Source organism: Calyptranema fuscum S582 (assembly GCF_055793305.1).
The window spans coordinates 115,343-173,013 of the sequence record NZ_JBSLYH010000008.1; the positions used below are offsets into that span (position 1 = coordinate 115,343).

Consider the following 57,671-nt stretch of genomic DNA (forward strand, 5'->3'; position numbering starts at 1 on the left):
CAAAGGCGATCGCTTTTTGTTCTTCTACCAGCTCAACCAACAATTCATCCAGTGCCACCTCATGCATTTTCAGGGGGGTAATGCCACTATCCTGCCGCGCCAAAAAGAGTAAATCATCCACCAATCGTCCCAGGCGACGCGTCAGGCGTTCTACCACTTTCAACTGTTGTTGCTGAAGTTGCGGATCGGGATCGGCGAGTGCCACTTGCACATTGGTTTGGATCACCGCAATCGGGTTACGTAATTCGTGCGATGCATCGGCAGTAAATTGTTTCAAGCGTTGATAAGAATCCCGTATGGGAGCCATGGCTAAGCCAGACAGCAACCACCCAATGGCAGCCACAGCACCAACCATTAAGGCAGTGCCCAACGCCAAGTCCCAAATCAGTTGACGGCTCGGTTTGGTCACTTCAAACCAGGGATGGCTAACGCGCAAATATCCCAATACGTTCCGTCCTACCTCAATCCGGCGCGTTACCTGGCGCAGCAATTGATCCTGGGTTAGATGTACCGTTTCCCCTTCATTCACATGCAAAGGGACTGCAAGCGGTTGCGAAAAAGTCGTCCAAATCAACTCTCCGGTTGAGTTAAACCACTCCAAATCAATGTGGTCATCGTCTACAACATCGGCATTATCTCGAAAACTAGCCTCTAGATTCAGCTGGGGAGCATCAGCATCCAGTAAATCAATCACCAGCGATCGCCTGACAACCTCAACTACATGATTCAACGTATCGTCAATGCGCTCCACCAACGTACTACGGACGTAAAGATAAAATCCGCTGGCAAAGAGCAACAACAACACTGCCGTAACGCAGGTATACCAAAGAGCGAGACGGCGACGCGTAGCTTGAAACATAGACACAAACGGTAATCATGAAATAGAGCTAATCACCTGCCGCTAGCTTAGTACAACCAACGCTACAAACCCCACTCCTAACTCTTTAAGCACCAGAACAACAAAAAACTTAACATCTCTACATCTAATCAAAGTTCTGTGCTAGGGTTACAAAAAGCATTAAGATCGGTCGGGTTTGTTTGTTAAGTTTTGCAGGCATCTCTCCGAGTCTCAATCGCTACACTATCTGGTTCTGGAGAGATTTCCGAATGTCAATCTACGTGGGTAACCTTTCATATCAGGTTACGGTCGAGGATGTTACCGAGGTTTTTGCTGAGTATGGTACTGTGAAACGGGTTCAACTCCCAACGGATCGCGAAACCGGACGCTTACGCGGTTTTGGTTTCGTCGAAATGGGAACGGACGCTGAAGAAACAGCGGCGATCGAAGCATTAGACGGGGCAGAATGGATGGGACGCGACTTGAAAGTCAGCAAAGCCAAGCCGCGTGAACAAAAACCCCGTTCTTCCTCCTGGTCTGGCGGTAGCGGTGGTGGAAATAGCGGCTGGGGCGGCGGCGGCGGTAAGGGACGTAGCGATTCCTTCCGTGACAGCCGTTCTGAGCGTCGTTATTAGAACTCAGACGATAGTCCATTATATTAATTAGCAGGATTAATGAGTTACTTAAGCAACCCGTTAATCCTGTTTTTTATTAAGAATCGTAAATTAATTCGTTGAGTGAGAGCCGCGCTCCGCGCGGCTCTCACTCAACACCGTGTGTTTCACGCCAGTGAAAACTGCTAGGGTTTGGGCTCTTAAGCCGCAGCACTTTGCCCCAGTTCCGTCAGGAATTGCATGGCTTTGGCAATATAAACTGCGCAACTGTAGGGAGAGGTTGCATAAAAAGAACGCCAAGCGGTTGACTTCACTTCGTTATACCGCTCTTCATCAGCAGGATGATGCTCCAACCAGTGCAAGCGAACGGCATGACCAATCAACACATCCAGCACCACATACTCTTCTACTTGCAACGCTGGGTTTCGTTCAATAATCGCGGCAAGCTCCATCAAAGCTTCAATATTCACTTGTCGATATTCTGGAGCTTGAATTTTGTTGAGCAAATGCTCGATCCGCAAAGCAAAATTCTTTTCTCCCGGTGTCATCTCGGAAATTAGAGGCTCACTGTCCAAGCGATTCCGGCGGTCGAGCTTATCGCCGATGACTAACCCTTTACTATGCTGCAAAACTTGCCAAACATTGGGATAAAAGTTTTGCGGAACCCGGTTGAGTGCGCCATCTAGCTGACGCTTGTGCCACCAGTTCACCGCAGGTTCGCCTTCTTGAGCCGAATCTGAAATCACCCATTGAATATCTTGCTGCTGCTTCACATGGAGTGATTCTTGCTGAAGCAACGAACGATTGAGCGTGTCATAGCCGGTCAGGGCTTGATGTAAACGGGTTTTTACTTCAAAAGGACTGAGGTGCATTAATTGTTCGTACGCTTCATCCTGGGTGACGTGCAATTCTGCTGCCAGTTGGCTGGTAATCAGCAAAATCAAGTAGCCCACCCGTAGGGTCAAAAAGCCTTTGAATAAATGTGGATCTGTTTTAATTAACACACTGAGATAAATCAAAATTTCTTGGGTCAACGGGCGATCGCGTACATCCTGCCCTACAAACTCACAGATCTTATCCATCACCTCAATATGCGACATCGGGCTAACCATCAAAGACGCCTGACTGTAGGCTTTCCCTACCGAAATTTGCTTTTGTCGCACAATGATATCTGTTACCGCATCTGACAAACCCACATCGACTTTATTCAACAACCCAGCGGCTCTGCGAATGATTGCCCAAAGGCGTAGTTGAGCCGCTTTGTTGTACACTTCATCGAGTAAAGCCGCCACCGTAACAGGATGATGCGGTCCCCCCAACCCCGTATCAAACTCCAAGCCGCGTAACCGTACCAACGTTTCCAATAAATCAATCTGCTCATACAAGTTTTCTGACTGCCGTAGACTCGTCAGCAATAACGGAATGTTGGTTTCACATTCCAACATAAATTCTTGCGTACTGCTCAGTTGCCAGTTTCGCTCAGGATGAAAGGCTAAATTTTGTTTGGTTGGTAACAAGTCTTGCTCAGACGACGGGGTCAGATGGAAATCATGAATAAAGTCAATCCGTTCGCTGCCTGCGGTCAACATCAACTCTTGCAAGCGCCCAACCTTAACAATCACGCCACCGCAAATACCATCCTTCAGCTCCTGAATCAATTCCAGCAACGGCAACCGATCTTCAAACATGGCATGGGTCAACATCAGCGTCATCGTCGGGCGTCCGAGTTGATACCAGTGACGTTGAATATATGCCAATTCGCCCTTAATCTGTGCCACTAAAAAGTGGTAATCCAGGGTTAAATAAAACTGTTGCTGATCGAGACAAGACGGCAAGAAAACAATCGTTTCACCGCGAATTTTAAAAATTCTAGACGTCGTCAAGCTGCGAAGCCGACGCACAGGACGTCCGGTCAGATTGAGCTTATCATTCCGCCCAATTTGCGTATAAACCGCAGACAGTTCTCCTGCCTGTCTCACGCGGATAGGTTCAACCTGCTTTGGCGTTTGAGTTTGCACTCCGTAGGTTGCCAGTTCTGATTGCAACTCTTCGTCTTCGGCTAACAAGGCAATTTGCACCAGCGATTCAGAATGGTGCCCCAGTTTGAGATGTCGAGCAAGCGGATCGATATCCCCCGGTGCCAGCAACCGATCTTGCAATAACCGCCCCAACAAATACAAACTCTGCGCCCAGACTAAAGGAATATTGTCGTTGGGCAATCGGGTTTGGCTATGGGGATTTTCCCGTTCAGCTGCAATTTGATCAGACGGAACATAATACAGCTCTGGTAATAACCAGAATCCATCTCTCTCGACCAGCAATGATTCCAGACGGTGTTGATAATCGCTGGCTTGAGATAAATCACTGCGAAATAAAGCATCGAGCCAGAGGTAGGTAAAAAACAACGGCCATTCGCATTCAATATGCTCGAACTGCTTCAGCTCTCTGGGTTCATAATGCAAGCGGGTGACATCTTCCAACACCGTTTGATGCCCATCGCGCAAAAATCGCTTGCACCCATAGCGCCCTTGTAATTTGTTGATGATCGTGTTACGAGTTCTTTCGATCTGCACTAAATCATCAACGGCAAACGCAGGGAATCCAACGATACTTAACAACGCCGCATCAGTTTCTTTAGAGGCAGACTCTCTCGGCAGCAATGATTCTAACGTAACTCGGGCACGAGCAATTTCATCGGGCAAGACATGAATCACCGACGCCTGACTACCCCGAATGCCAAATAAATCCAGACCACTCATAGCCTCCAGTGCTGCTTTTGCCATGCCAATCGAGCTGGCATTGAGTTCAGGGTTGCCGTGGTTGATTTTGTTACCCCGTTCCCAGATGCCGTAGTCGGGAGTGCGGTAGGTTCTGCCGATATAGTAGACGAGATTTTGAATGAAATTGACTTCATCCAGAGTATAGATAATCTGCAATCCAGACGCCGTCATTTGCGCCAACATCAACAGATAGATAGACGTGGCATCGAGTTGCAAATGACCCCATTCGTCATCGCCCACGACCGTATCGGCTGTATCCAGGGCATATTTGGCATGGAGGGCGTCCAGGGGATCTTGCGTCACTTTAAAGTTTTCTACCTTGTGCGCCTGCCGCATCATGGCAAACAGGAGCCCTCGCATGAGTTTGACCACGCTGTGCTCTAGTTCGTAGGCATGCCCCTGATCGTTGTTGATCTTGCGGTAAGCAAGGGCAAGCCCCCATACAGCCAGGATGCTGTAAACGTTATCGCGAACCCAGGCGTCGGTGTAGTTGCCATGGGCAGTGATTGCAGTACTGGCAGGGATCAGCCCTGTAATGGGATTTTGACGCGCTAGAATAACGGCTTGAATTTGCCGATAGTAATCATCCAGACGGTGTTTGGGAGACCTCAGTGGCTCTTCAAATGGTTCAAAGCTAGAGGGAACAGTTGACATGTCGATTTATTCAGAAAGTCTGTGAGACGGCGTTATTGATTCTGGCAGTGAACTTGGCGATCGCGATTTCAGTTTCACATACAAATTCATTCATCCATTGACTGACCTCTCCCCCATCAGGTTCTCTGCAACCACGTCCACAGCCACTATAGCGCTTCGCGCCAGGTTATTATAAGAGAGCCGGGCGGAGCGCGGCTCTCTCACAATAACTCGTACTTCACGCCCTTGAAAATTGCTATAGATTCAGAGGTCTTAGTCTGAGCCAGATGAATGGACGTGTTAGATCCTGATACGCCTGTGCGATCGCCCATTCCAGACCCACATCAGACAAAACCAATGCAACACAAAACTCTGAAGCGGACTTGCTTTACAAGCCTACTTCAGAGCTTCAGTGTCTAGGATTCAATATCTCTAAAAACTACCCATTAAGAGAATTGCAGTCAACAGAAAAATCGATCCGATGACTAGACCAATAATGATTTCGTAAGGTGCATGATTGATCCGATCTAAATATTGATTCACCTTGTGGTCGCGCTCTTCAGGATGCCAAATCATTGGTTTCATAATTTTCACCTGTTTGAGTTTTTCAGTATGGGTTAATAAACATGACACTCCTCACCGTGCCAGGATCTCCACATTGATAAAGCCAAGCTTTGCTTTAGACATAGGGCATCACTGCCCTGCTAAAACAAGATGTATTCTATAGCCCGACGCCATTAAATTGGGATAGATAGCGTGTTGAAACGATATGCTAAAGGAATCGTTTCCATACCGACCATCCTGAGGTCTGAGTGCGTAGCGCTATTAATAAATAGTTTCGATCCTTAGGTTTTTAATTTTAAGTTGCCTTTTGGGTTCAGCTGGCAAAATAGAGAAAATCTTGATGCTTGTTATCAAAAAGTGATGTCATTTAGTTAACCAAAACCATGGCTGAATCTGGGATGAATTTGCAGAAAATAACGCGCCTTGCGCCGCAAAGCATTCACCGACCCGTTAAAATTGCCAGATGAGCAATTAACCCAGCTGAGAACGCCAGGTCTTCCACGCCAAAATCATCGCCATCACCCCGGTTGGCAATAGCACGCTAATCAAGGCAACCGTTGCCGTTGCTGGAATATTGAAATAGGGCAAGCCATACTTAATGGCGATCGCCAATCCAGCAGACGCAATCAAAATTTTGATCACTACACTTAAACTGTCATTCATCAGAATCGTTTCACCTCTGATTGATTCAGATCTATACCAATTAAATGGAAGTCACGGCTGATCAGGCGGTATGGGGGCACTGCCCCACACCCAACGTCTTAACGTGAGTACGTAAAGCTATATTCATTGAAACAGAACTTCGGGATCTTTTTTCTAAAAAAATCCCAGTTTTGTGGAGGTGCGGTGGAGCCACGCCATGCCAAAACTGGGATCTTATAGCGCTTTGCGCCTGGGTAAATTGAGAGTGCGACGGCAGAGCCATCGCACGTTCAAAAAGAATTGCAGACTAAACTTTATGGCGATCGCGACGCTTCAATCGTCGTTGGGGAGCTTGATAGTACACTTCGCTACCCTGATCCGCGACAAAGTAACACTTGCGGTACGCCTGCCATAACGCTTTCCAGATGGGGTCTGGACAAACCCGATAGTATTCTCCTAAAACGGGTTTAATTGCTTCCGTTGCCTCTAACAGATGGTAATGAGGGATGCTAAGAAAAATATGATGTGCCACATGAGTCCCAATATTGTGATGAATGGGATTCACAAAGCCATAATCTTGATCAATCGTAGACAGCGCACCCTTGAGAAAATACCAATCTTCGCCACGATACCAGGGAATATCGGCATCCGTGTGGTGCAGAAACGTGACCAAATCAAGCCACATCACAAAGACGATGTAGGGCATCAAGTAATACTGCAACAGAAACACGAAGCCAAACTGTATCCCCAAACCGACCAGAAACACCAACATCAACGTCCAGCAAATCGTGCTGGTTAACACATCCCATTTTTCATGGGGACGAAACAAGTGTCGATTGGGCAGAAAATGAGATCCTTGTTTCCCAGGCGATCGCCGAAATAGGTAGAGCGGATAGACAAACAAAATTAAGTGAAATCGAGCTAACTTCTCGTACCACGACATTTGCTTGTACTGGCTTTCGGTCACGGGATACCAGCTTTCGTCCGTTTCAATATTGCCCGTGTTGGCATGATGGGTGCGATGGCTAATTCGCCAACCGTGATAGGGCACCAGCAACGGCGTGTGGCTGAGATGCCCAATGATGTGATTGAACCAGCGATATCTTGAAAAGGAACCATGCCCACAGTCATGCCCAACGACAAAGAGCGCCCAAAACATGGTGCCTTGCATCAACCAAAAAATGGGAAAAAACCATACGCTGTTCAGCGTGGCAGCTACCCAATAGAGAAGTGCAATAATCCCAATATCTAAGAAAAAGTAAGATAGAGATCGCCCTAAATTTGACTGAAAACAATGCGCTGGAATAGCGCTGCGTACATCTTGTAGGGTGAATGGTAAAGACTGGCGTACAGAAGAATGGGTAAATAGGTTAGAGGTCACGTTGTCAAGTTTCTAAACAAAATATACAAGGCTAGTAGGTGAGAATCCTCACTGAGCAAGAGTTCCCAAATACTGTCTGGCTTAACCGCAGTGCAATTGTGGTTTCTGTATAAAACAAAACCCAACATTTATTTTTGGAGGAGAGGTATTGCCAAACCTCAAAAACAAACCCTGGGTTTTATCCAATCCACAATCTTAAATAGACCTCTTGCACGTTAAGTTTTTGAGGTTAGGTTGGGCGGGGGCAAAGTCCCCGCCCAACCTAATCTGAAAGAGATCTAATACCTAGTCGTCAGTTATTGTAGGGCTTAATGGGTCTTCATAAATAAATGTAACAGCAAATCTAATAAAAATTTCACCAAAAAATAAGGCGAACCTGGCTCGATTTAATATACTTGTACTACAGCGCTTCGCACTCGGCTAGAACCAGATCGTGTTTCGAAAACTATGCGCCACATGGCTTTCAAAATATAATCTATCCTCTACTCGACTGAAAACCGCTAGAGACAAAAGTTGTGTGAGAACCCGCGCGGAGCGCGGGTTCTCACACAACCCCCTGATTTAACCGTCTCGACGGTTGCTGTATGTGAAAATGTTACTCCGTGCCACTTTTCAACACAGCACCTGTCCCGACTCGATGGCGTAAAGCGATGGTGCCGATAACGGTTGAGGGATTGTACTCTCCTAGAGAAAATTATGAGTTTAATTACCAGGCGATTGTCGCTTACCGAACTCAGCCAACAGATTTTGGACATGGCAAAAACTGGCGTTTACCGAGAATCGGTGTTTGAAGCACTGCACCCGCTGGCGACCAAGCAGCAAATTCGAGAGGCGATCGCCCATGCCAAACGCTTTGGGTTGCATTCGGTCGCTAATCTGCGCGATCCGGAGTTAGGCACTTACTACCAGCTCGATCTGGTGAAATATCAAACAACCCAGTCAGCGCTCCATTCTGCCGCAACGATCGGCAACGATGCCGATCTGGTGCAACGCATCACCAACGCGAACCAAACGTTGGCTAGAATGCTGGCGATCGCCAAAAGTTCAGCGCTATTATTGGCGATCGCCGGATTTGTCTGCCTCTCCGTTGGCAACTCCCAAGTGAGCCTGGGCTGCTTCTGTGCCGCTCTCAGTGCCGCAGGCATCTGGGCAATGCAACACCAGTTAACAAAGAACTAGTGTTGCAAACACGAAATTTTGCAACATGGGGGTTTGGGGGCTGCGCCCCCAAACTCCCTCTAAAACTTTTAAGTTGGTGTACTAGGTGAAATTTAGTGTGGGTGCCGCGCTCCGCGCGGCACCCACACTAAATTTCATCGCGATCATCAGCGAGCCGCTATGCATTCTCAAACCCACGCAATACATTCACCGTATTGATGCCAATTTCTTCGACCGCATACCCTCCTTCCATGACAAAAAGAGTCGGTTTCCTTAACGAAGCGATCGCTGCTCCAATTTTTTGATAATCCTGCTCTTTAAGTAAAAACTTAGAAATAGGATCTTGTTCAAACGTATCCACCCCTAACGATACCACCAACGCATCCGGAGCATAGATCTGAATCTGTTGTAACGCTTCGCTTAGCGCTGCCGTATACGTTGTCCAGGTCGTTCCCCAGGGCATCGGATAGTTGTAATTAAATCCTTCCCCCATACCCATACCTTTTTCATCCTCATACCCTAAAAAAAAAGGATATTCCTGAAGCGGATGCGCATGTAACGACACAAATAATACGTCTGGTCGATCATAAAAAATCGACTGGGTGCCATTGCCGTGGTGGTAATCAACATCTAAAATAGCAACCCGTTCTGCACCCCCATCTCGTAACGCTTGAGCCGCGATCGCCGCATTATTAAAAAAACAATAGCCCCCGTAAAAATCTCGTGCAGCGTGGTGTCCGGGCGGACGACATAAGGCGAATACCGATCGCTCTCCCCGTCGTAACCAGGACTGTCCCGTAAGCGCCACATTAGCCGATGCCGTAATAGCCTGCCAGGTGCCTGCGGTAATGGGTGTAGCCGCATCAAACGAGTAATAACTCAGCTTGCCATCAATCACATCGGGAATGCGATCGTGACGCATGGTTCGCGTTGCCCAATTCAGGGGTAAGGCATCATACGCCCCATGCTGGTCTACCCAGTCATCCCAGGCAGTTTGCAAAAACTGGACAAAGGCTTCGTCATGAATTCGCAGGATCGGTTCCAGCCCAAAATCGTTGGGAGATAACACTTCGCCCAGCCCAGACTGTTGCACTTGCAACAAGATCATCTCAACCCGTTTGGGGCATTCAAACGCCGGGACAAACTTACCATCAATCAGTTCGCATTGAGCATCCTGGAATTGATGATCTGAGCTGTAAATAGTGAGCATACCTTATACCTATGAAATCCAGCCATTGACAATCACTTCGTGGAGTGCCTGATACCGAGTCCGAGCTTTAAGCTTGCTCAGGGTATTGTTGATATGAAATTTGACGGTGCTTTCGCTAATCACCAATTTACCGGCAATGTCGCGATCGCGCAGACCATGTGCCAGCAACGTCATAATTTCTCGTTCTCGTTCAGACAGCACCATCTGCGGCTCCGGCTCAACCCCGACCCCCCAGGTTTGCCCTGCCAGCACAACCTCAACCGCCTCGCGTAACTCCGCCGGACTGATCGACAACGCCACCTGTGCCCGAATCTGAGCAGATGGCACCTTTTCCCCTTGCTGCACCCACAACACATGGCGGGCTGACGGGATCTGGTCTACATCATCCGTCAGCAACGGTAAATCATCTTGAGCCATGTCAAATACCGTTAGCCCTGCCAAATAAGCAAGGTGGGTAAAACCCGTTTGCAAGACAGACGATCGGCATTGAATCCGCAAGCCCAAACCCAGATCGCAGGTGGGATAGGGAATTTTTAGCAAGACCTGAATCACCCGGCGATGCAGGTCAGTATGGTTGTGTAAAATTCCTCCCAAAAAAGCTACCGTCAAAAACAATTCACCAAATGCAGATCGAAGCCAGGTTTTGGTTTCCTCAGCCGCTTGATCGGGCGGAGAAATGATGGCTTCTAAGGCGATCGCATCGGCACTATAGGTCAACCGACAATAGCTACAATCCAATTGATTGAGCACTTCAGCCGCTCGTAAAAAGATCCAATTGAGCGAAAAACTCAGGGGTTGCTCTGTACCCACCAGCGTCAGTCGAGCCGATCTAAGAATACTGGCAAGCTGATCTGAAAGCGACAAGGTATTGAGCAATAAAGGATTGGCATTGATTTGCCATTTTTGCTTTTCCTGCTGATACGTCAGCGCCATATCTAACGCCACAGTTACCGTTGTACAGAGAATTTGCAAGATTTCTAAAAATTCAGGTGCCATGGCATGGTGGCTGAAGGTTGCCAATACCCCAATCACCCGATCTTCAATAATTAACGGATATCCGGCAAACCCTCGGATATTATTGGCGATCGCCCAGTCTCGATCTTTAACCCACGACTCATCTGCCAGATGATTACTCAAAAACGAAACCCGATTTTGAGCAATTTTGCCCACCTTATAAGCCCCCATCGGCACCCTGGCAAATGCCCCATTGGTGTGGGTATACATCCCCGAAGACGCCACCAATTTCAACGCCGATTGATCTGGCTCAACCAACCAAATGCGAGCAAAGGCGCAATCAAATTTCTCGACCAACCCATCGGTAACTCGACAGGCGATCGCCTCTGGCTCTAAACAACCAGAAAAACTCTGCGCAATCTCATTCCCGCGTTGGAGGTCAAATAGGAGTCGAGTAGAATCGAGCATTCTGGGAATAGGCTCAGACATGGCACTGCTCACCAGAGATTGTGTGGATTAGGCGTAATTCATCTAATTGAGACGCAGTTTTATAATTTAACTCTGTATCCTGCACTACGCCACCCATCATAATTGCAAATAATTTTTATTTGATGTTGCGGTAGTGTTTCAAATCTGCTGTTAAGTTTCTGGGACGGTGCGCCGAATTGGAAAAGGGGGTGAAGGGGGCGTTGCCCCCTTCGTGGGGGTGAAACCCCCACACCCCCTCTTAAACAGTTGCAGCTTCATATTTGATTGGTATAAAGAGTGACAAAATCCTGAGCCATTTGCATCGCCATCTTTAATTCTTCGCCGTTCTGGGCAGAGACTTTGAGGATTTTGCCATTTACCTCTATCTCCAGCTCCATTGGCTTTCCCTCCAGACGATCGCCCAACAATGCCATGACTTTGGGGGCATCTGCGACATTCACCTCAGCCATCAACACCCCCACCAAAACCTGCCCCAACGGTTGACTTCCCTCTGGCAGATTCAGGTCAGGCACGCGATCGACAAATTCCACTTCTTCCATTTCATTCAACTCTGCCAGAAGCCTTTCAGCTTCTTCATCTTGCTCCTCCTCTTCCAAGTCTTCATCTGTGAAATGAACCGTTAGTTTCACAATTGAACCCGTTGCCATGCGATCGCCTCGTACTTTATCAAATGAAGGTTTTAGGAAGAGCGTAAAATGAATAATGCCATAGTTTGGGTAGGTGAACCCGTGATAGTAGTGTTTCAAATGGGTTGTTAATTTTTTGGAAAGGCTTGCGGAGCGCGCCTTTCCAAAAAATTAACAACCGATCTAAACCGTCACCCCTGTGGTTAATCTATACAAAGGCAGAGGGCAGCGGCACACCAATTACGCTTCATTGAACTTTACATCTACGAAGGGGTCGTCTAATATGCCTCTAATGCGTCCAAGCTGTCTAGCCCTAGGCATCTTGACAGGGCGATCGCCATCAAAATGGGGTCAGAAAGGGGGATCTGAAGGCTACGCCTTCAACCTGGGGGTTTATCCCCGCACCCCGACCCGATGTGGCGATCGCTATCAAAAAGAGTGTGTCTTGATCTGAATATCCGAATAATTGTTGACTGAATGAGCCAGCTATTTGATCCTGTTTCCCGTTCTGTCTCTCGACGAACGTTACTCAAACTTTTTGGTATCGGCACTATCGGTGGGTTAGTCGGTTATTCTCGCTTCGCCAAGCCGCAACCAACCTTACATCAACAAGATGCCTTATCGTTGCCCTGGCAGACCCGTGACGCCAAGCACGTCGTTGTCGTAGGCGGTGGGTTAGCCGGTCTGGCATGTGCCTACGAACTCAGCCAGCGAGGGTTTCAGGTGACGCTGCTGGAACGGGCAGCCCAGTTGGGCGGTAAAATTGCCAGTTGGACGATTCAAGTGAACGATGAGTCGTTTCAAATGGAACACGGGTTTCATGGCTTTTTCCCGCAATACTATAACCTCTGGAGCCTGACCGAAGAATTGGGCGCACGCGATAATTTCAAGCCGCTCAATTTTTATTCGGTGGTGTATCGCGATCCTAAATACCAACCCGAAGTCTTTCGCCCCAGCCACTCCGCGTTTCCATGGAATATTGTAGATCTGACGGTGTCGTCAGGTAATCGGCTGAAATGGGGTCTGAATCTCGCAAAATATGCTCACTGGCAGGTGTTTCGTGAAATTACCGGGTTCCATCCCCAAAAAAGTTTTGACCGGCTGGATCAGCTTTCGGTGACGCAATGGGTCGCAAATGACTTTCCCCAAGGTTTATATGACCTGTATTTCTTACCCTTTGCCAAGTCCAGCCTCAATTCGCCGGATGTGATGAGTGCCGGGGAGTTGATGCAGTTTTTCCATTTCTATTTCTTTGGCAATCCCGAAGGGCTTGCCTTTAATGGCACCAAGCAAGACATGGGGCGCAGTCTGGTCGATCCGATCGCCCAGAGTATTCAACAAAACGGGGGGGCGATTCTAACCGAGGCAACCGTCAGTCAGGTTAACTGGCAAGGCGATCGCATTGTCTCGTTAGACTACTATCAAGGTGCTGCCAGCAGTTCGGTGCCCTTTTGGGTGAAACGCAATCCGCTGCTCAGCTCTGACAAAATGGAATACTTTGGTGCCGGAGATGCCATGTATGCGATCGCCCCCGGTAGCCGCGACGCCATTTCGCTCTCTTGCACCCATCAGGGGTGTACCGTGCATCAACAAGACGATGGTGCCTTCCTCTGTCCCTGTCATGGGGCTGCCTATAATGCCGATGGCAAAGTGTTGCAGGGACCCGCTCAGCAAAACCTTCCCCGCTTCCGGGTTCTCGATCGCAAAGATGACCAGGTACAGCTAGCTGCCGTCCAATCCACGACCGTGGCAAATCAAACCCTGGCTGCCGATTATTTTATCTTTGCTGCCGATATTCCCGGCATTCAACATCTATTTTCCCTGGCTGAAGGCACCGTTCCTACCCCATTAGCGCAGCAAGTTAGCCAGCTTCAGGTGGCAGATCCGTTTGCCGTCGTGCGCTTCTGGTTTGATCGCGATTTTGATTGGGAGCATAGCGATTTTACCTCCCTCTCTGGCTATCGCCTGACCGATAGTATTACGCTCTATCACCGCATTCAGGACGATTACATCGACTGGGCAAGCCGCACCGGCGGCAGCGTGGTAGAACTTCATGCCTATTGCTATAAGGAAAAAGAATTTCCGACCCAGCAAGCCTTACTCAACACCTTTGAGCAAGAGTTATACGAAATTGTGCCGGATTTGAAAGCGGCAACCATGCTGCACCGGGAATTGGTGAATCAAAAGAATTTTGCCGGGTTTCCCCCCGGTAGTTATAGCGATCGCCCTGAAACCCGTACAATAGCTTCTAACCTGATGTTTGCCGGAGATTGGGTGAAAATGCCATTCCCCTGCGGCTTGATGGAACGGGCGATCAGTAGCGGCTTGCTGGCAGCCAATGCCGTGCTTCAGCAAGAAGGGTTACAACGTCGTCCACTGCTCTCTGTCAATCCTCAAGGGATGCTACAAATCTAATCTCTCCAGATCCCCGATATCTTTAAGATGTTAGGGAATGGGAATTAAATAACGCCGATGATTTGTTGTACGGGCGAACGACCGTTCGCCCCTCCAAACAATTCAATCGTCGATCTTATTTAATCCACGATCCTAAGGGTATAATCCCGCTTCCTCAGATCCCCAGCATTTTCAAAATGTCAGGAATCTAAGCCCACCCCGATCCACTTGATTTCACCGTCATTCATTTGCCTGTTGCTTCTATGCAGACCGAATTTGCGCACCTGCCCACAACTTCGACAGAACCACAGCATCTCCGCCAATTGGGGATTAACCCCCATCATTGGTATGTGGTCGCCCGGAGCAGTGACGTTACCGATCAACCCCTGGCGGTGACGCTATGGAAACAAGCGATCGCCCTATATCGAGATTCATCGGGTCAAGTACAGGCATTAGAAGACCGCTGCCCCCATCGACAGGTCAAACTCAGTAGCGGACAGGTGCGCGGCAATGAATTAGAGTGTGCCTATCACGGCTGGCGATTTGACGGCACCGGACAATGCACCACCGTGCCCTATCTGGCAGAGCATCAGAAATTACCCACCTGTCAGATCCGACCCTATCCCGTACGCGAACAGGATGGCTTTATCTGGTTGTATCCCGGTCAGATCAACCCATCCTCCACAACCCCATTGCCCGAACCGATGGGCGTACCGGAATGGGAGCATCTCAACTACATCGGCTCCGTTGCCGTATTGGAATGCCAAGCCCACTTCTCCTTTCTGATTGAAAACTTGATGGATATGTATCATGGGCACTTGCATGATAACTATCAAGCCTGGGCAGATCCTAAATTGCAAAGTATAGAAGAATCGGGCGATCGCGTTCATGCCCACTATCAAGCCCAAAGCTATTACAAAATCGATCGCATCTGGTCTGTTTCTCAACTTTTCTTTCCAGCCTTGCGTAAGCTTCATCCTGAGCCATTAGATGTGAGTTATATCTATCCCCACTGGATGTCTACCTTAGGGCAAGACTTCAAGATTTATTGCTTGTTTTGTCCGATTGATGAAACCCATACCCGTGCTTACTTGTTGCACTTCACCTCACTAGAAGCATTCCCTAACTTACACAAACTCTCCGAAAAATTTCGTCGCACCATCAAAAACTTGTTTTTCAACTCAGCCAAAAAGCTACTTGAAGGCTTGATTGTGCAAGATGTATTAATGATGGAACAAGAGCAAGCTGCCCACTTGCAAAACCCCGATCGTAAAGCCTACGAACTTAATCGAGCGATCGCCAGTGTGCAACGCTTAATCCGACAGCAAGCCGAATACTCTCAAAAAGGCTGATGGGTGCTGCCTACAGCTTTGGCATTGAGTAGCTAAAGTAGCTAAAATTGTCACAATAGTGGATATTTAGGTTACTCAAAATCCACCTTACCGCCATCCGCCATGTCACCTTCAAGTGCCCTTGCTAATTTCACTGTAACGGTAGAATCAACCTTACTTAAACGTTGGACAGTGACAGACTACCACCGCATGAGTGAGTTGGGCATTCTTGACGCCAATGAAGGGACTGAACTAATTGCTGGACAGATTGTACTGATGGCTGCTAAAGGAACTCCTCATGTGACTGCGCTGCAACTTTTGGCAAATGCGCTACGCGACCTACTTGGCAACACTGTATTAATCCGAACACAAGACCCCATTGAACTAGACAATTTTTCCGAACCAGAACCCGATCTGGTAATCGCTCAAGGCACCGTCTTAGACTACGCCGAGCACCATCCCCGATCCGAGCAGATCAATCTGGTGGTAGAAGTCGCAGACTCGACCCTAAAACAAGACTGCGAGATCAAAGACAAACTCTATGCCCAGGCTGGCATCACCGACTATTGGGTGCTCGATCTCAAACATCGTCAACTTCACATCTATCGGAACCCAACCCCCATAGGCTACACCAGTCACCTGATCCTGACTGAACCCAACTCGATCTCTCCTCTAGCGTTTCCTGATGTTTCGCTCTCCCTCAGTGCCTTTTTCCCACCAGTAGCCTGAGAACTGGTACGATCGCTTCTCACAACAGTTTTGCGATCGCCATACCGTTAATGATATATCCGACTACTTCGACGTGACCTGTTAACGCCCTTTGAGTAAATCAGCATACACAAAGGTTTCTATTCCTAACACGATGAGAAAGACAAGTTCTACCCAGAAGACTATCATCACTCCCCAGGGTGGATTGGGAACTAAAACCCAGAATGCCCCCAGAGCAATCATTCCCGAAACGACAAATGTAACTTCGTCTACAATCAATTGCTGAATTTTACGGCGCTTGCGATGCTTGTCATCCCGATGGGCAATCTCCCAACCAAACAACGTTTCTAGATCTTCGTACCCCGTGTGTTCCTTTAACCGATCTACCAGCTTGTAGCGAATATACCTGCCGATCGCTGAAATCTTTTCATCATTAACCACATACGTCCAACCCAGAATCAGACAGACCCAGGGAATTACCAAAAACGCGTAGTAGTGCGATGGATCAGATGCCGCGAACGAAACCACTGCACCAAATACACCCAGCGTGACATACAGCAAATTATCCCGAAAACCAATCCGCTGAGTTTGCTCAGACTTCAGGCAGGTGTACTCAGCCAGCAATATTTCTAGTACAGAATCTTTATCACTCATGGCTAACTCAGGTATTGCAAAACCCTGTGTCTATTGTGACGGATTAAGAAGACGATCTACAGAAAACTGAAAAAATTCTCTAGACTCTGGGCAAAACCCAACCAAGTTGACAGAATGGTAACTATTCAGATTCCTTCAAGGATTAGCGATGCCGCGTGCCGTTATTTTGACTGCTCTATCTGTTGAATATCTGGCGGTTCGTGCTCATCTAACCGATCTTCAGGAAGAGGTTCATGCTCAGGGAACCATTTATGAGCGAGGAACGTTTGCGGCGAATGCTCAAACCTGGGATGTAGGCATTGTTGAAATTGGAGCAGGTAATTCCGGTGCAGCCCTAGAGGCAGAAAGGGCGATCGCCTACTTCAAGCCCGACATCCTTTTCTTTGTTGGCATCGCTGGAGGCATCAAAGACGTTGCGATCGGCGATGTGGTGGCAGCAACAAAAGTTTATGGATATGAGTCTGGCAAGACAGGGGAAACATTCAAACCCAGACTGGAGATTGGGCTGAGTACCTACAATTTAGAGCAGCGCGCCAGAGTCGAAGCTAGAAAACCAGATTGGCTACAAAGATTATCAACAGTCCCTTCCCCCACTCCTAAAGTTTTCGTTGCACCGATCGCAGCTGGTGAAAAGGTGATTGCTTCAACGAAATCGGAGATATTTCAGTTTTTGCGATCGTACTATGGAGATGCTATTGCAGTTGAAATGGAAGGCTTTGGCTTCCTAGATGCAGCTCGTGCCAATCAGCAGGTGTCTGCGTTGGTGATTCGGGGTATCTCTGATCTGATTTATAACAAGACTGAGGCAGATAACCGGGGCTATCAGGAAATTGCTGCACGTCATGCCAGTGCGTTTGCCTTTGAGATGTTGGCAAAGTTGCACTCTATGGGTGAAAACGCTGATACTAGTAACATTGACTTCCGTATGCCTCCTGAAAAGCTCCCACAGCCATCCAAACCATCTTCAAAGGTTTCTGACATGAAAGTAGTGCCACAAAGAGGAGAGATTGAAGTCTTTTTCTCTTACTCCCATAAGGATGAGGCGTTACGAGATCAATTAGAGACTCACCTCAGTACCTTGAAACGCAAAGGCATTATCAAAGCGTGGCACGATCGTAAAATTGGGGCAGGCAAGGAGTGGGCAGGTGAGATCGATCGCAATTTAGAGAATGCTCACGTCATTTTGCTGTTGGTTAGTGCAGACTTCATTGACTCCGACTACTGCATGGGCAAAGAACTCAGTCGTGCGATAGAGCGGCATGAGTCTAAGGAAGCAAGAGTTGTTCCGATCATTCTTCGTCCAGTTGATTGGGATGGGTTACCTTTCAGCAAGCTTCAAGCTTTACCCAAGGATGGAAAGCCAATTACTACTTGGTCAGATCGAGATGAAGCCTTCTTGAATGTTGCAAAGGGTATCCGTTCTACGGTTGAGGAGATTACTGCAAACCCTTAACTGGCTCATTCTCATCTCCCATTTCCCAAGAGGATGAGCCAAGTTTATCTAGCGGGATTTCTTCAATACCCCCTTCTAATAGGGTTAGCCGCCACAGTTTGAGCACTCAAGGCGGTGCAAAGGTGCCTTTTATATTGCCAAAGATTGATGTTTCTAATTTTACAGGGAGAAAAGACGAACTCGATCAACTCGAATCTCAGCTATTGGGTAGCAGTGAAGACAAGGCGTGCAGCATTGTAGGGTTATCTGGCGGCGGCGGCATGGGAAAGTCAGCTTTGGCTTTTCACTTTGCAACAGTACATAGAGATAAGTTTCCAGATGGCGTAATTGGGCTGCCGGTGGATGGCAAAGCAGTGCATGAAATTGCCCGTGAGTTTGCTCGCCGATGTGGGGAGGAGATTGACGAAGAGGATGATCGATCAGCCGCAACGATGATGCAAGAGGTGTTTGCTCACCGTCGAATGTTGCTGATTTTTGATAATGCTGATCGAGCCGATCTAAAGGATTTGCGTCCAGGTGGGCAGCGCTGTGCGCTGATTGTGACAACGCGCGATCGCCAGATTCCTGATTCTTTTGGCATTCTCAACAATAGGATTATTGATTTACCACCCCTACCAAAAGATGATGCACGAGAACTCTTGCGGCAAATTTTGGGAACAGAGCGATTTGAGGCAGAACGAGACGCTGCCGATCGCATTATTGAGATAACGGGTGGATTGCCGCTAGCATTGCAGATTGTAGGCTCAGCACTACGGGGAAGACAACGTACTCTGAGCAGCTATGTAGAGTCTCTAAAAGAGGAGAAAACTCGACTACAACGTTTGCAGGTTCGAGGCGATCGCGATCTCAATGTGTCGGCATCTCTAAATTTGAGTTTGGATTTGCTGGACGATCCAGAAATTGACTTTTTTGCTTGTTTGAGTGTCTGCGCCAAAGATGGATTTTCCTTGCGGACAGCAATGGTAGCCGGTGGGATAGCAGAAGAATGGGAAGCCCAAGACTTTCTGGATCGGCTCTATCAACTTTCCTTGCTGAATGAAGTCAGCCAAGATCGCTACGTGTTTCATGCGCTGGTTCGGGTCTACGCAAAAGAATTCGCCCAAGAAAGAAATGTATGGGAAAATGCAGCCCAACGGCACGCTGAATATTTCCTTAATTTTGTGCAGACTAATGATGTCGAAAACCCAGAAATTGCCAACCAAATTGCCGAAAACTTTGAGGATATCTTGCAAACAGCCCAGTGGCTACGATCAAATGCTGCCTCGGATGAACTTAAAGAATCAGCGTATCAATTTGCTTTAGACTTGCGCCCGTTCCTACTGAAATATAGCTACTCGAAGCAAGCGATTGAGTTAATGGCAGGTTTTCAAGTATGGGCAGAACAACTGAACGACTGGTATGCCAGCGTCAGGTTTAAGATTCAGCACGCAAAATATCTTGCCCTTGAAGGACATCTGCCAGAAGCAGAAGACATTTTAAGGAGTGCACAAAATTCGATTGAGCAAATCAGCGACCCACTTGAACGCCAAGAGAGCCAGGTAAAACAACTCAGTAGCTTGGGTGGGGTTTTGCAGAAACAGGCTAAGTTTAACGAAGCGATCGCCGCATTTGAATGCGAAATTGCTATTGAAGAAACCCTCAAAGACCAAAATTCTTTGGCAATTGGTCTGAATCGTTTAGGTGGGCTATTGCAGCAGCAGGGCAGAGTGGAAGAGGCGATCGCCGCATTTGAACGCCAAATCACGATTGCTGAAACCCTCAATGACCTAAATTCTTTAGCAATTGTACTAAATCGTCTAGGTGGGCTATTGCAGCAGCAGGGCAGAGTGGAAGAGGCGATCGCCGCATTTGAACGCCAAATCACGATTGCTGAAACCCTCAATGACCTAAATTCCTTATCGATTGGTCTGACTTGTTTAGGTGGGGTCTTACAGCAGCAGGGCAGAGTGGAAGAGGCGATCGCGGCTTTTGAACGCCGAATCACGATTGCTGAAACCCTCAATGACCAAAATTCCTTATCGATTGGTCTGACTTGTTTAGGTGGGGTCTTGCAGCAGCAGAACAGAGTGGAAGAGGCGATCGCCGCATTTGAACGCCAAATCACGATTGCTGAAACCCTCAATGACCAAAATTCCTTATCGATTGGTCTGACTTGTTTAGGTGGGGTCTTGCAGCAGCAGGGCAGAGTGGAAGAGGCGATCGCGGCTTTTGAACGCCGAATCACGATTGCTGAAACCCTCAATGACCAAAATTCCTTGGCAATTGGGCTAAATCGTTTAGGTGGACTATTGCAGCAGCAGGGCAGAGTGGAAGAGGCGATCGCCGCATTTGAACGCCGGATCTCTATTGCTGAAATTCTCAATGACCAAAATTCCTTAGCGATTGGTCTGAATTGTTTAGGTGGGGTTTTGCAGCAGCAGGGCAGAGTGGAAGAGGCGATCGCCGCATTTGAAAGGACTATTTCCATTGAAGAGAGTTTGGGTGATAGTCGTGGATTAGCAATGACATTGAGTAGTTTGAGCAGCGTGCTAAGAGCAAAGGGAGACTTTCAAGCTGCAATTCTTGTGCTTAAACGCATTATTTCTCTTGAAGAGAAGCTTGGCAACCTTGTTGGGAAAGCAATGACATTGAGGACGTTAGGGCAGCTTTTACGTCAAAGTGATTTCCCATCAGCCATTGATGTATTTCGCCAAGCCGCTGAAATTGATAAACAACTAGATAATCTAACCCAGGAAACCAAGTCACTGGCTATTCTTGCTGAAGCACTACATGAGTATGGATGCATTCTTTTGAAAGAGCAAGATACTGTAGATAAAGCTGAAGTGATGCTACGTGAGAGTTCCCAAATCTATGAACAGCTTGGGGATTCATTTCAAACAGCAATTGCCTTGCACAGTTTGGGTAGAGCACTCAAGAAAATGAGCAGGCTAGAGGATGCAGAAAATGTTTTACAGGAAAGCCGAGATAAGTTTACTGACCTCAAGGATAATAAACAGCTACTCATGGTGCTCAACACCTTAGGTGGAGTTTTAGAGAGAAAAAAGGATTGGAAATCAGCAGAAAGAATCTTGCGGGAAAGCTACGATTTGGCACATAAAGAGCAAGATATTTTAAGTCAAGCGATTGTCTGCAATAGCTTGGGACAGCTTTTTTCCAAACAGCCAGGAGGAAAGTTTTTTTCGCAAGCCCACATGTATTTTATTAAAAGTATCGAACTGGGCAAAAAAGCAGACTCCCAGGGCCATTTAGCGAAAGCTCATACTGCCTGGGGACAAGCTTTGATGAATTCTAGGCAATGGGAAGATGCTGTGGCTGAGTTGAGCCAAGCGTTTGCAATCGATGAAGAACTTGGCAACATCTATGGGCTACGAATCGTAACACGAGATCTGATGTATGCCTTGGTCAGATTAAATAGACGACAAGAAGCGCTGAGCTATTGCGATCGGGCAATTGTCGCAACAAACAGTCATTCTTATTTTGTTCACTTACGCGATAGCTTAATTAAGTAATTAAATTTGTACTTCATCCAACCCTTCCCTTTACACTACATACTCTTTGAACTAGCTGAGTTGTTGTGAGGCAGAGAGCGATTGTCTTATCCGAGTGTTGAAGGATAGAGCGCGATCGCCTATCCCTTTAACCAAACCTCAGTTTCATGGTGCGATCGCCCATTTTTGAAGGATAGAGAGCGATCGCCCCTTTGCCTAGTATTGTGATTTTCGTGAAGCTGTTGCTGCTCAACTAACCTTCCCATCTAATTTCTATCTCCTCAATTGAAATAGAATAGGATCATCACCCTCCTGAGGATGAGTAGTATGAAATGGCGCGTAGTTCTTGAAAGAGATCCTGACACAGACAATTGGGCAGTTTGGTGCCCAGAATTGCCGGGTTGTGTTTCAGCAGGGGAGACGGAAATAGAAGCTTTAGCAAACATTCGTGAAGCGATCGCACTTTACCTTGAGCCTGACCCAATTGAGTTGAAAGCAGGAGCCATTTTACGCGAGGTGTCAGTTGGATGACTCGCATTCGCCGGATGAATGCAGACGAAGTTGAACGCCTTTTGGTTCGTTATGGATTTGAGTTAGTTTCACAAAAGGGAAGTCATCGTAAATGGCGCAATCTCGACCGTCAGCTTCAGGTAATTGTGCCTTACCATAAAGGTCGTGATCTACCCATCGGAACTCTTCGCAATATCCTGACAACTGCTGATATTCCAGAAGTGGAATGGAAAACGGAATAAAAAGTGTTGCCTGATTGTTCCTTCATGTCTATGCCAAACTGCGATCGCCTATCCCTTCAGCCAAGCCTCAGTTTTATGATGCGATCGCCATCATGCTAGAAACAGAAAGATTCAGGGTAGTGCTTTGTTAGAGAAGATTTCGGCATTGCTTAATAGCGGGATGAATTTGAACGTGAACCCTTTGGGTTCACGTTCAAATCATCCCCAAAATCAGCAACGCCCGATTTCTTACGCTCTCTAGGTAACTTCCTTAGATAGGTATTAAGTTTTGTCTACCTTGAGATGGACGTAGAGATATTAATCGTTTCTCTATAGTGAGCGTAACTGGGGTGTACGATCCAAGCTCTAGCGCACTTCCGGTGGTAAATGCAATTCAGATTTCAGGTACATCAACATGAGTGTGGCTTTGAGTCCCGATCGTCCAATCACAGGGACTTTGAACAACGTGCTGCCTTTCTCTCTACCTCCCGAATATGGCGAGGCAGAGCAGCAGTTTATACAACTTCTGGCGCTTGACAACCTAGACCAGCAGATTAAAACCCGACCGTCTCTGGTCACACCATTGGAGGCGTCAATTGAATCTGCTTTAAGTATTGCCTATACTGAGAACAGTGTAGAGCCTATGGCATCGGAAGCGGCTAGCCTGTTTTTGCAGCGAATTCTATACCAAATTAACCGACTTAACCTGTTTTGGTTCGATGATTTGCAGCGTTACACCAACGAGCGCTCCTTGTATCTTCAGCAAATCCGCAATCAAATTGAAGCAGTTTGGCAACCCTGGGAATTGAAGCAACTCGATGTGAATCAGCTTCAGCAAACTAACGTGCAGGATGCGTTGACCGATCGCGCAACGGTTGATTTAGATCCACCTATCAATGCAGCAAAACAATACTTGCGTGAGGAAATGTCCTTTGAAGGCTATCGGCATCTGTTGGCGATCGCGTCTCTGGATGGACTGGTAGAAGCCAGCCGTATGTCTCGCATCTTAGGGGGTGCTAGCAACGAAATCCATGCGATGCTGATCCGGGTACTGATGGAGGAATATGGCAACGGGCGCTATAACCGTAAGCATTCTACTTTCTTTGCCAATATGATGGCAGAACTGAAGTTGAACACTCGACCTGAAGCGTATCTTGCCTTTGTTCCGTGGGAGGTTCTGGCGTGCATTAATCACAACTTCCTGCTAACCGAATGCAAGCAGTTCTTCTTGCGGTATAACGGTGGACTAACCTACTTTGAAATTGCAGGTCCTTCCATCTATCGGGACTATATGACTGCGGCTCAACGGTTAGAACTTTCAGATACCGCAATGGGTTACTGGGAGCTTCATATCCGTGAAGATGAGCGGCATGGTCAATGGATGTTGCAAGAAGTTGCTTTTCCTCTGACAGAACGATATCCAATCGAAGCATGGCAGTTAGTCCTTGGGTATGACCAAGAAAAACTAATGGGCGATCGAGCAGGAGCAGCTGTAGTTCGGGCAATTAAAGCCGCAGAACAAAAGCGTTAAATGTTCTACGTCAAATGTTTGCAATTATCCGTTTTGCAAACTATCTATTTTGCAACTCATCTATCTCTCTATGACACTCACTAATTTGGAGCGAGATTAAGCCACAGATTTTTTGTTGTGTGCCGCGCAGAGCGCGGCACACAACAAAAAATCTAACCATATTCAAGCGCGAAGCGCTGTAATTAAAACCCGGAAGTTTATTTTTGGAAGCGCGACGTTGCCGCGCTTCCAAAAATAAATCTTCGGTTTTATTCAATCCACGATCCTTAGTTACTCTTGCGGGCACATGAGTTCTCCGGTTAAACAATAGCCTGCATGAAGCACATTAGGATCAACACACACTACCCTATCTGCAATGGGCAGCAAAGGCTAAATATGCAAAAAGCATTATTAACCGTTCAGGAAACCGCAGTTCAAGAAGCTGCAATCAAAGACAACGCTAAATCATACTCCCCGGATGAAGTTTTCTTTTGCCCTGAAGAGTCTCAGTTCTACTCCCAGTGCCTTGAAAAAATGATTTTAAATCATTGTGATGGGATGGAATCAATCGTCGAATTTGGTGCAGGTGATGGTAGCCCAGTTATTAATTGTCTAACCAAAACGCCGTTTAATGGCATGGTTCACGGATATGAGTTGAACCTGTCAGCGTGCGACGTTGCTCGATCGAGAATTGCTCAGTACAAGCTGCACCAGAAGTACACCATCCACAATCACTGCTTCTTCACTAATTGGAAAGATTATGGCGCAGAATATTTAATTGCGAACCCTCCCTATATCCCTGCACCTGATGACGATATTCGGATGCCAGCGTTACATGGTGGAACAGATGGTGCAACGATCACAAAACGGTTAATTTCGGCTGGCTGTAATAATGTCATGCTTATGATTTCTGCGTATTCCAATCCCGTTGAGACGATCAATCATGCATTGGACTTGGGGTACAAAGTAGCCGATTTTATGATCACGCCGCTCCAGTTTGGTTATTATAGTTCTGAACCTAAGGTGCAAAACTGCATCACCGAACTCCGCCAGCGCAGTAAAGCTTTTTACTCTCAAAATATCTATTTCCTGGCAGGTGTTTTATTTAAGCGTCGTTGCAGCACACCTGATCTATCGGATGAGCTGATTAAACTAATGACGGCACTATAGAACGATCGTGCGTAGAGCAGTGGAGTATCATTCTGAGGGTAATTGTGCTTTACCATGAAGGTCGTGATCTACCCAGCGGAACCCTGCGCAATATCCTGACAACTACTGTTGCGAACACTAAATTTTACAACATGGGGTGGGGGGGCTTCGCCCCCACGCAAGGGTTCCACCCTTGCACCCCGTTGTAAAACTTTTAATTGAGTCTGCTACTGATATTCCAGAAGTAGAATAGAAAACGAAATAAAAAAGTGTTGCCTGATTGTTCCTTCAGGTCTATGCCAAAGTGCGATCGCCCTCCTATTTCCTGAAGAGATGGAGAGCGATCGCCAATTGTTGAAGTATAGAGCGCGATCGCGACCTTATCCCCCAATCAATCCAGCAGTGTTACAGTGAGCTTAGTCCTGATCGGCTTTTATCCTATGTCCAAACGACTCACGATCGCCCAGGCGCAACAACAACTCCCCAACTTTCCCAATGAGCTGACTGATGAACCAATCATCATTACGCAAGATGGGGTACCTGTGATGGCAGCACTCAGCTATCAGCATCTGACTGAATTACTCGAAACCCTTGATATCCTTAGTGATACTGAATTTGTCACCAAACTGCGTCAAAGTATCCTCCAGGCACAGCAAGACAACACTGTTTCTTGGGAGCACGCCAAATCACAGCTAGGGCTATGAGTGTTGCCCAATGATTGAATACACCATTCAATTAACACCCCTTGCTCTAGAAATGCTGGCAGCGGTTAAAGATCGCAGGGAACAAGAAAAGCTAGGCGAGCGTATCGACCAACTTAAATGCGATCCTGAAAAACAGGGTAAAGCTCTTATCGATACGCTTGCTGGGTTCCGCAGCGTCCGGGCAGTGGGACAGCGTTATCGCATCATCGATAAAGTTGAGCAAGCACAAGTTCTTGTCTTAGTAGTTGCAGTCGGCAGACGCAAGGACGGAGACAAAAGAGATATTTACACAGTAATCGAAAAATTGTTGGGTGATTTTATCTAAAGCCTTGTACTGGAGCTAGAGTGCGATCGCTAATTTTTGAAGTATGAAGAGCAATCAGCTTTACTGCTCCCATATCTACGATCGCTTGTTTCACAGCCAAGTGCGATCGCCAGCTTCACACGAGTTTGAAATGCGATCGCCAAGTCAACAATCAAACGATGATGCTGTTGTACAAAGTACTAGTACACCAACTTAAAAGTTTTAGAGGGGGTGGAGGGGGTGAAACCCCTTCTTGGAGGCGCAGCCCCCAAACCCCATGTTGCAAAATTTAGTGTTTGCAACACTAGAATTACTGCATCTGGCAGACGTGTAAAGCTGATACTTGTTAGGTTTGCAAAACCATCATTATCACAATCACAGTTGAACCATAGTTCTGCAACACCATCATTTTCGGGTAGTGGTATTCATATAATGATTTTTTGTAGCGCGGGCGATGCCCGCGCTACAAAAAATCATTACTTTTTTAGGACTACCCATTTCCGATACAGTTGATTAGAAAGATCGTGGCGTATGTGATTTATGAAGGTTGGGGTTTTTAAAGTTCCGCAAAGCAGTCCTGATGATGTGTCGCCGTTAGATGCACTGGTGCAACGTGGGCACATCGACCCGACCACTATCGTTGCCATTTTAGGGAAGACAGAGGGCAATGGCTGTGTCAATGACTTCACTCGCGGGTTTGCCACCCAGAGCTTGAAAACGTATCTCACGGCTCAGACCGATCGGCAAACGGCTGAGCAGGTGATTTATGTGATGTCAGGTGGCACAGAGGGGGTGTTGAGTCCCCATCTAACGATCTTTACCCGTGAGCCGATACCTGAGAATGCGCCGCGCCAGTGGGGTTTAGTGCTGGGGGTGAGCCGCACCCGCGATTTTTTGCCCGCAGAAATTGGCACATTGACCATGGTCAATCAGGTCGCTGAGGCAGTTCAGCAGGCGATCGCCCAGGCTCAAATTGACTCAGAGGCAGTCCATTTTGTCCAGATTAAATGTCCGCTCATTCCATCGACCCTCATGCAGCCAGCGGAAGGAATCATTCCTCCGGTCAAGATTGGTAGCAGCTATCAGTCGATGGCTTACTCGCGTGGGGCGTCAGCGCTAGGGGTGGCGATCGCTCTGGGTGAGATTGCCCCCGACCAATTGACGCAGGCGGACATTTGTACTAACGATGCCCTTTACTCAACCGTTGCCTCGACTTCGGCGGGCATCGAGCTACGGCACTGCGAAATTATGGTGTTGGGCAATTCGCCAAACTCTGCCAGCAATTTTGTTGCCGGACACAGTGTCATGCGCCATGCCTTAGACCAGGCAGCCGTAGAAATGGCGATCGCCCAGACGGGGCAACCGGCCAATCGCATTGTTAACCTGTTCGCCAAAGCCGAAGCTTCACCTTCTGGGTTTATTTTGGGGCGACGCCATACCATGCTGGATGATTCGGACATCAACCACACCCGCATGGCGCGTGCCGTTGTCGGAGCCGTAGTGGCAGCGACCATCCAAGACCCCATGGTCTACGTGTCCGGGGGTGCTGAGCATCAGGGACCGGCGGGTGGGGGACCTGTGATGGCGATCGGGGTTAGAGACTAGGTTTACTCGGTTGCGTCTGCCGCCTCTGGTGTTGGTTCGGCAGTCACATGTTCTGCCTTGGCTGCTTTTTCGTCTTCTTTTTTCTCTGCATTCTCTGCCAGCTGCTGCATTGCCCTCACCGCACGAGATTCAGCTTCTGCCAGCACTTCGTCCATTTTCTCTAGCATTTCACCGGGGTAATTTTCTAGCACCTTGGTCGATAGAGAGACACGCTGTTTAATTTCATCAACGTCTAACACCAGCGCTTTGATCGATTGCCCAATCTGAAAGCGGTCTTCTAGGGAAGAAATGTAATTTTTGCTGATCTGGTTGATGTGGAGCAATCCAGTAGTGCCGCCAAAGTCGATAAACAAGCCAAAGGGCTTGATCCCCACGATTTTGCCTTCGACCACTTGCCCAATCCCCAATTGTTTGAGATTGGCAGCTTTAGCCGCTTGTCGTTGCGATAAAACGAGCCGTCGATTTTCACGGTTGACTTCCAAAAAGCCAACGGTGAGGGTTTTGCCGACCAACGATTCCAGATCCGTCTTTTCGATCAAGTGCGATCGCGGGATAAATCCTCTGATCCCCTGGACATCGACGGTAACACCGCCTTTGTTAATGCCAACGACACGAACCTGCATCGTCTGACTATTGTCTTGCATGTCCTGGAATGTTTCCCAGACCTGCCGAATTTCTAATTGCCGAATCGATAGCGTCACCTGACCATCTGTATCTTGCTCTCGGATGATCAGAAATTCACGCTCTTCCTGGAGGGGAACCACTTCTGACAGGTCAGTAAACCGCCTCAGAGAGGCTTCGTCCATTGGCAGAAATGCAGATGCCTTGCCGCCAATATCGACAAAGACCCCATCACTTTCATAGCTGAATGCTTTTCCACGAACTACCTGCCCTCGTTGAAATTGGTAGTCGTGTTGTTCAAGGGCTTTAGCAAAGTCATCACTGGAGAAGGACAAGTGGACCTCCTGAATTCCGAATCGATTCGTCAACTTTTTCAAGTTCATTCAATATAGCGCTTCGTGATTGGATGAAACAGAGTTGTTTTTTTGCATCCCCCCGGATAGTGCATGCAGATGCCATGGCTGGGAGCCAAAATAGCGGCTATTTCCTACCGTAGACAGGGGTATTACACCGGGTTATTGCCACTGAGGGCGATCGCATTCCCGTGTTTAGAACCGGCTAGAACGTCTGCCTTCCTGCGGTGTCCTGGGCGCAGTGGGCATATTGCCATACCGGAGGAAAGCCCTGATACCCCGTCCTGCCGCACTATCGGGGTGCCAAGTCGTAGGGCAATGGGCGATCGCATGGAGGTGTGGTCTGGAAACGTTGTCAGCGGCGAGCGAGCTGGCTAGGACAGGGGTGCGAGGGCTGCATCCCCGGACAGGGGTTCCATCCCTGTCCGCCGTCCGCCTAAACCATATCAATGGCGATAGGGCATCTTAATAAAGATCGACCGGAGAATAGTGCAATAGATTTTGGCAAAATGCCAAAATGTTTGATGTGTTGGATTTCTAGTGAATTGACATTGGCGGTTTGCCTTATTTGGCAGGGGTTTCATCTCGTTTTAATAACGCCACTTCAAACCAATGGTGCTGCTTTCATACCCATCTTCTGATGTGGTTGAGAATTGCAGTGAATTACTCACCTGCTATCGGGTTCAGCCGTTTAAGTGCGGTTAACCGTACCCCATTCAGTGTGCATGCCGTACTTACAAATTCCGCTATCTTTACATAAATTCTCTCTTAAGATGAGAAACGTAACTTCGTGAAATCTCACTTAAGGTACACCTTAATTGAGCGAAACTTTTCTTAAATTAATTCATCTTCTCTAATTTGAGTGGCACAGACATAACCAGATTGTGTTGCTCTCACAGGGATCTCTACTTAATCTTTAGCCTTTTAGGAGGTTTCTGATGCGGATTGCTCAAGTCGCACCTTTATGGGAAAGAGTGCCGCCTTCGACCTATGGTGGTAGTGAATTAGTAGCAAGCTTGTTAACGGATGAATTAGTCCGGCGTGGACACGATGTCACTTTATTTGCTTCCGGAGATTCGCTTACACTCGCTAAGTTAGAATCGGTTTGTCCGCGAGCGCTACGACTCGATACTTCAGTAAAAGAACCTGGCATTTATGAAATGCTGCAACTCAGCCAGGTCTATGAGCGGGCAGACGAATTTGACATTATCCATTCCCATATGGGGTGCGCTGCATTGCCCTATGTCAATCTGGTAAAGACGCCCACTGTTCATACGCTGCATGGCATCTTTACGCCCGACAATACAAAAATGTTTACCTATGCCAAAAATCAGCCCTATATCAGTATCTCCAATGCTCAGCGAGAGCCTCGACTGGGCTTAAATTATGCGGCAACGGTTTACAACGGTATTGATGTTGATAGCTACAAGTTTTATGAAACGCCAGAAAAACCGGGCTATCTCGTGTTCTTAGGGCGGCTCTCTCCTGAAAAAGGCACCCATCATGCGATCGCCATTGCCAAGCACCTGGGGTTGCCCCTGAAAATTGCCGGAAAGATTGATGCCGTCGATATAGAGTATTACGAACGAGACGTTAAACCTCATATTGATGGTGAGCAGATCCAATACTTAGGAGAAGCCAATCACATCCAAAAAAATAAATTAATGGGTGGGGCGATCGCGACACTGTTTCCCATTACATGGCGTGAGCCGTTTGGTTTGGTTATGGTGGAGTCAATGGTATCGGGCACACCCGTTGTAGCGATGGCACTCGGCTCTGCACCCGAAGTCATCGCCCATGGCAAAACCGGATTTTTGTGCCACAGTGTGGAAGACTGCATTGCTGCGGTTCAGCAGATTGATACGATCGATCGGCAAGCCTGCCGCGACCACGTTGCCCAACATTTTAGTGTCCAGAACATGGTTGATGGGTACGAAGCAGTTTATCAGCAGATTGTAGCGGGTAAGGCTGTTCTCAATTCTCATCACCTGTCTACGGTTTCGACCCGTGTGGTGTTTAATTAACCCTACCGAAATGGGGTATTGGACTCAGGTCCCGGGCTAAGGCAATGGCTGTAGGGGTTCCACCCCTGCTCTCTGCCCTGATTGACTTAGCTTATGGACTGAATTAGACCAACGATCGGGTTTGGGCAGCGCGGCGACGCCGCGCTGCCCAAGCCAAACGTCTGGGTTTTATTTAATTTGTGGTTCTTATACCCATTTTTTATGAAGACGCGCCAAACCTATGACCCCCTGTAGTCCCCCTTGGCAAGGGGGACGGCGACAGCCGGGGGTAAAACCGGGTGCAGCCTCATATAAGAACGGTATTAGTCCCCTCCATCATTCTTGAGAGTTGGAATGCCTAGTCGAAATAACCTGTGACCCCACAGCCCAGGATGACCACGGTGGTTGTGGGGTCTGGCAGATCTTAAAAAAAAATGTTGGCTAAACCTAATTAGCGATCTAGATGACTGCGCTACAACCCAATAATTTTCTTGATCTATAATGCAGTCAATTTCTACGGTATGCCTGACTGGTTTTTGCAAGGAGTTGGAATTGCAAGGAGTTGGCGAAACTCATACCTTACGATCCACACCGTGTTTGCAAACCTCAGTGCCATCAGGGGAACCAAGAGGGCATCGCTCTCTTCTGGAGACAGAGTACCTCATACCCTAGCCATGCTCCGGCTCACAGAGAAGAAGGTTCAACCCAATCAGATTGCTAGATAGCCGCTAATAGACTTTGGCATAGTAGAGGGAGTGAGATAGCAACCTATTGGGAGTTTTTTATCCCTGCGCCTGTCTCAAAGTCCTAAGTGTACACCTTGCAGTCTTATTGATATAGAGCCTTTATTAATTGTTTATTCAAATTTTGATGAGGTGAAATGATGTCCCACCCGTCCAATTCAGCCCAATCCCCGTTTCCGTTTGCCCGAACGACGGTGCCTAGCAGACAGGCGATCGCCCTGATTTCTGAACATGCGGATCCGGCGGCTGCCGCCGGTAAAGATGATGCTGGCGGACAAAACGTCTATGTTCGTCAGGTCGGAGAAGCCCTGGCAAAGTTGGGATGGCAGGTAGACATGTTCACTCGTAAAGCCCGTCGTGACGATGCGGCGATCGTTCAGCATTCGCCGCACTGCCGCACCATCCGTCTGGTTGCGGGTCCCGAAGAATTTGTCCCACGGGATCAGTTATTTCAGTACATGCCTGATTTTGCTACGGCTTTCCAAAAATTCCAAAGCAAAGATGGGGCAAACTACCCCTTGGTGCATACAAACCACTGGATGTCAGGGTGGGTCGGCTTGCAACTGAAGCAGCAAAGCAATATCCAACTGATTCACACATATCATTCGTTGGGCGCATTGAAGTATCAGTCATCTGGCGATCGCCCCGAAATTGCCGAAACTCGCCTAGCGGTGGAGCGCGAATTGCTGGAAAACGCCGACCGGATTGTAGCAACCAGCCCTCAAGAAGAAGAACAATTGCGATCGCTAATTTCTCCCCAGGGTGCCGTTGAGGTCATCCCCTGCGGTACCGATACCGAAAATTTCCATGCCATCCCCAAAGTAGAAGCCAGAGCCAAACTTGGGTTTAGTTCTGCCGAACAAATTGTTTTATATGTCGGTTGGTTTGAACCTCACAAAGGCATTGAGACGCTGATCCGAGCCTTCGCTGCGTTGAAAGCAGAGAGTGAGCAGATGAAAGATGAACAATGTACCATTCATCCGTCGTTTCTGCGGTTGGTCTTGGTGGGCGGCAATGACCCAGAATTGCCTGAAGCCCAGGAACGGCGACGCATCGAGCAACTGGTGCAAGAGTTGGGGCTGGCTGAGCAAACCCGATTTGTTGGGTTATTGGGGCATGACGTATTGCCGCTGTATTACACAGCAGCCGATGTGTGCGTCATCCCCAGTTACTACGAACCCTTTGGGTTAGTGGCAATTGAGGCAATGGCGTGTGGCACCCCCGTGGTGGCGTCTGATGTGGGGGGATTGCGGTTTACCGTGGTGCCCGAAGAAACCGGCTTACTGGTACAACCCCAAAATGTAGATGCCTTTTCTGGCGCGATCGCTCGTGTCTTATCCGATGAAATTTGGGCGATGAAGCTGAGAAAACAAGCCTACAGCCGTGTCCAAGAAAATTTTAGCTGGACTGGGGTAGCTGTGAAACTCAGCGATCTATATCGGCGTCTGTTAGCCCAGTCGTTGATGCAGGCACCCACCTTGGCAGTTCCTGCCACCGCAGATGCGATCGCATTTGCGGCACAACCGCCCGTTCCGGTACCTAGCCTGACTAAAGTCTCTTGAAATGGAATTGAGGAATATGGGGCGCTGCCCTGATGCCCTCATTTCTAAACCCTATGGGTAAAAAGCAGGACTGAGGATCATGGGTTTAATAAAACCCAATTTTGTTTGAGAAAGCAACGGCGGCGCGCTGCTACTTTCCCCAACAAATTACAGGTTCATCCGTCTGTAATCCTTGGGATCGTGGATTAAATAATTCCTATCAGTCAAGTGTTCTGTGGGGGCGCACCGCCGTGCGCCCTTACCCAAGAATCACGGGTTATTAAATCCATGATCCTTAGGATCGCAAATTAAATAATTCCTATTAGTCAAGTGTTCTGTAGGGGCGCACCGCCGTGCGCCCTTACCCAAGAATTACGGGTTATTAAATCCACGATCCTTAGCCTCTAAGCCGTGGCGGGGAACGCAGTAACACCCTATTTCAGATCCCCCTGCATCCCCATGCGATCGCACCGCTGTGCTAGAAAGAAGAGAGACTTTAGAGCCAGTCCCTCCCTTAAACAGCTACCGTGTACACACATCTCAAACGAGAAGCCACTATGCTGCTCGATCACGTGTCTCATCTCTCAACCGACTCTGTTCTAAGGAATAAGAATTAAATAAGATCGGTTTTTGTAGGATGGGTTAGGCGATCGCCGTAACGCATCACAATCCCTAGAGTCGATGCGTTACGCTGCGCTAACACATCCTACGAAAGAATTCGGTTTTATTAAATCCACGATCCTAACCATCTTCTGAACAGCTATTGGGGACTTGCCTGACAATAAAATACCTGTGGTGCGGCTAACGCTTAACCCATCTTACGCAGGGGGATAATATTGGCGTGCAAATCCCGATGAGCTATTTACTCAGGAAAGGGAATTAAATACCGTCGATGACTGGTTGTACGGGCGAACGTCCGTTTGTCCCTGCAAACAATTTAATCATCAATCGGATTTAATTCACAATCCTAAATATTCTGCTGAAAGCGGTTAGTCCACATCTCAATAGCGTCTAATTCATTGAACTCGCAATGCCAGAACTTTTAGAACTAGACGGTCGATCGTTTGTCTCTGCCGAACAGGCTCCAATACTAGAGTGGGCTTGTGTCACGACTGAGCGATCGCAACCCACTCTCACCCTGAAAGACGATGATTTGTTTTTGATTACCGATAATTTGGGCAACATTTCCGGTTGCCACGAAAACGCGGTAAACGATAGCCTGGGTCTATTTTGCCGCGATACTCGGTTTTTGAGCCGATTAGAGCTGCAAATTGAAGGGCGATCGCCCATTTTGTTGAGCAGTGATGCCAAAAAGGGATTTGCCCTGTCTGTGTTGTGTTCCAACCCCAGAATAGGCGATCGCATCAAAGCTGAAACGATTGGTATCCAACGGGAAATCGTGATCAACGGCGCTTTATTTGAAGAGCTGACGATCACCAACTATGGAACGACCCCAGTCACATTTGAATTGAGCATCAGCTTTGATGCAGACTTTGCCGATCTGTTTGAAGTGCGTGGCTCCAAGCGAGATAAACGCGGGCGCATTTTGCGATTGGTGCCCGAACCCAAGCCAGCTAACGCTGACAGCAATCCTGATAGTGCCCAAAGTCTACCAAATGTTGAGACCTTTGATCCTCAGCCCGTGCGATTGGATGAGTCTTTTCTGGCAGAACCCTCTCCCCTGGATCCGGCATTTTTAACCCTTGCCTATCAGGGCTTAGACAGCTCGCTGATGGAATCGCGCATTCAGTTCTATCACCAGCTTCCCAGCACCTTCAAAGGCTACACAGCCGTCTGGTATTTAGAACTCGATCCGCATGAAACTCGGCAGTTAGGCTATCGCCTGCAACCCTATACCAACGGTCGCCCAACCTCTAACGTCAATGCACCTTCGACGCTGCTGCAAGCCAAAGCCGCAGAGTTAATGGAAGAGCAAGAATGGCGATCGTCTGTCACCTCCATTCGCACCGATAATCACGTTTTTAATAAGGTGATTGAGCAGGCAGAACAAGATATTTACCTGTTACGACAAGGCTTTGGCAAAAGTAAAGTGCTGTCGGCCGGGGTGCCCTGGTTTTCGACCCTATTTGGGCGCGACTCAATTATTGCAGCCTCCCAAACCCTTATCCTCGATCCCACGATCGCCCGAGAAACCTTGACCACCCTGGCACAATATCAGGGCAAGGTAGAAGATGAGTGGCGCGACGAAGAACCGGGCAAAATTTTGCACGAACTGCGTCTGGGTGAGATGGCGCGTTGCCAGGAGGTGCCCCATACGCCTTACTACGGTACCGTCGATGCGACACCACTATGGCTGATGCTCTATGCCGAATATTATGCCTGGACACACGACCAGGAAACCCTCGATAAGCTCTGGGATAATGCTCTGGCAGCGATGGCATGGGTCGATCGCAAATGTAAAGAGACCGGCTATCTGTCATATTATCGGCTGTCTAAACGAGGCTTAGCCAACCAGGGTTGGAAAGATTCTGAAGATTGCATTGTCAATCGCAAAGGCGAACTGGCTTCGGGCGCGATCGCTCTGTGTGAAGTGCAAGCCTATGTTTACGCTGCCAAAGTCCGTATGAGCGAACTGGCTCGTCTGAAAAAACGCATTGACCTGGCAGATCGCTGGCAAGATGAAGCCAGAGAGCTAAAAAGCCGCTTTAACCGCGACTTTTGGCTACCCGATGAAGACTACTGCGCTCTGGCGCTCGATGGCGATGGCAAACCCGTCGATAGTATCTCGTCTAACCCCGGTCATTGCTTAAGTCTGGGCATTCTCCATCCCGAAAAAGCGCGGAGTGTTGCCGAACGTCTGCAAGCTCCCGATATGTTTAATGGCTGGGGAATTCGGACGCTGAGCAGCCTGTCTCCGGCTTACAACCCGATGGGGTATCATACCGGATCGGTCTGGCACCATGACAATAGTCTGATTGCGCTGGGCTTGCGATCGCTCGGTTTAGTCGATCAGGCATTGGAATTGTCACAAGGGTTGATTGACATGACCCTGCAACAACCTTACCAACGCCCACCAGAACTATTTTGCGGCTACGAACGCACCAGCGATGAAAGTCCGGTACGCTACCCGGTCGCCTGTTCGCCCCAGGCATGGGCAACGGGAACGATCTTTCAGTTGCTCAAGATGATGGTCAATCTGGTGCCCGATGCCCCCGGTAACTGTCTCCGCATCATTGATCCAGCGTTGCCCTACTCGATCCAATGCCTATCGTTGCAAAATCTTAAGGTGGGTCAGACCCTCTTAAACCTTGAATTTGTCCGAGAAGCCTCACCCATCGATGAGCGATCGGCAACGACAACGGCTTGCCGAGTCGTCAAAAAACGCGGCAACCTGCGTGTAGTGATTGAAGCCTAGTGTTTCAGACACGAAATTTTGCAACATGGGGGTTTGGGGGCTGCGCCCCCAAGAGGGGGTTTTACCCCCTCCACCCCCTCTAAAACTTTTAAGTTGGTGTACTAGATGCCATTGAGATGATTGGGAGCGATCGCGTTGCGATCGCTCCCAATCATCTCCCACGACCCTACACAGCATTATTGAATCGTCCTTATGGGGCGATCTACTCAGGATGGAGGATTGAATAAACCCCACTATTGGTAGCGCTTCGCGACTGGATAGATTACGGTTATTGAGAGAGAGCCGCGCTCTGCGCGGCTCTCTCTCAACGTCATACAATACCGTGTACGTCACGCCATTGAGAATTGCTATAGTTTGGTAAGCTTCTGGAGTTTCTTATCGCGGTACACATTAGGGCTGGGACGGGGTGCAGGGGTTTCCCCCCTGCGTGGGGGCGGTGCCCCCACCCCTCTGATGTCTTCCTAACTGGACTGCGTAGAGCCATCAACTTGCGATCCTTCAGAAATACCCTCAGACGTTTGTTGTAGATACCCTGAACCATGATCAATCGGCGATCGCTACTGGTGGGGGCAGGAGCCTTAACCCTCAGCCAATTTTTATCAGGCTGCAAAGGATCAGGACAAAATGCCCTGCGCCTTAGTTTTTTAGAAGGTTCAATGCCGATCCAATTGTTTCAGGCGTTCGAACGTCACATTGCTAAGCAAGCTCAGTTAAATTTAGACCCCACCCCGCAACTGGCAGAGTTGTTTAAGCGACTGCAAACCTGGAAGCAAGGAGAAAAATCCAAACATCCCGTGGCAGACTTAGTCACCCTGGGAGACTATTGGCTGACTACCGCCATTCAGCAGCAGCTGATCCAACCGCTCGCCCTGAGCGAGTTAAGCCAGTGGCAAAATCTGCCGCAACCGTGGCAAGATCTGGTGCGCCGCAATGATCAGGGCGAACGAGATGCTGCCGGTCAAGTCTGGGCAGCCCCCTATCGTTGGGGCACGCTGATGATCGTATATCGGGTGGAAGAATTTAAGTCATTGGGCTGGGTGCCTTCAGATTGGGCAGATTTATGGCGACCCGAATTAGCCCAACGGCTATCGCTGCTGGATGATCCCAGAACCGTTATTGGATTGGTGTTAAAAAAACTGGGGCGATCGCTCAACGAAGACTTAACCGGTCTGGCACCAACCGATCCTAAATATAAACAGCTAGAAACCGACCTCAAAACCCTCAATCAACAGGTCAAATTCTATAGCTCTGATGCCTATCTGCAACCGTTATTAGTGGGAGATACCTGGGTTGCCGTCGGTTGGTCAGGCGACATCCTACCGATGATTAAAAACAATCATCATTACAACGCTGTCGTGCCTGCATCGGGCACCATGCTGTGGGCAGATTTGTGGGCGCGTCCTGCCAGCGCAACATCGCCTTCAACAGACAGCAATTCTACTCAGCTGGCAGATGCCAGCCAATGGGCAGGGCAATGGATTGATTTTTGCTGGCAAAAAGAAACTGCGTTTCAACAAACAATTTTGGGGTCGGGGGCATCCCCAATTCTGACAGGTCTCGATCGCAGCGAACTGCCCTCCTCTCTGCAAGCAAATAATCTGCTGCTGCCGGATATCAAACACTCTGAGTTTCTTGATCCCTTAACCGTAGCGATCGCCCAATCTTACCAGGACCTCTGGGTTACGGTCCGACAGAAAACGGGTTAGACGAGCCACCATCCAGTGCGCCAGCCCCTTCTGAGGATAGAAAAACATCACAGCTTGCTTCAGCCTCATTGGCTTGAGGCGTGCCCGCCACCTCGGTAGCGGGTGCTTCAGGGCTTGTTGCTTCAGAAACAGCCTCTGTCGTTTTGGTTACCCACGGGGATTGGGAAAATCCCGATTCAAAAGATCCCGACTCAGAAGATCCCGACTCAGAAACGTTCGGTTCCGAGACAGTTGATTTAGCGATCGCTTTGACATCGGCGTGGGTCGCATCAGATTGATCAGACTGTGCCGTTTCGACAGACGATTCTGAGGGCTGATTAGCATCGGCGATCGCCGTTGGTTCGCAAATGTAAGCCGCTAATAATTCTTGTTGGCGATTAAAAAAGCGAATATTAAACCCATAGTCTTGAGCGGCTGTGCCGAAATGATTCACAAACGCATACCGTTGCACATAGCTTGATGCATTCCACACAGGCTGGCTGATGATCAAATCAATTCGACGCAGAGCGGCATCGGGCGAAGGATAGGCAAACCAGTCTTCTACCATCTTGGTGCCAAATTGTTGCCGCGACCACCAGAGACTGGGAATCGTTAACTCCGTTTGCGAGATCATCTCCGAGGTAATAATGGAGTCATCCGCAGGAACGGTATCAGGTTGCAACAGCTGCCCATCCAATGGCATACTCAGCAGCCGCAAAGCTTCCTGGCTCAGGGCGATCGCCGTTGGACTGACGACTAGATTAACGGCGAGCCCCATCAAAACGACGGTTCCAGAAACTAGATAACGCCACGGTTTCATACCTGTGATCCTGCCAAACTAACGATCAAACGGTGTAACCCCACCCCGGTCAGGCTCCAGAACTATAGAGATTGGTTGGTACGGCTGACTGCGCCAGCGTCACCCAAACCCTTCACCCTAGTTCTAACACGCCCCCTAGCGATTAGACGGATATACCCGGATGTAGAGTTTCCGGTCAGGATCACAAATTAAATACACCCCGGACGTTTATGGTTGGAAGCGCGGCGACGCCGCGCTTTCAACAATAAATAAATCCACGATCCTCAGCAAATGGCATCTCCGATGACATCGCACGTTACACTAAGGGTTGCACCTATCTCAACCATAGCAACACACGCGATCGCATTGCTGTTGAATAAGTCTACTGGAACCACACGATGTTACGCAGCTTAAATAGTCGCCTCCAGACTATAGATAAGAGAGATGTCAGAGCAGTTGTAACGATTGTTGTCTTTCTCAGTGCGCTTGCCGTTTTAGTCAATTTCATTTTGTCAGAGCAAGCAAATCGCGCTGAACGGGTCAGGCAACTGTTAGAGACAAAAGAATGTCAACGGTGCGATCTAGATGGAGTCGATCTGCGAAATGCCGATCTAGAAGACGCCAGATTAGATGAAGTGAGTTTGAGAAATGCCAACTTGAGTGGGGCAAATCTGCGAAATGCTAATCTTCGCGGCGCGATTCTGAACGATAGCATTTTGACCGGCGCAGACCTCAATGGTGCCCACCTCAGCGATTCTATTCTCAGTGGCGTCAGTCTTAACAAAGCCAACCTGCGCGAAATTGATCTGCGCCGCGCCTATTTAGGCGATGCCGATCTGCGGTATGCCAGACTCTATCAGGCAAACGTGACGGGGGTAAATATGATTCGCGCCGATCTGAGTAATGCCGACTTAAGTAATGCCAACCTCAGCGATGCCAACCTCAGCGATGCTAACCTCAGCGGTGCCGATTTAGATAAAACAGATCTACGACGAGCTGACCTGGGTGATGCCGATTTGACCGCTGCCAGTCTGGTCGGTGCCAATTTGTTTCGCGTTAATTTGCCCAGAGCAAATTTGAGAGAAGCAGATTTGAGCAATACGGACTTGAGTGAATCAAATTTGAGCAGTGCCAATCTTTCTAGAGCCAAGCTGTTTAGAGCAAATCTGAGTGGCATTTATTTGGGCGATGTCAATTTGAGTGGAGCCGATTTACGTCGGGCAAATTTGAGTAACGCCAATTTACTGAGAGCAAACCTGGAAGGAGCCGCACTCAATCGGGCAATTTTGAATCAGACCAATCTGCGTCGCGCTAATCTGATTGGGGCAAATCTCAGCCATGCGGAGTTGCAAGGAACCAATCTGCAAGGAGCAAATTTAACGGGGGCTGTAGTGTCTAGATCCAACTTAAGTGCAGCTATATTGTGCAATACCACCCTGCCCAATGAATCAGTCATGAATCGTGATTGTGCCAATTAAAGATGAATCTAAATCAGGATGTGGCTGCTATGCGGCAAGTGCTATCCAGCGCTAAAACGATCGCCGTTGTGGGGCATTCTCATAAACCCCACCGTGATAGTTATCAAATTGCTCAGTTTTTACGGCAGGCTGGTTATATAGTCTACCCGGTCAATCCAATTCTTCAACAGATTGATGGAGAGCGTTGTTATGCATCGCTACAACAACTGCCGCAACCGATTGATATTGTCAATGTGTTTCGTCGTGCAGACTATCTTCCTGACATTGTCGAAGAGGCGATCGCCATTCATGCCAAAACAGTCTGGGCGCAATTGGGAATTGTCCATCCCGAAGCAGCAGCGCATGCACTGGCAGCCGGTTTAAATATCGCCATGGATGTTTGCATCAAGGTAGAGTATCTGCGACTGATGATCTCGCGACCGTAAATAGATCGTGTACAGCATAGCGATCGCGCCCCTTAAATTTAGCTTCATACAACGCCTGATCAGCCGCATCAATCAACCGCTTAGGCGATAGATCCGGGGATGGAATAGCACTGGCAATCCCCATGCTGACTGTGACCCAATCGCAAACATGGGATGCGAGATGGGGGATTTTGAGCGTAGCAATTTCTGCCCGAATTAACTCCGTTACATAAACGGCACCGCGCAAAGCCGTATTCGGCAAAATAATTACAAATTCTTCGCCCCCATAGCGAGCAAGCAGATCCGCAGCCCGACGGATGTTTCGATTAATCGCCTCGGCAATTTGCCGCAAGCAAGTATCCCCGGATTGATGACCGTAGTGGTCGTTATACAGCTTGAAATAATCCACATCACACAAAATCAACGACAGAGGTTGAGCTTCCCGCGATAGCCGATGCCATTCCTCATCAAGCCGCTGATCAAAACAACGCCGATTGGCAACATGGGTCAGCCCATCTAAATGTGCCAGCCGTTTTAATTCTTGATTGGCAAATTGCAACGCTGTTTCAGCCGCAAGGCGATCGCGCACTTCCCGTTGCAGGTGTTCATTTTGCTCTTGTAATTGTTGTTGTAAACGCCGCAGCATCAAATGGGTTTGCACCCGTGCCAATAGTTCAGCAAAGTGAAAGGGTTTGGTAATGTAGTCTACGGCACCCATTTCAAAGGCTTTAACTTTATCTAACACTTCATCTAAAGAACTAAGAAAAATAATTGGAATTTCACGGGTTTTCGGATCCGCCTTGAGCACCTTACAAACTTCATAGCCACTCATTCCCGGCATACGAGCATCTAACAAAATCAGCTCTGGCATTACCTCACGCACCGCAGCCAATGCCATTTGACCACTTAGCTCTGCCCGTACATCATATCCATTTTTGCTCAACAGCTTGACCAGGCACTGTACGTTAGCGGGAATATCATCAACAACCAAAATATGGCGACGTTGAGTTGTCATGGGTTTAGTATTCATTTTGTATGGCTCAGCAACGGTAAATTGCATCGAATAACTGCTGTAGAGCACAGAAGTCAGATTCTCTGTAGGGGCGTACGGCCGTACGCCCCTACCCAAGAATTGAGGTTTATTAAATCCACGATCCTTAGTTCTTTTTTTGTTTAAGCCAATAGGTAGACATTTCACCAAATCCTTTCACATCCAGCACCCCGCGTTCTTCAAACAGATAGAGATGCTTGAGTTGTTGATAGGTAGCTGCTGCAACCTGAATGCTTCCCGGTACACCCTGCGTCTGCATCCGACTTGCCAGATTCACAGTTTCTCCCCAGAGATCATAGGTAAACTTCTTCGTGCCAATGACCCCTGCAACAACAGGTCCTGTATTAATGCCAATCCGCAGTTGGAAAGATGACCCCAAATCTGAATAAAACTCGGTAATACTGTGTTGCATGGCTAATGCCATATCCGCGACCAGCTCGGCGTGATTGGCACAGGGCATGGGCAACCCACCCGCCAGCATGTACTCATCTCCCATCGTTTTAATTTTTTCTAGACCATAAAACTCAGCCAAACGGTCAAACTCAGAAAAAATTCGATTCAGCAGGTCAACTAAGCTAGAAGGTGCAATGCGAGTTGAAAGTCGTGTGAAATCGACAATATCAGCAAACAATACGGTAACTGACTCAAAACTGTCGGCAATAGTTGCCTGTTTTCGTTTTAATCGTTCTGCAATAGACTGCGGCAGAATGCTGAGCAACAACCGCTCTGTTTCCTGGCGTTGACGATACAGCTCTGCTTCGGCATGTCTCCGTTCGGTAATGTCTTGCACCATGCCTTCGTAATACAGCAGTTGCCCATCTGGATCTTTAACCACCCGAATGTTTTCTGAAATCCAAATTTTTTGCCCGTCTTTGCGATTTACTTGCGATTCAAAATCGATCGCCTGTCCATGCTGATTCAGATACACATTCAGTTCTTCGCGGCGTTTTGGACGACTGTAGATTTGATTGACATTATGGATATGCTCAAGAAACTCGGCAACTGAGTCATAGCCATACATTTTAGCCAGAGCCGGATTTGCCGCCAGATACCGACCATCGGCAGAGGTTTGAAAAAACCCTTCGATCGCATTTTCCAGAACACTCCGATATTTTTCTTCCGCCTGTTTGCGCTCGTAAATTTCTTGTTGCAGTTGTAAGTTCTGTTGTTGTTGTTGCTGTTGTAAGCGCCGCAAACTAAGGTGAATTTTAACCCGCACTAACACTTCAGCTACATGAAAGGGTTTGGTAATGTAGTCAACGCCACCAATTTCAAACGCTTTCACCTTATCAAATACTTCATCTAAAGCGCTAATAAAAATAATTGGAATTTCGCAGGTTTGAGGATTTGCTTTGAGGGTTTTGCACACTTCAAAGCCATCCATTTCTGGCATACAAATATCCAGCAAAATCAGCTCTGGTTGGGCAGCCTGAATGGCAGTCAGTGCCATGCGTCCATTGATGGCTGCCCGGATCTGATAGCCCTTCTCTGTTAGCAGATTAGAAAGAAGACGAAGATTATTAGGCGTATCATCCACAATTAAGATATCGCCCTGTCGCTCTGTCAATTGGCTATCGATTTGATGGTTGTTCATTCCAGAGTTTGCTGTGTTGTATCCATGATGACGTCTAAGCGAAAATCGTTAATCAAATCCATTAGCAAACTTCTTAGAATTGTTTGCTGCTCAGGAATATCTTGAACTAATTCAAGAACTCTTTGAATATCAGCTTGAGATGATGCCTGATGGAGCTTTCTTAACCAGACCTGGGGCATGGGCGTTAGATCGGTCGGCTTTAACTGACGACCCGTGGAAGATTGGGGAAATCCTCTATCGCTAAAACTATCAAGCGAATTGAGCGACTTGGGTTGCAGGGTTTCACCCCTGAGGTATTGCACCCCTAAATGGGTCTCAATTTTGTCGAGTAAGTCTTGTTTTTTGAAGGGTTTATGCACTAAATCGTTGCAACCACACGCCAGAATGTTTGCTTGATCCTCATCAAACGCACCTGCGGTGAGAGCAATGATCACCGTGGTGGGGTGCGGCGCTTCCAGAGCACGAATCTTTTGAGTGGCTTCATATCCATCCATCACGGGCATTCGCATATCCATCCAAATCAGATGAGGCTGCCAAGACTGCCAAAGAGCTATCGCCTCTGCTCCATTTCTAGCCTCTTGCACGTCAAAACCAATCGGTTTTAGTATTTTTGTGACGAGTTGGCAGTTTATCTTAACATCATCCACGATGAGGATGCGATAGGCGGGTTGGTCGGGTGCAAGCCCAATTATCGGCTGTGTGTCAGGTTCGTCTGGCTTTTCTACCATTTGCCCTTGCTTTAGCGGCAACTCAAACGAAAAGCAACTGCCCACACCCGGTCGGCTACGAACGGTCAGATCCCCACCCATCAGGCGGACAAACTTACGGCTAATCGGCAAACCCAGCCCTGTGCCCTGTCTAGATTGCCGTCCACTTTCGGTTTGCACAAACGGTTCAAATAAAACGTTGAGTTCTTCGGAAGTGATACCCGGTCCCGTATCAGCCACTTCAAACTGCAAGGTATAAGCGGGAGCAGGGGATACAGGCGCAAGGGCAGGTTGCAGCAGTGCCGGACTGGTTGCCACGGTGGGCGGTTTCACCGCTCGATTCCACTGACTGATGCCCCCTTCTTTGAGGCTGACGAGTACCGTCACATTGCCGGTTTGGGTGAACTTGATGGCATTACTCAGAAGATTGATCAAAACCTGGCGCAGTTTGCCCGAATCTGCTTCGATAAATTGCGGCACTGCCGCATCTTGCCGAATCACTAAGGTCAGATCTTTGTTGTGAGCCTGGAGCTGAAACATCTCCTCCAGATTGCTCAAGAGATTTTGCAAATCAAAGATTTCTTCGTTTAAGGTAACTTTGCCGGCCTCGATTTTAGACATGTCTAAAATATCGTTAATCAGTCTCAGGAGATGCTCTCCACTGCGGCTGATAATTGCCATATTTTCTTGCTGACTCGCCGGAAAATCGGGGCTGCGAGCTAACAACTGAGAAAACCCTAAGATCGCATTCAGAGGAGTTCTTAACTCGTGGCTCATGTTTGCCAAAAAGGTACTCTTGGCACGGTTAGCGGCTTCGGCTGCTTCTTTGGCTTGTTTGAGTTCGTGTTCGACTTGTTTGCGTTGGGTAATGTCGCGTGCTACCCAAATGACCGTTTCAGCATCGACCGGAGAGACGCTGGCATTCGACCAGGTTTCATAGCCGTCAAACATCAGTCGATACTCAACATTGAGCGTCTGCTGGGTTTCAAGACAGGTTCGGATATAACCCAAAAACAGATCAGCTGTCTCTTTGGGAAACAAGTCGTGTTGGGTATGCCCCAGCCGTTGGTCGTCCGGAACCCGGTTGACTTTGGAGTTAGAAGCCGGAATTTTAAGAAAATGTCCGTCGCGATCGATCACCAGCACCAGATCATCCATCGCCGCAAACAGTGCGCCCATTTCAGCATTGGCTTTTTGCAGTTCTTGCTCGATCCGCTGGCGTTCTTCAATTTCTGTTTGCAGTTGCAGGTTTTGCCGATCGAGGGCTTGCCGCTGCTGGTGTTCTTGTTCGAGCAATCTAGCCTGGGCGATCGCAATACCAACCTGAACCGCAATTTTTTCTAAAAATTCAATCTCATCACTCGTCCACTGGCGAAAGTGATCACATTGATGCAACGCAATCAGACCATTGGGCTGTCCTTGATAAGAGGTGCGCACTACTAACACAGACTTCAGTTCGATCTGTCGCAGAATCGGAATGGCAGATTGCAAAAGCGGATCGGTGTAGATATTGGGAGCCGCTAACCCTTTGTCTTGGGTCAACGCCTTGATCGTGTAAGCATTGCCTTCTACCGGAATCTCGATATCCGCCAGACAGGAATGATCGGGGTCATCATATTCTGCTACCCAATGCAGTTTGGGGATTGGCTCAGGCTCATAAATGCGAATGATACAGCGATTGACCAAAAACGCTTGACCAATCTGGGTAGACGCCGTTTTGAACACGGACTGACTGTTGAGAGTAGACCGGATTTCTTCAGTAATTTGTCTGAGTAACAGTGCCTGACTCAGAGCACGTTCTAAGGCAATTTCTGCTCGTTCCCGTTCCCTGAGTGCAGCATGTTGCTTGCTAATATCGCGCACCATCAGCAAGACTTCATCGTCGTTAATCCGCGTGATCCGGGCTTCTTCATAGCGAATTTCGTCGGCGACCACAATCTGAAATTCATAAACCTGTAAATCACCTGTCTTTAAGGCTTTCAACACATATTCCATGCGTTGTTGAGCCAGATCAAAGGGCAACAAGTCATAGACATTGTTGCCCACGGCTTCGTCATCGGTTTTAAACAGTTTGACGTTGCCCCGATTGAGCTGGCTTAAAATCATGCCTTTACCATTCATCCGCACCATCAAATCGGGGATGGATGCCAGCAGGGCACGGTTAGTGGCTTCGCTATTGCGTAATGCCGTTTCAGCTTGTTTGCGATCGGTAATGTTCGTCGTAATCCAGACCACCGAATGGTGGTCAATCGGGGCAATACGGGCATCCGACCACACGTCTTTGCCATCGATCGCCAGCTTATATTCAGCACGGACGGTTTGTTGCGTCGTCAGTGCTTGCTGGATATACCCCAGAAATTGATCGGCGATCGCCCGAGGAAAAACTTCGTGTAGCGTTTTACCAATGCGTTCGTCTTTAGATCGATAGAGTAACTCTGTTTGTAAGGCAGGAATTTTGAGATGCCGTCCATCCTGATCAAACACAAAAATCAGGTCGGGCATGGCGGCAAAAAACGCCCGCATCTCAGCCGTTTGTTGGCGTGCCTGATGCACATCCTGCACCATCTCAGCAATTGTAGTTGACAGAGTTGCTAATTCTCGTATCCCTCCTGCCAGACGAGGAGTATCTAGTGGATGAGAATCAGCGGTCTGGCTGGCGGTTGTCAGTGCTACCAGAGAACGGCGTAGGCGCTGGCTAGTCAACCATGCCACTGCCACAGTGATGAGAGACGTGACGAGAAAACTAGAAGCGATCGCCCATTGACTCAACCCTGGCGATCGCACCTCGGCTCCAGAGTTCACCATCCACGCATAAGCAAACGCCCCCATCGCTACAACTACCTGAATACACAGGGGTGCGACCCACACAAGGGAAAGTGGGATCAGGCGAGAAGATTTGGCAGTCTGACTAGCTAGAGTCGGCATGAAAGATAGCTGAGACGCTGAATGGGTTGGTCATTGGGTAATGTTTTAGATCAGGTTCTAGATCGGGTGTTGAGTCAGGCAAAGGCTCCATTGGATTTTGTGTCTACCCCTCAATTTCACCTGACACACTGCCTTTCATAAGTCGGATCAAACATTTATATTTTGGCTTTTCTGCGAGAAAAACTCCACCTGCCAGCGGAGTCTCATAGACCCCGGATAGAGGACAGCCCCTGGTGAGTTATCCCTCAGACTCAAGCTTCTGGTCAAACTATAACTACAACTCAAAGTCTACAGCCAGCATCAGGATCACACATGGATCAGCCCCATGCACTTAGAATCGTGGATTAAACAAGATCGACTATTGGATCGTGTGGAAGGGCGAACAGCCGTTCGCCCCTACAGCAAATCAATCGACTATTGGATCGTGTGGAGGGGCGAACGGCCGTTCGCCCGTACAACAAATCATCGGAGTTATTTAATTCCCATTCCTTAGTAGTGAGGCAATGTCTCAGGGGTCAGTCGATCGCCATGCTCTACCCCAGTCGGCTTGATTTCAAACACCTATGCCTATGAAGTTTTGATGAAGAAAAATTGAACCGGGCGATCGCTCCTGTTACCCTGTTTATCTCTCAAGGAAACCCGTCATTCTGGCTGATGTTGCCCCAATTTCCTAACTGAGCTTGCTGACCTTCTCCCAGAGGATAACTGCCCCTTTCCTGTCCCTTCCCCCCTGCCTCCATGAACCGAATCGTATAAAGCTTGACCGGAAGTTCATATAAAACATGGGACATTATGGGGACATTATTGGACATTATGTAGATTCCATGACCTGGCAGAAACCGATCCTCCGTGATCTAGCCTAGAATCAAGGTCTTAGACCCCGGTTTTGTTGGGCGCAGACTGTCTCGTAGACAATACCTGGAAACGGTGCCCACCCTTTGATTCACCCGATAAATTAATCATCGCGATCGCGATTTAGTCTTCGTTTAAGATTTTCTCCAACCTCTGTAAAATTGAGTATTTGACCCTGAGGATAAACCCGTGAGTCCAGAAACCTTGCTGCAAACACCCAACCTATCTGTCCCGACTGGCTCTATGAGTCCGGATGAATTTGACCAATACGTCATGTCTACGTATGGTCGATTTCCGTTAATGTTGGAGCGAGGAGACGGATGTCGCGTTTGGGATAGCGAAGGGCGAGACTATCTAGATTTTGTTGCCGGGATCGCTACCTGCACCTTAGGTCATGCCCATCCAGCGTTTATTGAAGCAGTCACCCGTCAGGCAAAAACGCTGCACCATGTGTCTAATCTCTATTACATTGCAGCTCAGGGTGAATTAGCGAAATGGTTGGTCGAGCATTCCTGTGCCGATCGCGCCTTTTTCTGTAACTCTGGAGCAGAGGCAAATGAGGGAGCAATTAAATTAGCCCGTAAATATGCCCATACCGTTCTCAATATCGAGCATCCGGTTATCATCACGGCTCATGCGAGTTTTCACGGTCGTACCCTGGCGACGATCACAGCCACAGGTCAGCCAAAGTACCAAAAGAATTTTGATCCCCTGATGCCCGGTTTCCACTATGTGCCATACAACAATATTTCGGCACTCGAGGAAGCGATCGCCTTGATCGATGGCAATGAACGTCATGTCGCTGCCATCATGCTAGAAGCATTGCAAGGAGAAGGCGGCGTCCGTCCCGGCGATCGCGCCTATTTCCAACGAATTCGAGAAATTTGTAACGAGAAGGGTATTCTCCTGATTCTGGATGAAGTCCAGGTTGGGATGGGGCGGTCTGGGCAGATGTGGGGCTACGAAAACTTAGGCATTGAACCCGATATTTTCACCTCTGCGAAAGGATTGGGGGGTGGCATTCCCATTGGCGCGATGCTGTGTAAGTCTTTCTGCGATATCTATCAACCCGGCGATCACGCCAGCACCTTTGGTGGCAATCCCTTTGCCTGTGCTGTCGCCCTCGAAATTTGCCGCACGATAGAACGCGATCGCCTGTTAGCAAATGTCCAGGAACGGGGCGAACAACTGCGTGCCGGATTGGGAGCGATCGCCCAAAAATATCCCCATTTGATCGCAGAGATCCGGGGCTGGGGATTGATCATGGGCATGGAACTGAAATCAGACGCTGAGTTGACATCTATCGAAGTAGTCAAAGTCGCCATGGCTCAGGGGTTACTACTGGTGCCAGCGGGTCCGAAAGTAGTCCGCTTTGTCCCCCCTCTGATTGTGTCGGAAGCCGAAGTCGATCAGGCAATTGTAGCGGTCGATCAGGCATTGGCTAGTTTTTAGTTAGCTGTTAGCTACTAGCTGTTAGCTGTCAGCTACTAGCTGTTAGCTGTCGGTCAGGCAATTGTAGCGGTCGATCAGGCGTTGGCTAGTTTTTAGTTAGCTGTTAGCTAGTACACCAACTTAAAAGTTTTAGAGGGGGTGGAGGGGGTAAAACCCCCTCTTGGGGGCGCAGCCCCCAAACCCCCATGTTTTGCAAAATTTCGTGTTTGCAACACTAGTAGCTGTTAGCTAGTAGCTAGTAGCTACTAGCTTTTCCCCACCCTGTTGTCAATTGGCTCTATCTGCAATACCTTTGAGAAGCTGTGCAGTGAAATGCATATGGCTGACGTTTAGGGATGTTTTGCGGGAGACTTTTAATCTCTCTACTTAAAAACCATCCCCAAGCGATGCTGTGAAATGGGCGTTGCTGATTTTGGGGACGAATTTGAATGTGCAACCCGAGGTTTCACGTCCCAAATCCATCCCGATATCAAGCGATGCCTGAAATGCACGTCAAAGGATAATGCAGTGGCGCTATGAAAACAGCGGTTGTCTACAGGAAGTATTGGAAATATCTGTTCTGGCTGAGTCCTATCCTGATTGTTATCGGTGTGACGGCAGGACTTGTTGCAGCCAGTTGGAGCGTTGTGCCGTTGAGTTTGATTGGGGCAGGAGTGGCGATCGCCATTCTCTGGCTGATCTATAACAGCAACGCCGTGCCCGGTTTTTTAGGACAACGGTCAACCCAGGCAAATACAAATGCTCTGATTGCAACCTTAGCCGTATTGGTGATTTTGGGGCTGATCAACTTTCTGGGAGTGCGCTATGTTTCCCGCCTTGATCTGACCGAAAACCGCGTCTTTACTCTGGCACCCCAGAGTGTGGAAGTGGTCAAAAGCTTACAAACTCCGGTCAAAGCCTGGATCTTTTCGAGTGCGCCCGACTCCATCGATCAGGCATTGCTGGACAACTACAAACGCCAGAATGCGCAATTTAGTTACGAATATATCGATCCCCAGGCTAATCCGGGGCTAACCCGGAAATTTAATGTGCGCCAACCGGGCGAGGTCTATCTCGAAAAAGGTGACGAAAATCGCCTGGTGCAGATTATTACACCGGACGAAAAGCTATCTGAACGTAAACTCACCAGTGCGATCGCCCAAATTTCTAACCCGGTCGCAGCCAAAATTTACGTCGTCCAGGGTCATGGAGAACGACCGCTAGAAGCTGGAGAAGGGGGCATTTCTGAAGCGATCGCTGCCTTAAAGGATGGCAATTTTGTTACCGAACCGCTAAATCTAGCTGAAACCACTAACGTTCCAGATGATACATCTGTTTTAGTCATTGCCGATCCCCAACGAGCCTTTCTAGACGTTGAAGTCACTGCTCTAGAGAACTATCTCAAACGCAAGAGCGGTCTACTGCTGTTGCTGGATCCCAAAACAGATCCGACTCAGTCAGTCGATACAGGCTTGGATGAATTGCTGGATGATTGGGGCGTGAAATTAAGCAACCTGTTGTTGGTTGATCCAGCCGGTCAGTCAGCGGGTTTGGGGGCTGCCGTGCCCATCGTCACACAGTATGGCAATCACCCAATTACGCAAGATTTCGCGAACGGCATCTCTTTTTACCCAGTCGCGCAGCCATTGGGATTGAACGAGAAAACAGGCGTAGAAGCCGTCTCGATCATCATTACCAGCGATCGCACCCAGGCACAACGACTCACTGAAAGCGGACAGTTAGAATTTGATCCCACGTCGGGGTTCCAGGGTGAAATGACGCTGGGGGCAGCGCTCAGCCGCCCGGTCGAAACGACAGACGACTCAACCGATTCCACACCATCCCCAGAAACCAGCCCAGAAACCAGCCCAGACGCCAGTCCAGAAACTAGCCCAGATGCCAGTCCTTCTCCATCCACCGACGCCGAAGACGACTCGGAGACGGAAGACAGCGAAGACGACAGTGATCAACCCTCTGACGATGCTGAATCGGATGAAACTGCCCAGGCTCGCATGGTCGTGATCGGCAACTCTAGCTTCATTACCGATGGATTGGTGAATCAGCAACTGAATGGCGATGTCTTCCTCAATTCCGTCAGTTGGCTGAGCCAGCAAGATCAACAAACCCTCTCCATCCGTCCCAAAGAATTTACCAATCGTCGCCTTGTCCTGAGCGGTCAAATGCAACTGATTCTTGCGTTGTTAGCGCTCGTAGCATTGCCTGTGATTGGCTTTGGGATGGCAGTTATAATCTGGTGGTCACGGAGATAAACCCTTGGAGAGCCGACCAGATCCGGGGATGAATTCGAGTGTGAACCCTGCGGGTTCATACTCGAATTCATTCTCAAAACCAGTGCTGTTAGAACCTGATGAGATGTTTTGAGAACCGATATGAAACTGAAGCCAACAACCATCGTATTAGTGCTGGCGGCAGCGATTTTGGGTGGTGTCGTCTATTTTTCTCAGACGCAGACCCCATCCTCTCAAACGGGAAGTTCGGAGACAACCGGCACGCCGATCTTCAACATTGAGGAAAGTCAGGTTCAATCGTTCACCCTGAAAACTCAGTTGCGATCGCTCTCCTTTGAAAAAGATAGTCAGGGCGTTTGGCAGATGAAATCTCCTGAGCCCACAACTGCCAATGATGCCAGCATCGCCTTTCTACTCAATCTCATCACCACAGCAACCAGCGATCGCACCTTGACGGCACCCGCAACCGACCGAGAACAATTTGGCTTTCATCAACCCCTGGCCGTGATCGAATTCACCCTCGACAACCAGGAAACGCACAGCTTAACCCTGGGAGAATACGACTTTAACCGGAGCTTCATTTACGCGCAAGCCGATGCGCCCAGTGATCCCAGTGCGACACTTCAGGTTTTACTCGTGCCCCCCGACTTCGAGAATGCTGTAAGCCGCCCCTTAGCCGAATGGAAACAAGCTACAGAGCCAGATAGTAATACGTCAGCCAGCCCGGATGCAGACGGCTCTGATGCAGCCAGTCCCACTCCAGAAAGCTCTACGTCAGCAAGTCCCACCCCAGAAAGCTCTACTTCAACCAGTCCTACCCCAGAAACGCCTGCTGAAGCAAGTCCGACTCCAGAACGCCCCACGCCAGAACGCCCCACGCTAGAAAGCCCCACATCAACCAGTCCAGATTCACAAAGCCCAACCCCTTGACGGAGTAATAGTGAGCAGTAAAGGGATAATGATGAAGAGGCTGTTAGCTAATAGCTGATAGCGAATACCAACGCCGACAACGAACAACTAAACCTTTCTCCCACCTGTTTCCTAGCGAAAAGCTGTTAGCTAATAGCTAGGAAACAACTAAACCTTTCTCCCACCTGTTTCCTAGCAATGACAAGTCCGACTGCCATCTTGTTGATCTCTTGCCCCGACCAAAAGGGATTGGTTGCTAAAATTGCCAATTTTATCTATTCCAACGGCGGCAATATTATCCACGCCGATCAGCATACTGACCTAACCATGGGGTTATTTCTCACCCGGATTGAATGGCAGTTAGAAGGATTCAATTTACCGCGTGACTTAATTGCACCGGCATTTAACGCGATCGCCAAACCATTACAAGCCAATTGGCAACTCCAGTTTTCCGATACCATCCCGCGCATTGCTATCTGGGTGAGTCGCCAAGATCATTGTTTATATGATTTACTCTGGCGACAACAGGCTGGTGAACTGAATGCCAAAATTGCCGTGATTATCAGTAACCACGAAAACTTAAGGGCGATCGCCACTCAATTTAACATCGACTATCACCACATTCCGATCACTGCCGAAACCAAACACGAGCAAGAGAAAAAACAACTGGAATTACTTCATCAATACCAAATTGATCTCGTTGTTTTAGCGAAGTACATGCAAGTTCTCTCGTTTGACTTTATCGCCCAATTTCCCCAGGTGATTAACATTCATCACTCCTTCCTACCCGCGTTTGCCGGTGCCAACCCATACCAACGGGCTTACGAACGAGGTGTCAAAATTATTGGCGCAACAGCACACTACGTTACCCAAGATTTAGACGAAGGACCCATCATCGAACAAGACGTTGTCCGCGTCAGTCATCGCGACCAGGTCAGTGATCTGATCCGCAAAGGCAAAGACCTGGAACGAGTCGTCCTTGCCAGAGCCGTCAGACTGCACCTGCAAAATCGAGTCTTAGTCTACGCCAACCGCACCGTCGTATTTGCGTGAGTTAGCTAATAGCTAATAGCTATTAGCTATTAGCTAATGAGTCTTTACCCTGACCCCTGACCCCTTAACCTTCTTACAATGACCTCTAACCCAATCCGTATTTGCATTATTCTTGGAACGCGACCGGAAGCGATTAAGCTGGCACCTGTCATTCAGCAGTTTCAGCAATGCCCAGAGTTTGAAACACGGGTGGTGCTGACGGGTCAACATCGAGAGATGGTTGAGCAGGTGATGCAATTGTTTGATTTGAGTGCCGATCACGATTTGGCAATCATGCAGCACAAGCAAACCCTGACTGATATTACCTGCCGTAGTCTACGGGGATTAGAAACGCTATTTCAGGAGATCAAACCCCAACTGGTGATTGTGCAAGGAGATACGACTACGGCATTTGCAGCTGCGATCGCCGCTTTTTATCAACAGATTCCCGTCGGGCATGTAGAAGCGGGATTGCGTACCGATGATCTCTACAATCCTTATCCGGAAGAAGCCAATCGCCGCCTGATTTCTCAAGTAACGCAGTTGCATTTTGCCCCAACCACATTGGCTGTAGAGCATTTGCAACGATCGGGTGTGGTCGGTGAGATTCACCATACTGGCAATACGGTGATTGATGCCTTGCTATCCGTGGCACAGCGATCGCCTGCTTGCCCAATTCCTAATCTGGATTGGAATCAATACCGCGTCTTGCTTTCAACCGTACATCGACGAGAGAATTGGGGAGAACCTGTCAAAGAAATTGCCCAGGGTTTCTTACAAATCCTGGAAAAATTCCCCGATACAGCATTGTTATTGCCGTTGCATCGCAATCCAACCGTGCGAGAACCGCTGCAAGCGATGCTGGGCAATCATCCCAGAGTATTTTTAACCGAACCCCTGGACTATGGTGAATTGGTGGGTGCGATTCAGCATTGTCATCTGGTGCTGACCGATTCGGGTGGATTGCAAGAAGAAGCTCCCAGCTTAGGCAAACCCGTTCTGGTGCTGAGAGAAACCACAGAACGCCCTGAAGCCGTGACAGCAGGAACTGCCAAACTGGTCGGCACCCAGCCTCAGAGTATTTTTAATGCGGCGTTGGAATTGCTCAGTGACGCCGATGCCTATCAGCGCATGGCAACAGCCGTCAATCCCTTTGGGGATGGTCATGCTGCCGATCGCATTCTCAAAATTGTGCAACGCTATTTTTCTGAATCAAAATCTTAAGGTGGTGCGTAAGGCAGCAACAAAAATGGTGTCATTGCTGGAGATATGCCCCGGATCGGTGACGATAAAGAAGCCAGGTGTGATAGAGAGATTGTCATTCACCCGAAATCGATAAAAGACTTCATAGTGCAGTCCCGATCCTTCATCTTCCGTTTGAATCAAAGTGCCAACCCGCAATCGGGGCGGTTGACCGACCATGACACCCAATAGATCACCTTCTCGCCCAAACAGATCCAGTAACCCCAGCGAAAATTGGTAAGTCGTGGACAGGGCAGCGGCATCCGATTCCAGCGAAACAGTACCCATCACCCCGCCCCATGCTCCAACGACTACATTGGGTGTCACTTGCCATTGAAATGTACCCGCGATCGCATGAATGGCAGCGGGTTCATTAAACCCACCCGACGTATCAGCATTATTGCTGCCGGTGAAGGTGTTGAGAAATCCGTTCTGGTCGAAGGCATTAACGTAGGCAAGGGCAGTCGTGACATCATCCACAGGACGGGTCAGGAGTTGGACGCCCAGTGCTCGATGGTCGGATGCGAATAGACCTTGCCCCGGATCGCTGGCATCTCTGGCTCCATAAGCCACCTGGAGCCGAACCCGATTGGTCAGCAAGAGGTCAACCCCCACACCACTATCTAACCCACCGATGCGAAACACCGGATTGAAGGCAGCAAAGCGAGACAGGGCACCATCGCTGGCACTGGAAAACAGAGAGTTAGGACTCAACACTGTAGTCAGACCAAAGCCCACAGGTTTGACGGTAACGACCAGGCGATCGCCCACGGCAAAGCGATATTCTAACGAACTCAGCTGAATCCGGTTATCGGTGTCGTCTTGATAGCCCAACAATGCCATGTTGGTATTCAAACTAGTGGGTGAGGCAAAGCCGCGATCGCCAAAATTCCCTGCCGACAACCCGATCCGAAAGGCATCGCGCCCACTGAATGAGCCTGCAAGCTGAAGCTGCGTCAGATGGGTGAAAACCATATTGCCGTCACCTGTGCCGGGTGGATTGCCCCCACCCGCCGTTGCCAGTCCAAAAATCGTCTCGCCGCCCAACTGCACGGTGGTAGAAAATTGCTGGGCTTCCAGTTGTGCAGCACGGTTTTCCAGCGTTCCGACTTGGCTACGGATAGCAGCCAGTTCGGTCGAAAATTCGGTCTGGAGGCGTTGCAGGGTTGCCAAATCGTCCTGAGTAGCATACCCATCGGTGGCGATCGCAGGTAGTTGGGTAAGAGCTTCGATGGCAGCATTGAGTCCGGCAGCAAATTCATAGCGCGTCAGAGAGCGATCGCCACGAAAAGTGCCATCGGGATAACCAGAGATCACCCCATAGCGCTCGACCAAGGTTTGTAACGCCTGATAGCTCCAATCGCTCGGTTGCACGTCCGATAGTTGAGAAACAGACGTCACCTGATCCATCGACGATTCAAATAAATCGGAGTCCCATAGATCTGGAAATGGGTTATCTGGGTCGGGTGAAGCGGTTTCGCTATCTGCCAGGGATTGGGAGTTCAACGGCTCTGGCGGAGACAACCGTTCGGCTTCAGTCTGGAATTCTACAGGTGATCGAGGTGGTCGGCTAGAGGGTTGCCCATGAGTCGTTTCATCCGACATCTCTGCGGTTAGCATTTCGCTAAAATTTGGGTCAGGGTTCGCGTCTAAGCTCTGATCTAAATGAACGTTTGTAACCGAGTTGAGAGGATCGTTGATAGTTTCGTCGCCATTAATCAAGGCAATCCACTCATCTGGAGTCATGCGATCGACTCGATCCAGGTCTGATGGAGCGATCGCAGAGTCATCCATGCCATTGTTAGCGTCGGAGGCTGTGTAAACCTGAACGCTGGGCAACATGCCAATAGGCAGATCTCCAGATAGAGTTGCGGGTGAATTTGTAGATAAAGTTTCGGGCGAATTTTCAGGCAGATCTTCAGATAAATTCTCGGGCGAATTTCCAGGCAGATCTTCAGATAAAGTTTCGGGCGAATTTTCAGATAGATTTTCGGGCAGATCTATCGGTACATCTGAAGTCTCCTGCTCTGCGATCGCTGTTGTTGGGACGCCAGTTTCTGCTGACAGACCAGTTGCCGTTGCCGGATGGGAGGATGACTCAGCAGCAGATGGATTGGATGGCACGGCGATCGCCAGGGTCATGGAATCGCCTAAATCTTGCGATCGCGTAGAGGGTTCAACCGTGGTAGTGCGATCGGGTGCGAGGATCTCCGGTGGCAGATTCGCTGGCTGAAGCTCTGCATAGGCAGGTGGCACCACCATCAAGATCGAAATCCCTGATAACACCCAACACCCTTGTCTATCCAAAACACCTCCTCTGCCCACTCAAGGCATCACATGGTTAAGTTGCTTACCGATCAGGCGGCAACCCAATGGTCAACTGTCCGGGACGTCGCCCACCCTGGGCAGGAATGTTGTCAAAATCGCCGTTGACATTAAAGACTTCAATGCGAATCGCTTGACCATTTTGCAACGTGACATTGCCTAACGACCCTAACGGAACCGTCGTGCCATCTTGGAAAATAACGGTGCCCACGGCATTATTACCGCTGAGTCCGGCGTTGCTGGCAGTGCCGCGACTTTCGTTGATTGTGATCGTGCGATCGTCCGTATTCACGGCGATGGGAATGACATTGCCATTGTCGTCTACAAAGTCGGCATTAAATCCGTCGGCTGTATCGTTTCTGCGGATAAAAACACCGTTCAATGTTTGTTGTGCGTCGATGATAATCGCTGAGCGTCCCCGTTGCCCATCA

The 57,671-nt window shown here is 48.7% G+C and carries 49 protein-coding genes (2 of these 49 running past the window's edge); 29 read left to right on the forward strand and 20 right to left on the reverse strand.

All coding sequences use genetic code 11. The features are described 5' to 3' along the window. Positions 1-859, reverse strand: partial view of a sensor histidine kinase gene (locus tag ACR6Z4_RS07910; protein ID WP_479716697.1) — the 5' portion only. It extends 455 nt beyond the left edge of the window; only the first 859 of its 1,314 coding nucleotides appear in the window; its start codon is at positions 857-859; the stop codon falls past the left edge of the window. 248 nt (positions 860-1,107) lie between these two features. Between ACR6Z4_RS07910 and ACR6Z4_RS07915 the strand changes: the two genes are divergently transcribed. After that, positions 1,108-1,473, forward strand: a complete 366-nt coding sequence (locus tag ACR6Z4_RS07915; RefSeq protein ID WP_479716698.1) for an RNA recognition motif domain-containing protein — start codon at positions 1,108-1,110, stop codon at positions 1,471-1,473. A gap of 179 nt (positions 1,474-1,652) precedes the next feature. On the opposite strand, the gene ACR6Z4_RS07920 is transcribed toward ACR6Z4_RS07915, so the two are convergent. Then, positions 1,653-4,886 (reverse strand): phosphorylase b kinase regulatory subunit alpha/beta, encoded by a 3,234-nt coding sequence (locus ACR6Z4_RS07920; RefSeq protein WP_479716699.1) that lies wholly within the window; start codon positions 4,884-4,886, stop codon positions 1,653-1,655. Positions 4,887-5,156: 270 nt separating this feature from the next. Between ACR6Z4_RS07920 and ACR6Z4_RS07925 the strand changes: the two genes are divergently transcribed. Beyond that, positions 5,157-5,285 carry a hypothetical protein gene (locus ACR6Z4_RS07925; RefSeq protein WP_479716700.1) on the forward strand — a complete coding sequence of 43 codons (129 nt, stop codon included), beginning with the start codon at positions 5,157-5,159 and terminating at the stop codon, positions 5,283-5,285. Between the two features lie 12 nt (positions 5,286-5,297). On the opposite strand, the gene ACR6Z4_RS07930 is transcribed toward ACR6Z4_RS07925, so the two are convergent. The 3 genes from ACR6Z4_RS07930 to ACR6Z4_RS07940 form a co-directional block, all read right to left on the reverse strand. Further along, a complete protein-coding gene (locus ACR6Z4_RS07930; RefSeq protein WP_479716701.1) occupies positions 5,298-5,450 on the reverse strand; it encodes a hypothetical protein in 153 nt (50 codons plus the stop codon). Positions 5,451-5,900: 450 nt separating this feature from the next. Then, entirely contained in the window at positions 5,901-6,092 is a 192-nt protein-coding gene (locus ACR6Z4_RS07935) for a hypothetical protein (protein WP_479716702.1), read from the reverse strand. A 286-nt stretch (positions 6,093-6,378) separates the two neighbouring features. Continuing rightward, positions 6,379-7,452: a fatty acid desaturase gene (locus ACR6Z4_RS07940; RefSeq protein ID WP_479716703.1), complete on the reverse strand. Its 1,074-nt coding sequence runs from the start codon at positions 7,450-7,452 to the stop codon at positions 6,379-6,381. A gap of 696 nt (positions 7,453-8,148) precedes the next feature. Here ACR6Z4_RS07940 and ACR6Z4_RS07945 point away from each other — a divergent pair. Then, positions 8,149-8,631 carry a hypothetical protein gene (locus ACR6Z4_RS07945; RefSeq protein WP_479716704.1) on the forward strand — a complete coding sequence of 161 codons (483 nt, stop codon included), beginning with the start codon at positions 8,149-8,151 and terminating at the stop codon, positions 8,629-8,631. A gap of 157 nt (positions 8,632-8,788) precedes the next feature. On the opposite strand, the gene ACR6Z4_RS07950 is transcribed toward ACR6Z4_RS07945, so the two are convergent. From ACR6Z4_RS07950 to ACR6Z4_RS07960, 3 genes are all read right to left on the reverse strand, one after another. Then, the gene (locus tag ACR6Z4_RS07950) at positions 8,789-9,820 is read right to left on the reverse strand and encodes a histone deacetylase family protein (protein ID WP_479716705.1); all 1,032 of its coding nucleotides are present in this window, start codon (positions 9,818-9,820) and stop codon (positions 8,789-8,791) included. Between the two features lie 9 nt (positions 9,821-9,829). After that, entirely contained in the window at positions 9,830-11,263 is a 1,434-nt protein-coding gene (locus ACR6Z4_RS07955; RefSeq protein WP_479716706.1) for a LuxR C-terminal-related transcriptional regulator, read from the reverse strand. 254 nt (positions 11,264-11,517) lie between these two features. Further along, entirely contained in the window at positions 11,518-12,009 is a 492-nt protein-coding gene (locus ACR6Z4_RS07960) for a hypothetical protein (protein WP_479716707.1), read from the reverse strand. A 163-nt stretch (positions 12,010-12,172) separates the two neighbouring features. Here ACR6Z4_RS07960 and ACR6Z4_RS07965 point away from each other — a divergent pair, with 163 nt between their 5' ends. The 4 genes from ACR6Z4_RS07965 to ACR6Z4_RS07980 all read left to right on the forward strand — a co-directional run bounded on the left by ACR6Z4_RS07965 (position 12,173) and on the right by ACR6Z4_RS07980 (position 16,343). Beyond that, positions 12,173-12,343 carry a hypothetical protein gene (locus ACR6Z4_RS07965; protein WP_479716708.1) on the forward strand — a complete coding sequence of 57 codons (171 nt, stop codon included), beginning with the start codon at positions 12,173-12,175 and terminating at the stop codon, positions 12,341-12,343. Positions 12,344-12,366: 23 nt separating this feature from the next. Then, complete coding sequence (locus ACR6Z4_RS07970) at positions 12,367-14,304, forward strand: FAD-dependent oxidoreductase (protein ID WP_479716709.1); 1,938 nt, start codon at positions 12,367-12,369, stop codon at positions 14,302-14,304. A gap of 242 nt (positions 14,305-14,546) precedes the next feature. After that, on the forward strand, positions 14,547-15,635 hold the full coding sequence (locus ACR6Z4_RS07975; protein ID WP_479716710.1) for an aromatic ring-hydroxylating dioxygenase subunit alpha: 1,089 nt from the start codon (positions 14,547-14,549) through the stop codon (positions 15,633-15,635). Positions 15,636-15,737: 102 nt separating this feature from the next. Next, positions 15,738-16,343 carry a Uma2 family endonuclease gene (locus tag ACR6Z4_RS07980; RefSeq protein ID WP_479716711.1) on the forward strand — a complete coding sequence of 202 codons (606 nt, stop codon included), beginning with the start codon at positions 15,738-15,740 and terminating at the stop codon, positions 16,341-16,343. 81 nt (positions 16,344-16,424) lie between these two features. On the opposite strand, the gene ACR6Z4_RS07985 is transcribed toward ACR6Z4_RS07980, so the two are convergent. Continuing rightward, on the reverse strand, positions 16,425-16,976 hold the full coding sequence (locus ACR6Z4_RS07985) for a hypothetical protein (RefSeq protein ID WP_479716712.1): 552 nt from the start codon (positions 16,974-16,976) through the stop codon (positions 16,425-16,427). A 148-nt stretch (positions 16,977-17,124) separates the two neighbouring features. Between ACR6Z4_RS07985 and ACR6Z4_RS07990 the strand changes: the two genes are divergently transcribed. After that, positions 17,125-18,429, forward strand: coding sequence for a phosphorylase family protein (locus tag ACR6Z4_RS07990; RefSeq protein WP_479716713.1), 1,305 nt, complete (start codon positions 17,125-17,127; stop codon positions 18,427-18,429). A gap of 122 nt (positions 18,430-18,551) precedes the next feature. Next, the gene (locus ACR6Z4_RS07995) at positions 18,552-21,938 is read left to right on the forward strand and encodes a tetratricopeptide repeat protein (RefSeq protein ID WP_479716714.1); all 3,387 of its coding nucleotides are present in this window, start codon (positions 18,552-18,554) and stop codon (positions 21,936-21,938) included. A 119-nt stretch (positions 21,939-22,057) separates the two neighbouring features. Here ACR6Z4_RS07995 and ACR6Z4_RS08000 read toward each other — a convergent pair whose 3' ends face one another. Then, complete coding sequence (locus tag ACR6Z4_RS08000; RefSeq protein ID WP_479716715.1) at positions 22,058-22,183, reverse strand: hypothetical protein; 126 nt, start codon at positions 22,181-22,183, stop codon at positions 22,058-22,060. A gap of 61 nt (positions 22,184-22,244) precedes the next feature. Between ACR6Z4_RS08000 and ACR6Z4_RS08005 the strand changes: the two genes are divergently transcribed. From ACR6Z4_RS08005 to ACR6Z4_RS08015, 3 genes are all read left to right on the forward strand, one after another. Continuing rightward, positions 22,245-22,448, forward strand: coding sequence for a type II toxin-antitoxin system HicB family antitoxin (locus tag ACR6Z4_RS08005; protein WP_479716716.1), 204 nt, complete (start codon positions 22,245-22,247; stop codon positions 22,446-22,448). Beyond that, positions 22,445-22,669 (forward strand): type II toxin-antitoxin system HicA family toxin, encoded by a 225-nt coding sequence (locus tag ACR6Z4_RS08010; RefSeq protein ID WP_479716717.1) that lies wholly within the window; start codon positions 22,445-22,447, stop codon positions 22,667-22,669. The genes ACR6Z4_RS08005 and ACR6Z4_RS08010 overlap by 4 nt, the downstream gene beginning before the upstream one ends. A 394-nt stretch (positions 22,670-23,063) precedes the next feature. Then, positions 23,064-24,179, forward strand: a complete 1,116-nt coding sequence (locus ACR6Z4_RS08015) for an iron-containing redox enzyme family protein (protein ID WP_479716718.1) — start codon at positions 23,064-23,066, stop codon at positions 24,177-24,179. 40 nt (positions 24,180-24,219) lie between these two features. Here the strand turns inward: ACR6Z4_RS08015 and ACR6Z4_RS08020 are convergent, their stop codons facing one another. Then, positions 24,220-24,435: a hypothetical protein gene (locus ACR6Z4_RS08020; RefSeq protein WP_479716719.1), complete on the reverse strand. Its 216-nt coding sequence runs from the start codon at positions 24,433-24,435 to the stop codon at positions 24,220-24,222. A gap of 119 nt (positions 24,436-24,554) precedes the next feature. On the opposite strand from ACR6Z4_RS08020, the gene ACR6Z4_RS08025 reads away from it, so the two are divergent. Then, positions 24,555-25,328: an SAM-dependent methyltransferase gene (locus tag ACR6Z4_RS08025; RefSeq protein WP_479716720.1), complete on the forward strand. Its 774-nt coding sequence runs from the start codon at positions 24,555-24,557 to the stop codon at positions 25,326-25,328. A 193-nt stretch (positions 25,329-25,521) separates the two neighbouring features. Here the strand turns inward: ACR6Z4_RS08025 and ACR6Z4_RS08030 are convergent, their stop codons facing one another. Continuing rightward, positions 25,522-25,698, reverse strand: a complete 177-nt coding sequence (locus ACR6Z4_RS08030; RefSeq protein WP_479716721.1) for a hypothetical protein — start codon at positions 25,696-25,698, stop codon at positions 25,522-25,524. A 49-nt stretch (positions 25,699-25,747) separates the two neighbouring features. Here ACR6Z4_RS08030 and ACR6Z4_RS08035 point away from each other — a divergent pair, with 49 nt between their 5' ends. The 4 genes from ACR6Z4_RS08035 to atzD all read left to right on the forward strand — a co-directional run bounded on the left by ACR6Z4_RS08035 (position 25,748) and on the right by atzD (position 27,920). Further along, positions 25,748-26,011, forward strand: a complete 264-nt coding sequence (locus ACR6Z4_RS08035; RefSeq protein ID WP_479716722.1) for a type II toxin-antitoxin system Phd/YefM family antitoxin — start codon at positions 25,748-25,750, stop codon at positions 26,009-26,011. A 10-nt stretch (positions 26,012-26,021) separates the two neighbouring features. After that, positions 26,022-26,336: a type II toxin-antitoxin system RelE family toxin gene (locus ACR6Z4_RS08040; protein ID WP_479716723.1), complete on the forward strand. Its 315-nt coding sequence runs from the start codon at positions 26,022-26,024 to the stop codon at positions 26,334-26,336. 43 nt (positions 26,337-26,379) lie between these two features. Further along, positions 26,380-26,532, forward strand: coding sequence for a hypothetical protein (locus ACR6Z4_RS08045; RefSeq protein WP_479716724.1), 153 nt, complete (start codon positions 26,380-26,382; stop codon positions 26,530-26,532). A 323-nt stretch (positions 26,533-26,855) separates the two neighbouring features. Then, on the forward strand, positions 26,856-27,920 hold the full coding sequence (gene atzD, locus ACR6Z4_RS08050; RefSeq protein WP_479716725.1) for a cyanuric acid amidohydrolase: 1,065 nt from the start codon (positions 26,856-26,858) through the stop codon (positions 27,918-27,920). 2 nt (positions 27,921-27,922) lie between these two features. On the opposite strand, the gene ACR6Z4_RS08055 is transcribed toward atzD, so the two are convergent. After that, positions 27,923-28,924, reverse strand: coding sequence for a S1 RNA-binding domain-containing protein (locus tag ACR6Z4_RS08055; protein ID WP_479716726.1), 1,002 nt, complete (start codon positions 28,922-28,924; stop codon positions 27,923-27,925). Between the two features lie 63 nt (positions 28,925-28,987). On the opposite strand from ACR6Z4_RS08055, the gene ACR6Z4_RS08060 reads away from it, so the two are divergent. From ACR6Z4_RS08060 to ACR6Z4_RS08080, 5 genes are all read left to right on the forward strand, one after another. Then, positions 28,988-29,272, forward strand: a complete 285-nt coding sequence (locus tag ACR6Z4_RS08060) for a hypothetical protein (RefSeq protein WP_479716727.1) — start codon at positions 28,988-28,990, stop codon at positions 29,270-29,272. Between the two features lie 560 nt (positions 29,273-29,832). After that, the gene (locus ACR6Z4_RS08065) at positions 29,833-30,918 is read left to right on the forward strand and encodes a glycosyltransferase family 4 protein (protein ID WP_479716728.1); all 1,086 of its coding nucleotides are present in this window, start codon (positions 29,833-29,835) and stop codon (positions 30,916-30,918) included. 862 nt (positions 30,919-31,780) lie between these two features. Further along, positions 31,781-33,202 (forward strand): glycosyltransferase, encoded by a 1,422-nt coding sequence (locus ACR6Z4_RS08070; protein ID WP_479716729.1) that lies wholly within the window; start codon positions 31,781-31,783, stop codon positions 33,200-33,202. 1,009 nt (positions 33,203-34,211) lie between these two features. Then, positions 34,212-36,557 carry an amylo-alpha-1,6-glucosidase gene (locus tag ACR6Z4_RS08075; protein WP_479716730.1) on the forward strand — a complete coding sequence of 782 codons (2,346 nt, stop codon included), beginning with the start codon at positions 34,212-34,214 and terminating at the stop codon, positions 36,555-36,557. 539 nt (positions 36,558-37,096) lie between these two features. Continuing rightward, positions 37,097-38,263 carry an extracellular solute-binding protein gene (locus ACR6Z4_RS08080; protein WP_479716731.1) on the forward strand — a complete coding sequence of 389 codons (1,167 nt, stop codon included), beginning with the start codon at positions 37,097-37,099 and terminating at the stop codon, positions 38,261-38,263. Here ACR6Z4_RS08080 and ACR6Z4_RS08085 read toward each other — a convergent pair. Beyond that, on the reverse strand, positions 38,238-39,062 hold the full coding sequence (locus tag ACR6Z4_RS08085; RefSeq protein ID WP_479716732.1) for a hypothetical protein: 825 nt from the start codon (positions 39,060-39,062) through the stop codon (positions 38,238-38,240). The two genes, ACR6Z4_RS08080 and ACR6Z4_RS08085, sit on opposite strands and share 26 nt — an antisense overlap. 377 nt (positions 39,063-39,439) lie before the next feature. On the opposite strand from ACR6Z4_RS08085, the gene ACR6Z4_RS08090 reads away from it, so the two are divergent. Together ACR6Z4_RS08090 and ACR6Z4_RS08095 are read left to right on the forward strand one after the other, a co-directional pair. Beyond that, positions 39,440-40,519, forward strand: coding sequence for a pentapeptide repeat-containing protein (locus tag ACR6Z4_RS08090; protein WP_479716733.1), 1,080 nt, complete (start codon positions 39,440-39,442; stop codon positions 40,517-40,519). A 2-nt stretch (positions 40,520-40,521) separates the two neighbouring features. Continuing rightward, positions 40,522-40,944, forward strand: a complete 423-nt coding sequence (locus tag ACR6Z4_RS08095; RefSeq protein ID WP_479716734.1) for a CoA-binding protein — start codon at positions 40,522-40,524, stop codon at positions 40,942-40,944. Here the strand turns inward: ACR6Z4_RS08095 and ACR6Z4_RS08100 are convergent. The 4 genes from ACR6Z4_RS08100 to ACR6Z4_RS08115 form a co-directional block, all read right to left on the reverse strand. Further along, on the reverse strand, positions 40,904-41,983 hold the full coding sequence (locus ACR6Z4_RS08100; RefSeq protein WP_479716735.1) for a diguanylate cyclase domain-containing protein: 1,080 nt from the start codon (positions 41,981-41,983) through the stop codon (positions 40,904-40,906). The genes ACR6Z4_RS08095 and ACR6Z4_RS08100 overlap by 41 nt on opposite strands. A 97-nt stretch (positions 41,984-42,080) precedes the next feature. Beyond that, positions 42,081-43,568: an adenylate/guanylate cyclase domain-containing protein gene (locus tag ACR6Z4_RS08105; RefSeq protein ID WP_479716736.1), complete on the reverse strand. Its 1,488-nt coding sequence runs from the start codon at positions 43,566-43,568 to the stop codon at positions 42,081-42,083. Beyond that, entirely contained in the window at positions 43,565-47,200 is a 3,636-nt protein-coding gene (locus ACR6Z4_RS08110; protein ID WP_479716737.1) for a PAS domain-containing protein, read from the reverse strand. Before ACR6Z4_RS08110 ends, ACR6Z4_RS08105 begins: the two co-directional genes overlap by 4 nt. A 629-nt stretch (positions 47,201-47,829) precedes the next feature. Then, positions 47,830-48,012, reverse strand: coding sequence for a hypothetical protein (locus ACR6Z4_RS08115; RefSeq protein ID WP_479716738.1), 183 nt, complete (start codon positions 48,010-48,012; stop codon positions 47,830-47,832). A gap of 229 nt (positions 48,013-48,241) precedes the next feature. Between ACR6Z4_RS08115 and ACR6Z4_RS08120 the strand changes: the two genes are divergently transcribed. The 5 genes from ACR6Z4_RS08120 to wecB all read left to right on the forward strand — a co-directional run bounded on the left by ACR6Z4_RS08120 (position 48,242) and on the right by wecB (position 54,897). After that, the gene (locus tag ACR6Z4_RS08120; protein WP_479716739.1) at positions 48,242-49,504 is read left to right on the forward strand and encodes an acetylornithine/succinylornithine family transaminase; all 1,263 of its coding nucleotides are present in this window, start codon (positions 48,242-48,244) and stop codon (positions 49,502-49,504) included. Between the two features lie 515 nt (positions 49,505-50,019). Further along, positions 50,020-51,753: a GldG family protein gene (locus ACR6Z4_RS08125; protein ID WP_479716740.1), complete on the forward strand. Its 1,734-nt coding sequence runs from the start codon at positions 50,020-50,022 to the stop codon at positions 51,751-51,753. A gap of 120 nt (positions 51,754-51,873) precedes the next feature. Then, positions 51,874-52,662, forward strand: a complete 789-nt coding sequence (locus ACR6Z4_RS08130) for a DUF4340 domain-containing protein (RefSeq protein WP_479716741.1) — start codon at positions 51,874-51,876, stop codon at positions 52,660-52,662. A 177-nt stretch (positions 52,663-52,839) separates the two neighbouring features. Further along, positions 52,840-53,694 carry a formyltetrahydrofolate deformylase gene (purU, locus tag ACR6Z4_RS08135; RefSeq protein ID WP_479716742.1) on the forward strand — a complete coding sequence of 285 codons (855 nt, stop codon included), beginning with the start codon at positions 52,840-52,842 and terminating at the stop codon, positions 53,692-53,694. A 78-nt stretch (positions 53,695-53,772) separates the two neighbouring features. Next, positions 53,773-54,897: a non-hydrolyzing UDP-N-acetylglucosamine 2-epimerase gene (gene wecB / locus ACR6Z4_RS08140; protein ID WP_479716743.1), complete on the forward strand. Its 1,125-nt coding sequence runs from the start codon at positions 53,773-53,775 to the stop codon at positions 54,895-54,897. Here wecB and ACR6Z4_RS08145 read toward each other — a convergent pair. After that, on the reverse strand, positions 54,886-57,222 hold the full coding sequence (locus tag ACR6Z4_RS08145) for an iron uptake porin (protein WP_479716744.1): 2,337 nt from the start codon (positions 57,220-57,222) through the stop codon (positions 54,886-54,888). The two genes, wecB and ACR6Z4_RS08145, sit on opposite strands and share 12 nt — an antisense overlap. Positions 57,223-57,265: 43 nt before the next feature. Further along, positions 57,266-57,671 carry the 3' end of a FecR domain-containing protein gene (locus ACR6Z4_RS08150; RefSeq protein WP_479716745.1) on the reverse strand. It continues 1,067 nt past the right edge of the window, so 406 of the gene's 1,473 nt are visible here — the last part of the coding sequence; its start codon lies beyond the right edge, outside the window; its stop codon occupies positions 57,266-57,268.

Bases quoted from the DNA above. Each gene is read 5' to 3' on its own strand.
- ACR6Z4_RS07915 (WP_479716698.1), top strand. From the start codon at position 1,108: ATGTCAATCTACGTGGGTAACCTTTCATATCAGGTTACGGTCGAGGAT.
- ACR6Z4_RS07920 (WP_479716699.1), bottom strand. From the start codon at position 4,886: ATGTCAACTGTTCCCTCTAGCTTTGAACCATTTGAAGAGCCACTGAGG.
- ACR6Z4_RS07925 (WP_479716700.1), top strand. From the start codon at position 5,157: ATGGACGTGTTAGATCCTGATACGCCTGTGCGATCGCCCATTCCAGAC.
- ACR6Z4_RS07930 (WP_479716701.1), bottom strand. From the start codon at position 5,450: ATGAAACCAATGATTTGGCATCCTGAAGAGCGCGACCACAAGGTGAAT.
- ACR6Z4_RS07935 (WP_479716702.1), bottom strand. From the start codon at position 6,092: ATGAATGACAGTTTAAGTGTAGTGATCAAAATTTTGATTGCGTCTGCT.
- ACR6Z4_RS07945 (WP_479716704.1), top strand. From the start codon at position 8,149: ATGAGTTTAATTACCAGGCGATTGTCGCTTACCGAACTCAGCCAACAG.
- ACR6Z4_RS07950 (WP_479716705.1), bottom strand. From the start codon at position 9,820: ATGCTCACTATTTACAGCTCAGATCATCAATTCCAGGATGCTCAATGC.
- ACR6Z4_RS07955 (WP_479716706.1), bottom strand. From the start codon at position 11,263: ATGTCTGAGCCTATTCCCAGAATGCTCGATTCTACTCGACTCCTATTT.
- ACR6Z4_RS07965 (WP_479716708.1), top strand. From the start codon at position 12,173: ATGCCTCTAATGCGTCCAAGCTGTCTAGCCCTAGGCATCTTGACAGGG.
- ACR6Z4_RS07970 (WP_479716709.1), top strand. From the start codon at position 12,367: ATGAGCCAGCTATTTGATCCTGTTTCCCGTTCTGTCTCTCGACGAACG.
- ACR6Z4_RS07975 (WP_479716710.1), top strand. From the start codon at position 14,547: ATGCAGACCGAATTTGCGCACCTGCCCACAACTTCGACAGAACCACAG.
- ACR6Z4_RS07980 (WP_479716711.1), top strand. From the start codon at position 15,738: ATGTCACCTTCAAGTGCCCTTGCTAATTTCACTGTAACGGTAGAATCA.
- ACR6Z4_RS07985 (WP_479716712.1), bottom strand. From the start codon at position 16,976: ATGAGTGATAAAGATTCTGTACTAGAAATATTGCTGGCTGAGTACACC.
- ACR6Z4_RS07990 (WP_479716713.1), top strand. From the start codon at position 17,125: ATGCCGCGTGCCGTTATTTTGACTGCTCTATCTGTTGAATATCTGGCG.
- ACR6Z4_RS08000 (WP_479716715.1), bottom strand. From the start codon at position 22,183: ATGGGAAGGTTAGTTGAGCAGCAACAGCTTCACGAAAATCACAATACT.
- ACR6Z4_RS08005 (WP_479716716.1), top strand. From the start codon at position 22,245: ATGAAATGGCGCGTAGTTCTTGAAAGAGATCCTGACACAGACAATTGG.
- ACR6Z4_RS08010 (WP_479716717.1), top strand. From the start codon at position 22,445: ATGACTCGCATTCGCCGGATGAATGCAGACGAAGTTGAACGCCTTTTG.
- ACR6Z4_RS08015 (WP_479716718.1), top strand. From the start codon at position 23,064: ATGAGTGTGGCTTTGAGTCCCGATCGTCCAATCACAGGGACTTTGAAC.
- ACR6Z4_RS08025 (WP_479716720.1), top strand. From the start codon at position 24,555: ATGCAAAAAGCATTATTAACCGTTCAGGAAACCGCAGTTCAAGAAGCT.
- ACR6Z4_RS08035 (WP_479716722.1), top strand. From the start codon at position 25,748: ATGTCCAAACGACTCACGATCGCCCAGGCGCAACAACAACTCCCCAAC.
- ACR6Z4_RS08040 (WP_479716723.1), top strand. From the start codon at position 26,022: ATGATTGAATACACCATTCAATTAACACCCCTTGCTCTAGAAATGCTG.
- ACR6Z4_RS08045 (WP_479716724.1), top strand. From the start codon at position 26,380: ATGAAGAGCAATCAGCTTTACTGCTCCCATATCTACGATCGCTTGTTT.
- atzD (WP_479716725.1), top strand. From the start codon at position 26,856: ATGAAGGTTGGGGTTTTTAAAGTTCCGCAAAGCAGTCCTGATGATGTG.
- ACR6Z4_RS08055 (WP_479716726.1), bottom strand. From the start codon at position 28,924: ATGAACTTGAAAAAGTTGACGAATCGATTCGGAATTCAGGAGGTCCAC.
- ACR6Z4_RS08060 (WP_479716727.1), top strand. From the start codon at position 28,988: ATGCAGATGCCATGGCTGGGAGCCAAAATAGCGGCTATTTCCTACCGT.
- ACR6Z4_RS08065 (WP_479716728.1), top strand. From the start codon at position 29,833: ATGCGGATTGCTCAAGTCGCACCTTTATGGGAAAGAGTGCCGCCTTCG.
- ACR6Z4_RS08070 (WP_479716729.1), top strand. From the start codon at position 31,781: ATGTCCCACCCGTCCAATTCAGCCCAATCCCCGTTTCCGTTTGCCCGA.
- ACR6Z4_RS08075 (WP_479716730.1), top strand. From the start codon at position 34,212: ATGCCAGAACTTTTAGAACTAGACGGTCGATCGTTTGTCTCTGCCGAA.
- ACR6Z4_RS08080 (WP_479716731.1), top strand. From the start codon at position 37,097: ATGATCAATCGGCGATCGCTACTGGTGGGGGCAGGAGCCTTAACCCTC.
- ACR6Z4_RS08085 (WP_479716732.1), bottom strand. From the start codon at position 39,062: ATGAAACCGTGGCGTTATCTAGTTTCTGGAACCGTCGTTTTGATGGGG.
- ACR6Z4_RS08090 (WP_479716733.1), top strand. From the start codon at position 39,440: ATGTTACGCAGCTTAAATAGTCGCCTCCAGACTATAGATAAGAGAGAT.
- ACR6Z4_RS08095 (WP_479716734.1), top strand. From the start codon at position 40,522: ATGAATCTAAATCAGGATGTGGCTGCTATGCGGCAAGTGCTATCCAGC.
- ACR6Z4_RS08100 (WP_479716735.1), bottom strand. From the start codon at position 41,983: ATGCAATTTACCGTTGCTGAGCCATACAAAATGAATACTAAACCCATG.
- ACR6Z4_RS08105 (WP_479716736.1), bottom strand. From the start codon at position 43,568: ATGAACAACCATCAAATCGATAGCCAATTGACAGAGCGACAGGGCGAT.
- ACR6Z4_RS08110 (WP_479716737.1), bottom strand. From the start codon at position 47,200: ATGCCGACTCTAGCTAGTCAGACTGCCAAATCTTCTCGCCTGATCCCA.
- ACR6Z4_RS08115 (WP_479716738.1), bottom strand. From the start codon at position 48,012: ATGTCCAATAATGTCCCCATAATGTCCCATGTTTTATATGAACTTCCG.
- ACR6Z4_RS08125 (WP_479716740.1), top strand. From the start codon at position 50,020: ATGAAAACAGCGGTTGTCTACAGGAAGTATTGGAAATATCTGTTCTGG.
- ACR6Z4_RS08130 (WP_479716741.1), top strand. From the start codon at position 51,874: ATGAAACTGAAGCCAACAACCATCGTATTAGTGCTGGCGGCAGCGATT.
- purU (WP_479716742.1), top strand. From the start codon at position 52,840: ATGACAAGTCCGACTGCCATCTTGTTGATCTCTTGCCCCGACCAAAAG.
- wecB (WP_479716743.1), top strand. From the start codon at position 53,773: ATGACCTCTAACCCAATCCGTATTTGCATTATTCTTGGAACGCGACCG.